39 protein-coding genes (1 of these 39 running past the window's edge) are annotated in these 57,671 nt (G+C 71.5%); 20 read left to right on the top strand and 19 right to left on the bottom strand.

Annotated features, from left to right (window positions below; all coding sequences use genetic code 11):
- The 5 genes from ACWCPF_RS35970 to ACWCPF_RS35990 form a co-directional block, all read left to right on the top strand.
- Positions 1-1,959 (top strand): thioesterase domain-containing protein (locus tag ACWCPF_RS35970; RefSeq protein WP_451049317.1); only part of this gene is annotated, 1,959 nt, incomplete at its 5' end.
- Positions 1,960-2,136: 177 nt separating this feature from the next.
- Entirely contained in the window at positions 2,137-3,252 is a 1,116-nt protein-coding gene (hppD, locus tag ACWCPF_RS35975; RefSeq protein WP_451049318.1) for a 4-hydroxyphenylpyruvate dioxygenase, read from the top strand.
- Positions 3,253-3,287: 35 nt separating this feature from the next.
- Complete coding sequence (locus ACWCPF_RS35980; protein ID WP_451049378.1) at positions 3,288-4,346, top strand: alpha-hydroxy acid oxidase; 1,059 nt, start codon at positions 3,288-3,290, stop codon at positions 4,344-4,346.
- Positions 4,347-4,528: 182 nt separating this feature from the next.
- Positions 4,529-5,830, top strand: coding sequence for a cysteate synthase (locus ACWCPF_RS35985; RefSeq protein WP_451049319.1), 1,302 nt, complete (start codon positions 4,529-4,531; stop codon positions 5,828-5,830).
- Complete coding sequence (locus ACWCPF_RS35990) at positions 5,830-6,381, top strand: cysteine dioxygenase (protein ID WP_451049320.1); 552 nt, start codon at positions 5,830-5,832, stop codon at positions 6,379-6,381. Before ACWCPF_RS35985 ends, ACWCPF_RS35990 begins: the two co-directional genes overlap by 1 nt.
- 77 nt (positions 6,382-6,458) lie before the next feature.
- Here ACWCPF_RS35990 and ACWCPF_RS35995 read toward each other — a convergent pair whose 3' ends face one another.
- From ACWCPF_RS35995 to ACWCPF_RS36015, 5 genes are all read right to left on the bottom strand, one after another.
- On the bottom strand, positions 6,459-7,106 hold the full coding sequence (locus tag ACWCPF_RS35995; RefSeq protein ID WP_451049321.1) for a histidine phosphatase family protein: 648 nt from the start codon (positions 7,104-7,106) through the stop codon (positions 6,459-6,461).
- Between the two features lie 104 nt (positions 7,107-7,210).
- Positions 7,211-8,545, bottom strand: a complete 1,335-nt coding sequence (gene dpgC, locus ACWCPF_RS36000) for a (3,5-dihydroxyphenyl)acetyl-CoA 1,2-dioxygenase DpgC (RefSeq protein ID WP_451049322.1) — start codon at positions 8,543-8,545, stop codon at positions 7,211-7,213.
- Complete coding sequence (dpgB, locus tag ACWCPF_RS36005; protein ID WP_451049323.1) at positions 8,542-9,285, bottom strand: enoyl-CoA-hydratase DpgB; 744 nt, start codon at positions 9,283-9,285, stop codon at positions 8,542-8,544. The genes dpgC and dpgB overlap by 4 nt, the downstream gene beginning before the upstream one ends.
- A gap of 11 nt (positions 9,286-9,296) precedes the next feature.
- The gene (dpgA, locus tag ACWCPF_RS36010; RefSeq protein WP_451049324.1) at positions 9,297-10,448 is read right to left on the bottom strand and encodes a 3,5-dihydroxyphenylacetyl-CoA synthase DpgA; all 1,152 of its coding nucleotides are present in this window, start codon (positions 10,446-10,448) and stop codon (positions 9,297-9,299) included.
- A gap of 82 nt (positions 10,449-10,530) precedes the next feature.
- On the bottom strand, positions 10,531-11,835 hold the full coding sequence (locus tag ACWCPF_RS36015; protein WP_451049325.1) for an aminotransferase-like domain-containing protein: 1,305 nt from the start codon (positions 11,833-11,835) through the stop codon (positions 10,531-10,533).
- A 216-nt stretch (positions 11,836-12,051) separates the two neighbouring features.
- On the opposite strand from ACWCPF_RS36015, the gene ACWCPF_RS36020 reads away from it, so the two are divergent.
- A complete protein-coding gene (locus ACWCPF_RS36020) occupies positions 12,052-12,453 on the top strand; it encodes a hypothetical protein (RefSeq protein ID WP_451049326.1) in 402 nt (133 codons plus the stop codon).
- Positions 12,454-12,499: 46 nt separating this feature from the next.
- Here the strand turns inward: ACWCPF_RS36020 and ACWCPF_RS36025 are convergent, their stop codons facing one another.
- Complete coding sequence (locus ACWCPF_RS36025; RefSeq protein WP_451049327.1) at positions 12,500-13,486, bottom strand: AraC-like ligand-binding domain-containing protein; 987 nt, start codon at positions 13,484-13,486, stop codon at positions 12,500-12,502.
- A gap of 344 nt (positions 13,487-13,830) precedes the next feature.
- Complete coding sequence (locus ACWCPF_RS36030; RefSeq protein ID WP_451049328.1) at positions 13,831-16,086, bottom strand: ATP-binding protein; 2,256 nt, start codon at positions 16,084-16,086, stop codon at positions 13,831-13,833.
- Between the two features lie 790 nt (positions 16,087-16,876).
- Between ACWCPF_RS36030 and ACWCPF_RS36035 the strand changes: the two genes are divergently transcribed.
- The 4 genes from ACWCPF_RS36035 to ACWCPF_RS36050 all read left to right on the top strand — a co-directional run bounded on the left by ACWCPF_RS36035 (position 16,877) and on the right by ACWCPF_RS36050 (position 23,814).
- The gene (locus ACWCPF_RS36035; protein WP_451049379.1) at positions 16,877-18,274 is read left to right on the top strand and encodes a hypothetical protein; all 1,398 of its coding nucleotides are present in this window, start codon (positions 16,877-16,879) and stop codon (positions 18,272-18,274) included.
- A gap of 44 nt (positions 18,275-18,318) precedes the next feature.
- Positions 18,319-19,764 carry a VWA domain-containing protein gene (locus ACWCPF_RS36040; protein WP_451049380.1) on the top strand — a complete coding sequence of 482 codons (1,446 nt, stop codon included), beginning with the start codon at positions 18,319-18,321 and terminating at the stop codon, positions 19,762-19,764.
- An 85-nt stretch (positions 19,765-19,849) separates the two neighbouring features.
- Entirely contained in the window at positions 19,850-20,974 is a 1,125-nt protein-coding gene (locus ACWCPF_RS36045; protein ID WP_451049329.1) for an ATP-binding protein, read from the top strand.
- On the top strand, positions 20,971-23,814 hold the full coding sequence (locus ACWCPF_RS36050; RefSeq protein ID WP_451049330.1) for a hypothetical protein: 2,844 nt from the start codon (positions 20,971-20,973) through the stop codon (positions 23,812-23,814). Before ACWCPF_RS36045 ends, ACWCPF_RS36050 begins: the two co-directional genes overlap by 4 nt.
- Before the next feature lie 140 nt (positions 23,815-23,954).
- Here the strand turns inward: ACWCPF_RS36050 and ACWCPF_RS36055 are convergent, their stop codons facing one another.
- The 3 genes from ACWCPF_RS36055 to ACWCPF_RS36065 all read right to left on the bottom strand — a co-directional run bounded on the left by ACWCPF_RS36055 (position 23,955) and on the right by ACWCPF_RS36065 (position 32,102).
- On the bottom strand, positions 23,955-25,532 hold the full coding sequence (locus ACWCPF_RS36055) for a hypothetical protein (RefSeq protein ID WP_451049331.1): 1,578 nt from the start codon (positions 25,530-25,532) through the stop codon (positions 23,955-23,957).
- Positions 25,533-25,615: 83 nt separating this feature from the next.
- On the bottom strand, positions 25,616-30,805 hold the full coding sequence (locus ACWCPF_RS36060; protein WP_451049332.1) for a family 43 glycosylhydrolase: 5,190 nt from the start codon (positions 30,803-30,805) through the stop codon (positions 25,616-25,618).
- 139 nt (positions 30,806-30,944) lie between these two features.
- Positions 30,945-32,102: a helix-turn-helix domain-containing protein gene (locus ACWCPF_RS36065; RefSeq protein ID WP_451049333.1), complete on the bottom strand. Its 1,158-nt coding sequence runs from the start codon at positions 32,100-32,102 to the stop codon at positions 30,945-30,947.
- Positions 32,103-32,387: 285 nt separating this feature from the next.
- On the opposite strand from ACWCPF_RS36065, the gene ACWCPF_RS36070 reads away from it, so the two are divergent.
- Complete coding sequence (locus tag ACWCPF_RS36070; RefSeq protein WP_451049334.1) at positions 32,388-34,169, top strand: FAD-binding dehydrogenase; 1,782 nt, start codon at positions 32,388-32,390, stop codon at positions 34,167-34,169.
- 141 nt (positions 34,170-34,310) lie between these two features.
- A complete protein-coding gene (locus ACWCPF_RS36075; protein WP_451049335.1) occupies positions 34,311-37,685 on the top strand; it encodes a pyruvate carboxylase in 3,375 nt (1,124 codons plus the stop codon).
- An 18-nt stretch (positions 37,686-37,703) separates the two neighbouring features.
- Here the strand turns inward: ACWCPF_RS36075 and ACWCPF_RS36080 are convergent, their stop codons facing one another.
- Positions 37,704-38,675, bottom strand: coding sequence for an STM4015 family protein (locus ACWCPF_RS36080; RefSeq protein WP_451049336.1), 972 nt, complete (start codon positions 38,673-38,675; stop codon positions 37,704-37,706).
- A 245-nt stretch (positions 38,676-38,920) separates the two neighbouring features.
- Between ACWCPF_RS36080 and ACWCPF_RS36085 the strand changes: the two genes are divergently transcribed.
- The gene (locus ACWCPF_RS36085; protein WP_451049337.1) at positions 38,921-40,075 is read left to right on the top strand and encodes a M23 family metallopeptidase; all 1,155 of its coding nucleotides are present in this window, start codon (positions 38,921-38,923) and stop codon (positions 40,073-40,075) included.
- Positions 40,076-40,106: 31 nt separating this feature from the next.
- Here the strand turns inward: ACWCPF_RS36085 and ACWCPF_RS36090 are convergent, their stop codons facing one another.
- Positions 40,107-41,033, bottom strand: coding sequence for a GNAT family N-acetyltransferase (locus ACWCPF_RS36090; protein WP_451049338.1), 927 nt, complete (start codon positions 41,031-41,033; stop codon positions 40,107-40,109).
- A 178-nt stretch (positions 41,034-41,211) separates the two neighbouring features.
- Between ACWCPF_RS36090 and ACWCPF_RS36095 the strand changes: the two genes are divergently transcribed.
- Positions 41,212-41,934 carry an FAD binding domain-containing protein gene (locus ACWCPF_RS36095; protein WP_451049339.1) on the top strand — a complete coding sequence of 241 codons (723 nt, stop codon included), beginning with the start codon at positions 41,212-41,214 and terminating at the stop codon, positions 41,932-41,934.
- 12 nt (positions 41,935-41,946) lie between these two features.
- On the opposite strand, the gene ACWCPF_RS36100 is transcribed toward ACWCPF_RS36095, so the two are convergent.
- Together ACWCPF_RS36100 and ACWCPF_RS36105 are read right to left on the bottom strand one after the other, a co-directional pair.
- Complete coding sequence (locus ACWCPF_RS36100) at positions 41,947-42,990, bottom strand: DUF6745 domain-containing protein (protein ID WP_451049381.1); 1,044 nt, start codon at positions 42,988-42,990, stop codon at positions 41,947-41,949.
- A gap of 121 nt (positions 42,991-43,111) precedes the next feature.
- Positions 43,112-43,438 carry a hypothetical protein gene (locus ACWCPF_RS36105; RefSeq protein ID WP_451049340.1) on the bottom strand — a complete coding sequence of 109 codons (327 nt, stop codon included), beginning with the start codon at positions 43,436-43,438 and terminating at the stop codon, positions 43,112-43,114.
- 173 nt (positions 43,439-43,611) lie between these two features.
- Between ACWCPF_RS36105 and ACWCPF_RS36110 the strand changes: the two genes are divergently transcribed.
- The 5 genes from ACWCPF_RS36110 to ACWCPF_RS36130 are packed head-to-tail and all read left to right on the top strand — an operon-like array spanning position 43,612 to position 48,882.
- Positions 43,612-44,568, top strand: a complete 957-nt coding sequence (locus ACWCPF_RS36110) for an STM4015 family protein (RefSeq protein WP_451049341.1) — start codon at positions 43,612-43,614, stop codon at positions 44,566-44,568.
- 11 nt (positions 44,569-44,579) lie between these two features.
- Positions 44,580-45,839: an STM4014 family protein gene (locus ACWCPF_RS36115; RefSeq protein ID WP_451049342.1), complete on the top strand. Its 1,260-nt coding sequence runs from the start codon at positions 44,580-44,582 to the stop codon at positions 45,837-45,839.
- 7 nt (positions 45,840-45,846) lie between these two features.
- Positions 45,847-46,671, top strand: a complete 825-nt coding sequence (locus ACWCPF_RS36120; protein ID WP_451049382.1) for an STM4013/SEN3800 family hydrolase — start codon at positions 45,847-45,849, stop codon at positions 46,669-46,671.
- Entirely contained in the window at positions 46,668-48,008 is a 1,341-nt protein-coding gene (locus tag ACWCPF_RS36125) for an STM4012 family radical SAM protein (protein WP_451049343.1), read from the top strand. The genes ACWCPF_RS36120 and ACWCPF_RS36125 overlap by 4 nt, the downstream gene beginning before the upstream one ends.
- Positions 48,009-48,018: 10 nt before the next feature.
- Positions 48,019-48,882, top strand: coding sequence for an STM4011 family radical SAM protein (locus ACWCPF_RS36130; RefSeq protein ID WP_451049344.1), 864 nt, complete (start codon positions 48,019-48,021; stop codon positions 48,880-48,882).
- Positions 48,883-48,938: 56 nt separating this feature from the next.
- On the opposite strand, the gene ACWCPF_RS36135 is transcribed toward ACWCPF_RS36130, so the two are convergent.
- From ACWCPF_RS36135 to ACWCPF_RS36155, 5 genes are all read right to left on the bottom strand, one after another.
- Positions 48,939-50,966: a glycoside hydrolase gene (locus ACWCPF_RS36135; protein ID WP_451049345.1), complete on the bottom strand. Its 2,028-nt coding sequence runs from the start codon at positions 50,964-50,966 to the stop codon at positions 48,939-48,941.
- 112 nt (positions 50,967-51,078) lie between these two features.
- On the bottom strand, positions 51,079-53,127 hold the full coding sequence (locus ACWCPF_RS36140) for a beta-galactosidase (RefSeq protein ID WP_451049346.1): 2,049 nt from the start codon (positions 53,125-53,127) through the stop codon (positions 51,079-51,081).
- Between the two features lie 102 nt (positions 53,128-53,229).
- Positions 53,230-54,567 carry an ABC transporter substrate-binding protein gene (locus tag ACWCPF_RS36145; protein ID WP_451049347.1) on the bottom strand — a complete coding sequence of 446 codons (1,338 nt, stop codon included), beginning with the start codon at positions 54,565-54,567 and terminating at the stop codon, positions 53,230-53,232.
- 84 nt (positions 54,568-54,651) lie between these two features.
- The gene (locus ACWCPF_RS36150) at positions 54,652-55,575 is read right to left on the bottom strand and encodes a carbohydrate ABC transporter permease (RefSeq protein ID WP_451049348.1); all 924 of its coding nucleotides are present in this window, start codon (positions 55,573-55,575) and stop codon (positions 54,652-54,654) included.
- Between the two features lie 5 nt (positions 55,576-55,580).
- Positions 55,581-56,507, bottom strand: a complete 927-nt coding sequence (locus ACWCPF_RS36155) for a carbohydrate ABC transporter permease (protein ID WP_451049349.1) — start codon at positions 56,505-56,507, stop codon at positions 55,581-55,583.
- A gap of 237 nt (positions 56,508-56,744) precedes the next feature.
- Between ACWCPF_RS36155 and ACWCPF_RS36160 the strand changes: the two genes are divergently transcribed.
- Positions 56,745-57,671 carry the 5' portion of a LacI family DNA-binding transcriptional regulator gene (locus ACWCPF_RS36160; protein WP_451049350.1) on the top strand. The gene runs 123 nt beyond the window's last position, so 927 of the gene's 1,050 nt are visible here — the first part of the coding sequence; it begins with the start codon at positions 56,745-56,747; the stop codon falls past the right edge of the window.

The following is a 57,671-nucleotide window of genomic DNA, read 5'->3' on the forward strand; positions in this document are numbered from 1 at the left end:
TGTGTGCTGGTGACGGCGCTGGACGCGCAGGAACCGGACGGTCAGGTCTCGTCCGGTCGGCGGGTGTCGTTTTTGAAGGTGACGCCGAGTCATGTGCCGGTGGTGGAGGAGGCGGGGCGTCGGTTCGTTCCGGGTGGGCGGTTGATGCTGGGCGGGGAGGAGATTCCGGGGCATGTGGTGGCGGCGTGGCGGCGGGCGCATCCGAGGGTGCCGGTGGTGGCGCACTACGGTCCGACCGAGGCGACGGTGGGCTGCACGGACTATCCGCTGCCCGACGACGAGGCGGATGTGCGGGCTCTGTTGTCGTCGGGGGCGGTGCCGATCGGCCGTCCGATGTGGAACACCCGCGTGTACGTGCTCGACGGCGGGCTGTCGCCGTCACCGGTCGGTGTCGCGGGTGAACTGTATGTGGCGGGTGCGCAGTTGGCCCGGGGGTATCTTGGCCGTGCGGGCCTGACCGCGGAGCGGTTCGTCGCAGACCCGTTCGGTTCGGAGGGCTCGCGGATGTACCGCACCGGTGACCTCGCCAAGTGGAACGCTGACGGGGTCCTGGAGTTCCTGGGCCGCGCCGACGCCCAGGTCAAGGTGCGGGGTTTCCGTATCGAGCCCGGTGAGGTCGAGGCGGTGCTGGCCGGGCATGAGGACGTGGCCCGGGCCGTGGTGATCGTGCGTGAGGACCAGCCGGGCGACAAACGCCTGGTCGCCTACATCGTTCCCACGGCGGACGCCACCCCCGATCCGGCAGTTCTGCGCGGCCACCTGGCCGGGCAACTCCCCGACTACATGATCCCCTCCGCCTTCGTCACCCTGGACGGAGACGGGGACGGGCTGCCGCTGACCCCGAACGGGAAGCTGGACCGGCGGGCCCTGCCCGCCCCGGACTTCACCCCGCACACGGCCGGCAGGGCTCCCCGCACACCTCGTGAGGAGGTCCTGTGCGGCCTGTTCGCCGAGGTCCTGGGCGTCGTCTCCGACTCCGTCTCGATCGACGACAGCTTCTTCGACCTCGGCGGCCACTCCCTCCTCGCCACACGCCTCGTCAGCCGCATCCGCTCCACGCTGGGCGTCGAGGCGAGCATCAGGGCCCTGTTCGAAGCCCCGACCGTCGCCGGACTGATCGACCGACTCAACGAGGGCGGGGTCGCGGATCCGTTCGATGCCGTCTTCCCGCTGCGCCGCCACGGCACGGACGACCCTCTCTTCTGCGTGCATCCCGCGGCGGGCCTGAGCTGGTGCTATTCGGGTCTGATCAAGGAGCTGCCGGACGAGGTGCCGATCTACGGCCTCCAGGCTCGGGGCGCGAGCGACGGGGATCTCGTGTCCACGGTGGGGGAGATGGCGGCGGAGTACGCGGCACTGATCCGGTCCGTGCAGCCGCAGGGCCCGTACCGCATCCTCGGCTGGTCCTTCGGTGGGCTGGTTGCGCACGCCGTGGCGGAAGAACTTCAGCGCCAACAGCAGGAGGTGAGCCTGCTGGCGGTGATCGACGCCTACCCGGCCTCCAATGCGCCGGAGACGGAGGAAGCAGACCGCCCGAGCCTCATCCGGGCCCTCGCCGAGGGAGCCGGCCTCAGCCTGTCCGAAGACGCTTCCGGTGATGACATCTCCGGTCTGGTCGAGGCCTATGCGGCGGATCAGATCGGTGAGGTGGCGCAGACTCTCCAGGTCGACGTGGACCGAGCCAAGGGCCTGATCGCCGTCATCGAGAACAACCGCAGGCTTGCTCGCTCCGTGTCCTTGGGACGGGTGGAGGGCGGCCTCCTCTTCTTCCGCGCGGGCATCGACAACCCCATGCCGATGTCGGGCACGGAAGCGTGGACACCCTATGTGGCAGGAGACGTGGACGAGCGCGTGATCCAGAGCGATCACGTCAGCATGATGCAGCCCGAACCACTCGGCGACATCGGTCGTGCCCTCCGGGAACGACTGCGGCTCGGGCGTCGGCCCGACAAGCCTTAGGAAGCAGGACAGGGCGGCTCAGCGAAGTGCGCCCTGTCCCACCGAACGGCCCTTACCGCCACTGCTCCGGCAACGATCGCCGGTCGGTCCCGGAGCAGGGCTGCCCCGGGGAGCTGTCTCTGCTGTCCCCGGCCTCACACGACTGCTGTCTCGTCACGCAAGAGAACTGGAGTTTCGATGACATTTTCTGCGGCCGACAAGGTCATGGACGACTTCGAGCTGGACTACGTGGAGATGTACGTCCGCGATCTGGATGCTCAGATTGCGCACTGGCGTGATCGCTACGGCTTCGTCGAGGCCGCTGTGGGCGGATCGCCGGAGCAAGGGTTTCGGGCCGCGGTGCTGAGCCAGGGCGCGATGCGGCTCGTGCTGACGGAGGCGACGGCCGAAGGGCACCCCGCGTCCGACTTTGTGCTCGCGCACGGGGAGGGCATCGCGAACATCGCCCTGCGCACCGCGGATGTGCGAACGGCCTTCGGCCAGGCGGTCGAGAACGGGGCACAGGCGCTTGCGGAGCCCGTGGAACACCCGGGAGACGACGTCGAGTTGAGTGCCACCGTCTCCGGCTTCGGTGACGTCGTACACACTCTCGTGCAGCGGCGGTCGAGCACCGGAGCCGGTCTGCCGCCCGGATTCCGTACGCTCCCGGCGGGATCGGCAACGCACAGTGACCAACGAGCTGACGACGGCCTCCGTCTCCTGGAGATCGACCACTTCGCCGTCTGCGTCAACGTGGGTGATCTGGAACCGATGGTCGAGCTGTACGAGAAGGCGTTCGGGTTCAGGGAGATCTTCGAGGAGCGGATCGTCGTCGGCTCGCAGGCCATGCTGTCCAAGGTCGTGCAGAGCCGGTCCGGTGAGGTGACGTTCACGGTCCTTCAGCCCGACCCCACGGCGGACCCCGGTCAGATAGACGAGTTCCTCAAGAACCACGTCGGATCCGGAGTTCAGCACGTCGCGTTCGCCGGGGACGACGTCGTACGGTCGGTTCGGGCGCTGTCGGCGCGAGGGGTCGAGTTCCTGACGACGCCGGCTGCCTACTACGGACTCCTGAAGCAGCGGATCTCCCTCACCAGGCACCCGCTGGAGAGCCTGCAGCAGCTGAACATCCTTGTGGACGAAGACCATGGGGGCCAGATGTTCCAGCTCTTCACGCGGTCGACGCACCCCCGGCGAACGCTGTTCTTCGAGGTGATCGAGCGGTGCGGAGCGGAGACCTTCGGTAGTTCGAACATCAAGGCCCTCTACGAGGCGGTGGAGCTGGAGCGCCTCGCGCAACAGAGTGAACTGTGAACGGTGCCGAGCGCGAGATCCTGTGCCTGGACGACATGGCGGGGGTCGCGAAGGAGCTTCTTCCCGCCGACGTATGGGACTTCGTCTCGGGCGGCAGCGGTGCGGAGGTGACGCTGTCCGCCAATCGTGCCGCGTTACGGCGGATCGGGCTGATTCCACGGGTGCTTCGGGACGTGGAGCACTGCACGGTCGAGACCACGCTGTTCGGGGAGAAGCTCGCCATGCCGGTGGCGACGGCGCCCATCGCCTATCAGAAACTCGTGCACCCGGAGGGCGAACTCGCTGCCGCGCGGGCGGCGAAGGCCGCTGGAGTGCCCTTCACCGCAGGCACGTTGAGCAGCTTCCCGATCGAAGCGATCACCGGGATCGGTGGATCCGTCTGGTTCCAGCTCTACTGGCTGCGTGATCGGCAGGCGTCGTTCGCCCTGGCCGCGAGAGCGCAGGACGCGGGATGCCGGGCGCTGATGCTCACGGTGGACGTTCCCTGGATGGGGCGCCGGCTGCGGGATGTGCGCAACCGCTTCGCCCTCCCCGCCGGTGTGGAAGCCGCCAACCTCGCCTGGGGATCGGCGTCCGAGGCGCACCGGGCTTCCGCGGTCGGGTCCGCGGTGGCGTCCCATACCCGGGCTGCCTTCGCTCCTTCGCTGTCGTGGACGGATGTGGAGCAGCTGCGGTCTCGGACCGCGCTGCCGCTGATCCTGAAGGGCGTGCTCGCCCCGGAGGACGCCAGGCGCGCGACGGACCTCGGTGTCGACGCCGTAGTGGTGTCGAACCACGGCGGGCGGCAGTTGGACGGCGCCCTGGCCAGCATCGAAGCGCTCGCGGCCGTGGTGGACGCGGTGGACGGCGGCTGCCGGGTGCTGTTCGACAGCGGTGTCCGCCACGGGACCGATGTGCTGAAGGCCCTCGCGCTGGGAGCGGACGGCGTTCTGCTCGGGCGTCCGGTGCTCTGGGGGCTCGCCGCCGCCGGGGAGCAGGGGGTGCGCCGCGTGCTGGAGCTGCTGGCGGAAGAACTCCGTGACGCCCTCGGCCTGTCGGGGTGCGCCGGCGTCGCGGCCGCACAGGAGATCCGCACGGTCTCCGGGCCCGGCTGAGCCGCCGACCAGGCACACCCGGTGGTTGCAGGACGGAACGTGTTGGGGTCGGCGCGTCGTACGGACGCGTCGGCCGGGTGTCGCCCGTGGGTCATCACGCCCGCGGCGGCGAAGGACGAAGCATCGGAACGACAACTCTCCGTATGTGAATTCGTGCGGATCCTCAAGAAGGGACCTGGAGAATGGAAGAACGGGCGACACGCCACTACACGGTGTTGTGTCCGCTCTGCGGGCACCGCAGGCCGGATGACGGTGTGACGTTGTCGTGCGAGCATGACCACGAACCCGCGCTGCTGCAGACCGAGTACGAGGCGAAGGGGTTCACGCCGTCCCCGCACACCGAGGGGCTGTTCCGTTACCGGGACTGGCTTCCGGTCGCCCGGACCTACCCCACCGCGGGACGCACGGTCGTGTTTCAGAGCGAGGAGCTCTCCGCTCGTCTCGCTCTGCCGAATCTCTGGGTCGCCTTCAACGGCTACTGGCCGGAACGAGGAGCCTTCCTCGAGACCGCGACGTTCAAGGAACTCGAAGCGTACGCCGTGCTCGGGAGACTGCCTCTCGATTCTCCGGTGCTGGTCGTGGCGTCCGCCGGAAACACGGCAGCCGCATTCGCCGTGGTCTGCTCCCGATACCGGCAGCCGTGTCTTCTCGTGGTGCCCCGGCGCGGACTGCACCGGATGAGATTCCGTACGCCGCTGGATCCGGCCGTGAAACTGGTCGTGCTCGACAACGCGGACTACTCCGATGCCATCGCCCTCGCCGACGGGGTGGCCAAACTGCCCGGCTTCCAGGCGGAGGGAGGGGTACGGAATGTCGGCCGGCGCGACGGACTGGCCACGGTCCTGTACGCGGCCGTGGAAGCGATGGGGCGGGTGCCCGACTACTACTTCCAGGCGGTGGGCAGCGGAGCCGGGGCCATCGCCGTGCACGAGGCCGCGAAGCGACTGCTGGGCACGGGCTCCTTCGGTACGACACCGCCCCGGCTCATGCTCTGCCAGAACGCGTCCTTCGCACCGCTCGCCGCATCCTGGAACACCGGGACCCGGTGCATGGCCACGGATTTCGTCGAGGACGAGCGGGCCGCGGCCGAGCAGGTGTTCGCGGACGAACTCACGAACCGGTTCCCGCCGTACTCCGTGCATTCGGGGGTCTACGACGTCCTCACCGAAAGCGGCGGCGACATGCTGACCGTCGGGAGCGAGGCGGCGGCACACGAGAGGGAGGCCTTCGGCAAGATCGAGTCCATCGACGTCGAACCCGCTGCGGCGGTCGCGCTCGCCGGACTTCGGCTCGCGGTCGCCGACGGACGCATACCGGGCGACGCGACGGTGCTGCTGAACATCACCGGCGGCGGGCGCGCCCGGCTGGCCCAGGAATGTCCGCTGTACGGCGCCGAGGTCAGCCTGGCCCTCGACCTGCGGGAACAGGGCATGGACAGCCATGTCGCACGCATCGTCGAGCTGTTCCGGAACGAGGTGCGGTGATGCCCGCGTCCGGCACGGCCAGTCGGAGAGTGGGCTCACTGGCCGGCGAGGTGAGCGGCATCCTGAAGGCTTCCCGAGACGCCGGTCGGGCTGTCACGGAGGATGCCGTCGGACAGGTCGCGCAGGCGGTGAAGCGGCATCTCGTCTTCCCCGACCTCCTCACGCCACGCGAACGCGCCGGGGATCCCGCGGGGTATCGGCAGCATTTGTTGTACGTCGATCCGCGGGGCGAGTTCTCCATCGTCTGTCTGGTGTGGTTACCGGGACAGCAGACCCCGATCCACGACCACATTTCCTGGTGTGTCACCGGAGTCTACGAAGGGCGGGAATGCGAACAGCGTTACGCGTACGCCGGTGGCGGGGATTCGACGTGGTTGGCGCTGACGACGACGTCCGTCAGCTCGGCCGGTGAGGTGGACTGGCTGCTGCCACCGGGCGACATCCACTTCGTCCGCAACCCCGGCCCCGAGACGGCGATCTCGATCCATGTCTACGGTGCCGATGTGACGCGCAATGCGGGGACCAGCATCCGGCGGGTCTATGCACAGTGAAGTCGGGTCGGTCGCCGCCGCACCTGTTGCGGCTGCCGCCCTACCCGTTGCGGCTGCCGCCGTCCCCGTCGCAGCCGTCAGCCCTCGCCGAATCCCGGTTCCTGAGCGGCTCCGGCGTTGCGCACCGACAGCCGCCACCCGGAAGGCGTCTCGCTGAGGACGTGCCAGTGGCAGTTGGACAGGCCGCCCAGCGACATCCAGTCCCGCGGATCCAGCCCGAGGAGCCGGCCGACGCATGCCCGGATGGTCCCGCCGTGGCTCGCCACGATCAGCGTCCCCCCGTCGGGGAGCTTCTCGGCATGGCGTTCCACGGAGGGCGCCGCGCGTTCCGCGACCTCGGTGTCCAGCTCGCCGCCGCCGCGCCGGACGGGCTCGCCCCGTTTCCAGGCCGCGTACTCTTCCGCGTACCGCGCCACGATCTGGTCCTGGGTGAGTCCCTGCCAGCGGCCGGTGAAAGCCTCGCGGAGGCTTTCCTCGGCGGTGACGGGCAGCCGTGTCAGGGAGGACAGCTGTTCGGCCGTTGCGGCGGCGCGCCGCAGAGAGGACGTGATGATCGCGTCCGGCGCCAGGGCGGCCAATCGCCGAGCCGCCCGCCGGGCCTCCTCGACCCCCACCGGGCTCAGTTCTATGTCAGTGGTTCCCTGGAACCGCTGCTCGCGATTCCAGCCGGTCTGACCGTGCCGCCACAGGACGATTCTGCGACTGCGAGAGCCTGCTGGACGCATGTGCGGTGGACCTCTCTTGCGGCCGGGCCCGGACGGGGGCCTGTGTCACGGAACAAACGGAACAACGGGACAACGGGGCAACGGGGCAACGGGGTCCGGGTCCGTCAGCGGGTCCCGGCCCCCCGCTCGGAGGAAGCCAGGGAGAACCGGCTGACCTTGTCGAGCACATCGGCGTCGTACATACGCAGGGCCTGTTGCAGCGCGAACTCCGCCATGTAGGCACGGAACCGGTCGAGCGGTTCCTCGGCCAGGTTGAGCATGCGGCGGTTGGCGAGCACCGCCGAGCCGCGCAGCCGTTGGGCGCTGCGTTCGACGGCGGCGTCCAGCGCGTCGGACTCGCACACTTCGTCGACGAGCAGCCGGGCGGCCGGCTCGCTCGCGTGGACGCGCCGTCCCTCCAGGATGATCTGCCGGGCCAGCCTCGGTCCGGCGAACCGGGTGAGACGGAAGTTGGCGACTCCCGGGATGATCCCCTCCTGCGCGGCGGGCAGGCTGACGTAGGCGTCCGCGGCGGCGATGACATGGTCGAAGAGGAACAGCAACTGAGCGCCGCCGCCGATCGCGAAGCCGTCCACGACCGCGACCCAGGGTTTGTCGATGGTGGCCCGGCGCCAGTCCGCGGCGTCCTGCACCAGGACCCCCCGGATCAGCTTGTGCAGGTATCCCAGCTCGCGCCGGAGCAGGAAGTCGACCAGCGAGATCTCCCCGCCGTGCAGCGACTTGAGGTTGATGCCCGCGCTGAAGACCCGTCGGCCGCGGTAGCGGGGATGCGTCATCACGCCGCCCCGAAGGAGCCCGACCTCCGTGGCCGGGTCGAGCAGGACCAGGTCGACCGCCGTCTCCATGTCGTCGACCTGCTGATCGTCCTCGGCGTTCAGCGAGTCGTTGCGGCACATGGTCAGATGGGTCACCGCGCCGACCCGCTCCAGGCGCACGGACCGCAGCTCCAGCTTGCCGCTGTCGGTGAACTCCGGGAGCAGTGACAGGGCTCGGGAGGTGGGCTGCAGCATGCTGTCGAGCAGGTGCGCGCCGGCCGACGGCGAGCGCAGCACACGGTTGAAGAAGATGCCCTGGTCGATCTCGTGGCCCTCTTTGTGCGCCTGGGGCCGGGAGCGCTCGCTCGCCAACTGCTCTGCGCCGGGTACGAGTCCGGGGAAGGCGAGGGCAGCGGTCCGGGCGAGTTCCGCAAGCCGGAGGCGGACCGTCTTGCCCTCGGTGAGTTCGTCGTAGACCGCCTCCGCGTGTGTGTCCAGGAAAGCGGCGCGCAGCGCCCGGGTGGCGTCGACCGCGGCCGCCGCCTCGGCGTGCTGCTCCGGCGAGCGCCGCGCAGGGTCGCCCAGCCGGTCCAGGAGGGCTTCGGCGCCCTGTGCGGCCCGGGCCAGCGCCGCCCGGGCCTTGGCGAGATCGGGCGACCGGACGTCATCATGGTCGACGGTCATGCGGCAGCTCCCGAGGGCGTGGTGCGCAGGGCGCGGTCACAGGCCGCCAGGTGGGCGCCGAGCGCCTCCTCGAAGCTGGTGGTGGCGGCATCGAACAGCAGCTGACGCCGGATGGCCAGCTCGCTTCCGCGTACGGATCCGGTGCGCTCGACAGCTGTGGCGAGTGCGTCCGGCAGGTCGGCGGTGAGCGTGTCGACCAGCTGCAGCGCCAGCGCCTCCTGCGCGCTGAGGGGAACGCCGAACAGGACGGCCCGGCGGACCGCGGCGGCACCGGCGTGGGACCGGGCCAACCGGTACAGCGCCATGCCCGGCCAGGTCGCCTCGTTCTCCACCGTCACCACCAGGCTCGTCGAGCCTGTCACGATGCGATAGTCGGTACTCAGCAGAGCGTCCAGGGCGAGACCGCCGCAGGGTCCCTCGGCCACCGAGATGGTCGGCACGGGCAGGCGCTCCAGCCGCCGCAGCGCGCGCTCCCACTTGCTCACCAGGGCGATCGTCAGATCCTTCGCGGGCGCTCCCTCGGGGAAGCCCGAGACGTGGACGATCAGCCGGGCCTGTGTGCCGTCCTCGACGCTGTCGCAGACGGCGTTGACCATGTCGATCGTCGAGGCGGACAGGGGCCGGCGCCCGTCGACACGGAGGGTCGGCGCTCCGGGCTCGGACTGTGCGGCGATCACGTGCGTGGCCTCCTTCACCTGCTCGTCCTCCACCTGCTCGTCCTTCACCTGTTCCTCTTTCACCTGCTCCTCTTTCACCATTGGACCAGCGCGGTTTCGATGGTCGAGCCGGGTCCCATGGTCATCAGAACGCCGTACTCGCCTGCCGTGGCGACGTCCTCCCGGAGCAGCCGCTCGTAGGAGAACAGGAAGGAACCGCTGGAAAGATTGCCGTAGTCACGCAGGACGTCGGTGGTGTGCCGTACGTCGTGCCGGGTGAGGCCCAGGTTGATCCGAACCGCGTCGATGACCTTCTTGCCTCCGGAATGGACGAGCCAGTGGCCGATGTCGGTGCGGCGCAGCCCTTCGCGGGCCAGCAACCGGTCGACGACCTGTTCCGCGTGCGCGCCCACCACATACGGGACATGCGGGTCGAGGTAGAAGCTGAACTTCCCTTGCGCGTCGTCCCAGTCGTAGCGCATCGCGTCGATCGCGTCGGTGATCAGCTGACTGGCGAATCCCAGGATCCGCGGACCGCCGGACCCTGCGGTCGGGACCGCCGCTGTGGCCGCCCCGGGTGGGCCGGCGATCAGGGCGACGGCTGCCGCGCCGTCCCCGAACAGGCTGTTGACGACGGCGGTCCGCATCGAGGAGTCGATGACATAGGCGGCGGAGCAGGCCTCCACGCACAGCATGACGGCTACCTGGCCGGGATGTGCTGTGGCCCAACTGGCCGTCGCCTGCAAGGCGTTGAGCCCGGCGTTGCAGCCCATTCCGACGACGTCGACCCGGCTCGTCTGAGGACGCAGTCCCATCGAGCGGATCAAGAGGGCGCTGAGACCGGGGGTCAGGAAGCCCGTGGTGGTGGTCACGCACAGGTAGTCGATGTCGCTGGGCTCGATCTCCGCGTCGGCCAGGCACTGCTCGACGGCGCGCGCACCCATGTCGAGGGCGAGGGTCCTGTGCTTGTCCAGCAGTTCGCCCTGCTTCTCGGGGAGGCAGGCGCCGTCCGCGTCACGCGGAGGCAGCGAGAGGAAGCGTTTCTCGATTGCGCTGTTGAGGAAGACGGACCGGACCTTGGGGTCCGTGATCCGGAATATCTCGAGCAGTTCGTGCTGCGTGTACGCCGTGTCCGTGACAGCCGTGGCGACACCTGTGATGCGCGCTGCGTTCAGTGACGCGGGACGGTGGGCCGCGGACGGCTCAAGTCCGTCGATACACGGGGGGTTCACCGTGGAGGTGGTCATCGGAAGGTCCACCCCCACATACGGGGCTTGCTGCGAATCAGGCTGCGTGCGGTGAACAAAGTACCTGCCTTCTCCTGATGGGTCACCGGGACCGGGCGGCCGTCTCCTCCCTGATGAAACGGGTCAGGCGCTTGACGCCGTCCACGATCTCGGACTGCGTCAAATAGCTGATGGACAAGCGGATCGTGCTGTCTCCGCCGCCCTGGGGATAGAAGTAGGACATGGGCGTCCAGATGACGCCGAATTCCTCCGCCGAGCGCTGCAGTGCGGAGTTGTCCGCGCGGAACGGGACGTCCACGGTGAGGAAGAAGCCCCCGGAGGGCTGGTTCCAGCGCACCCCGAGCGCCGTGCGCTCCGGTTCGGGGAAGGCCTCGGCGAGCTCGCGCAGGATGGCCTGCATGGCATCGCCGTAGTAGCGGGAGGTCTCGACGTTGAGGTCCGCGGTGCGGCCGTCGGCGGCCAACAGCATTCCGCCCACCGCGGCCTGGCCGAGCGCGGAAGTATTGACGGTCACCATGCTTTTGATTTTGGTGATCTCGTCCACCAACAGCCCGGTGTTGCCGTCCCGGTCCACCACGATCTGGTCGGCGACGGCAAAGCCGACGCGCGCGCCGGGGAACAGCGTCTTGGAGTATGAGCCGAGATGGACGACTCGGCGCTCGCGGTCGAGGGACTTCAGGGTGGGAACCTGTGGTCCCGGACTGACCATCCGGTAAGGGCTGTCCTCCAGCAGGAGGATGTCCTCGCGGGCGGCGAGTTCCAGGAGTTCGTGCCGGGCGGCCAATGACAGGGTGACACCCGACGGATTGGAGTGGTCCGGGACCACATACAGCGCGCGCGGACGTCTGCCCCGAGCCCGCTCGGCCTTGATCGCCGCCTCCACGTCCGCGCACCGCAGCCCGTCGGACCGCTCCTCGACGGCGGTGAGCTCGACGTCGAGCAGCCGGGCGGCGCCCGTGATGCCCACATAGCAGGGGCTGGCCACCAGCAGCACATCGTCGTGGTTCGCGATGAGGGCGCGCAGGGTGAGGAGCATCGCCTCCTGGCAGCCGACGGTCACCACGATGGCTTCGGGCGATACGTCGATGCCCTCGTCCTTGCGGAGCGAGTCGGCTATCAGCTCGCGGATCTGACCGCTGGTCGGGCCGTACTGGAAGATCGCGTCGCGCAGCTCACCGGGCGAGAAGCCGGTGTCGGCCAGATGGTCGAGGTAGCGGCGAATGTGCCCGAATATCTCCTGGACGTCGAAGAAGCCGTCGTACGGGCGGCCCGGTGCGAAGGAGATCGCCTCCGGATAGCGATGAGTGATCCCGTTGAGGAAGTTCATCGTGTCGAGCACCGGGTCCGAGACGCTGGTGTGGAGCTCCTCCTTCAAGAGACGGCTCACTGCCACAGGGGGTACCTCCTGCAAGGCGGCAGCCGGGCCGGCCGACCGCCCCTGAGCTCGTAGGAATGAAGATTTTCACGGAGGCTACAGCAGGGTGCGCGCCGGCACAGCAGTCTCTGATCGTCAGGCGACTCAGTGCCAACAAGAGGAGACTGCCGGGTCCACCGCCACGCCTTCGTCCTGACCGGTGCGGCCTTCCGGGCCTATGATCGGAGCATGACGAGATCCGTGACGAAGCGTGACGGCTCCAACGGCCTCGGCGGCACCTGCGGCGTCGACCGGGCCGACAATTCCTGGCGTTCGCTGTGGTCGAAGAACTCGGCGCTGTCGATCGGCTCGGTCGACTCGTTCCTCTCCATCGGCTCGGTCGGCAGCTCGCTGTCCATCGCCTCGGTCGGCAGCTTCCTGTCCGTGGGGTCCGTCGGCTCCGCCGTGTCCTTCGTCTCCGTGGGCTCCTGGCTCAGCGCGCGATCGGCGCTGTCCGCCCACTCGGTCGATTCGGTGCTGTCCTGGCGCTCCCGCGGCGGCCTGCGCGCGATCGGACCGGCGGCGGCCACCATCGCCGGGGCGGCCCTGCTCTGCGCGTGGAGCGCGAGCCGGGACCGTTCCTCGACCTGACTCGACCTGACCGCCCTGACATCGACCGGACCTCGCCGCGGCCCCCTCAGCCGGTCGGCAGCAGTCGGTGCCGGCCGTCGCGCCACTCGCGGGGGGAGAGCCCGTAGGCGGCGCGGAAGACCCGGCTGAAATGGGCCGGGTTGGCGAAGCCCCAGCGCTGCGCCACCGCCGACACCGTCGGAGCCATGGCGTCGGACCGGGCCAGCTCGCGGGCGCACCGCTCCAGCCGGCGCTGCTGGATCAGCCGGGCGACCGTGATGCCCTCGCCCTCGAACAGCCGGTGCAGATAGCGCACGGAGATGTGGTGCGCCGCCGCCACGGTCTGCGGGGAGAGATCCGGATCGCCGAGGTTGCGGTCGATGTGGTCGCGGACGCGCAGCACATGGTGGGCGCCCGGGCTGTGCTCGCGCATCGCGGCCCGGCCGCTGCGCTGGTCGACCAGCGTGGCGAAGAGGTCCACGACGCCCGTGGCCAGCCGGGCGGCCACGGCCGGGGCGCAGGGCGGGACCGACGAGGTCAGCGACGTCACGAAGTTCACCAGCAGGGCGCCGAAACCCTCCGCCGCCGTGATCGCCGTCCCGGTGACCTGCCGCAGGTCCGCGACGGGCAGGCCCACCGCCCGCCGGGGCATGTGCACGACATGGGCGGAGAAGCGCCGCGGGAAGTCCAGCGAATACGGCCGCGCGGTGTCGTAGACGACGAGGTCGTCTTCGCCGACGACGGCGCGCCGGCCGTCCTGGATCAACGTCGCCGTGCCCGACGTCTGGACGCAGACCGCGACACAGCCCCCGGCGGTGGCCGTGCTCGCGGCCGCGTCGGCGACATGGGCCTGGGTGCGGTTCAGGCGCTGGGCGTCGGCCTCGATCGTGGCGATGCGCAGATAGCCCAGTCGTTCGGTGGACACGCGGCCCTCGAACGGGCCGTCGTCCCGCGCGGTGACGGCCATCGGCACCAGCGCTCTGCCCAGTGCGTCCTGCCAGTGCGCGAGTCTCTCTCCCTCGGGAACCGAAGCAGTCGTCACCACCAGAGCCACCGGGCTCTCCTCTCCACCTGTGCGTCACCGGCGGAGAGGGATCGGACAGCGGCCCGTTCCTCCCGCCGTCACCAGCCAAGCAGTCGGCCCCCGTGGTCTCCAGGCAGGAAGCAGGCAGAAACGCGGACGGCGGCCCGACCCGGCCGTCCGCCCGGACCTGTGCGGAGCCGCCCACGGCAGTGCACGCAGGGAACAGCACGGTGCACTGCGGGACAAGACGCGGGGGAGGCCGCGGGCCCAGGATGGAGGCACGGCGAGGGGAACCTCGCCCGTCGATGGCGTGTACCCGTCACCGTCCCGCCGCCCTCCCCGTGGTGCGGCGACCCGGGGACGGGCGGGCGAATTCAGGGCGCGTCGAGACGGGCGAGGACGCTGCGTGCCTCGGCGACGCGCTGCGGGTCGGCTTCGAGACCGAGCCCGACACAGCGGGCGAAGGCCTCGCGGGCCTGCGTCGGTCGTCCGGCGGACAGCAGCGCGTTGCCCAGGTCGACGAGCTGACGGCTCTCCATCGCCTTGTTGCCGCTCTCCCGGGAGATCGCCACGGAGGTGCTCAGGGCGTCGACGGCCTCCGTCCACTGCTCCAGCAGGGCATGGCAGGCGCCGATGCCCGAGTGCAGCTGGCCCCGGGAGAAGTCGGCGATGTGGGACGGCAGCCGGTCACCGGCCCGGTCCACGAACGCCAGCGTGTCGCGGTAGGCGACGAGCGCCTTCTCGGCATCGCCGGAGTCCAGCAGCGCCATAGCATGCCCGTGCCGCGCCTGAAGGCTGCCGGGCAGGTCGTCGGCGGCCTCGAACAGCGGGGCCGCGCGGTGCATGTGATCGGCGGCCGACATGGACTCGCCGAGTCGGCGCAGCGCCCACGCGCGATAGATATGGGCCCAGGCCTGCTGCCGGGCGTCGCCGGCGCCCAGCGCGGCGGCCAGGGCCTCGGCGGAGCGGTCGAGGCTGTCGTGGGGGCGGTCCTCGCAGATCAGCACCGCCCACGCGTGGTAGTTGAGGTGCGTCGCCGCCAGCACGGGGTCGCCCAGCGCCCGCGCGCTGTCGGCGGCGGCGCCGAAGACCTCGGGCCAGTGCCCCCAGAAGATCCACTGGTCGGAGAACCAGTGCAGGGCCTCGGCCACCTCCGCCACGGTCGCGTGCTCACCGGCGGCCGCGGCGGCGCGAAGGGCGGCCAGCCAGTTGGCGCCCTCCGACTGGAGCCACTCGCGCGCCCGCTCCGCGCTGGACAGGTCGAGCGTGCCCCGCCATGTCGGCGGCGGGCTGCCGTGGTCCGGCTCGAACCAGCGGCCGGCCACGACCGTGGTCTCCAGCAGCCAGTCGTACAGCGCCGCCCGGGCCAGTTCTGCGTCCCGCGCGGACTCCTCGGCGTCGAGCCGGCTTTGGGCGTACAGCCGCAGCAGGTCGTGCAGCCGGTACCGGTCTCCGGGCGCGCCCAGCAGCCCGGTCTCGACCAGTTCCTCCAGGGTGTCCTCGGCGTCGAACAGCGGCTGACCGGTCAGCCGGGCGGCGCCGGCCGCGCCGACGTCCGGGCCCGGGACGAGGGCGAGACGCCGGAACAGCCGGGCGGCGGCGGGCGTCAGCTGCCGGTAGGACAGATCGAACGCGGCGGCCACCCGCAGATCGCCGGCGGCCAGCGCGTCCAGCCGGCGGTCCTCGACGGCGAGGCGGCCCGCGAGCCGCCGGACGGTCCAACCGGTGCGCGTGGCCAGCCAGTTGCCCGCCACCCGCAGCGCCAGCGGCAGATGACCGCAGCGCTCGGCGACATCGGCGAGGGCGGCCGGATCGGCGGCGGCGCGATCGGCTCCGACGAGCGAGGTCAGGAACTCGGCCGCCTCCGCGGGGGCCAGTTCCCCGAGCGGCAGCCGGTGCACGCTGTCCAGGCCGGTCAGCATCCGCCGGCTCGTCACCACGACCATGCCCGCGCCCGCGGCCGGCAGCAGCGGGCGCACCTGACCCTCGTCACGGGCGTTGTCCAGGACCAGCAGACAGCGCCGCTCCGCCAACAGCCGCCGGTACAGCGCCGGATGACCCGACGGCCCGGCCTGCGTCAGGTCCCGGTCGGCCACGTGCAGGGCTTTGAGCACGCTGAGCACGAGTTCGGCGGGACCGGCCGGATCGTCGTCCGTGCCGCGCAGGTCCAGGACCAACTGCCCGTCCGGGAACCGGTCGGCGAGACTGCGGGCCGCGTGCAGCGCCAGCGTCGTCTTGCCCGTGCCCGGCGGACCGCACACCGCCACCACCACCGGCTGCGCCTCCGACTCGTGCGCCGCGAGCGCCGCCAGCCGGGTCAACTCCCGCTCCCGGCCGACGAAGTCGTCCACGCCCCGCGGAAACGCCCGCACGCCCGCCGGGCTGTAGCCCCCGGTGCGCCCGGCCCGCGCCGCCGTCAGCAGCCGCTGCCGCAGCTCCTCGTCCAGGCCCAGACCGTCCGCGAGCGCGGCGACGGTCCGCCGCTGCGGAGCCGCCCGTCGTCCCCGCTCCAGATCCCCGATGCCGCGCACACTCACGCCCGACGCCTCCGCCAGACCCTCGATGGTCTGCGACGCGGACAGCCGCAACTCCCGCAGCAGCGCCCCGAACGCCGCCCGCTCCCCGCTCAACCCCGCCCCTTCACCTCGGCCTGCCCCTGCTGTCGCCGCAAGCGTGATCATCTGAATTCCAGAAGAGCCGGGGCGGGTGAATTCTAGAAGAGGCGGGGCGCGCTCGCCGATCCTGCCCGATCGTCCCTGCTCAGGCCGCGTTGTCAGTGGTCGCCGGTAAGTTCGTCAGTGTCGCGCCGATCGGTTGCGACAACCCCCCTGTGCTGCGCCGATTCGGCGTGCGCGAAGCCTTGTGCCGCAAAGGAGATGGTGCGTGTCGGACTGGGAGAAGTCGAGTACGGCCCGGGTGGTGCCGCCCGCGAGGCCGCGCAAGCTCGCCAAGGTCCCCTTCGTCGAACTGGCCGACGGACGCCTCCAGGGCGTCGTCTCCAGCGGCTCGGACATCGAGCGGGTGTACGTCTCGTCGGTCGCCGCCGGCGCCTACGCCTTCGCATGCAGCACCAACAACAACCGCCCCTGCGGCGGCGCGCGGGGCTCGTTCTGCAACCACATCCGCGCCCTGGTCACCGAGGCCGTCCTGCAGTACGGCGTCGACCGCGTCGCCCGCTATCTGCGCGTCGAGCCCGGGGGCGCGCAGCCGGACGCCGCCGCCCTCACCGCCGCGATGACCGGCACCCGGCCCTCGCCGGCGGACGGAAAGGCGGCCGCGGCGTCCGTCTTCAGCCGGTTCCTGCGCCACCTCGCCTATCTGGAACTCGCCCCGGTCACCGCCCCGCTGCCGGAGCTGCAGTGGTTCCCGCCGACCCGCGCGGCGGCCGCCACGGACCCGCCGACCGACGAGCCCGAACCGGTGGCAGCGGAGGAGACCGGCCCGCTCACCGCGCCCGTGGCCGGACTGGACGAAGCCCTGGCGGCCGTCGACGCCTTCGACCGGACCCTCGTGGACGGACTGCTGCGCCCCCGCCCCGACCGGGTGCAGGACCTCGCCGAGCTCGCCCGCGCCGTCGCAGGCACCCCGCTCGCCGCCCGGGTCGCCGAAGCGGTCGAGAAGGCCGCGGCCGGAGCCGCGAGCGAGGACCACTTCGTCGCCCTCGCCGCCGCCCGCACCGCCCTGCTCGGCGCCGCGCACGACGCACTGACGGTCGGCGCCGACGAGGTCACGGGCCGCATGCGGGAGGACCGGAAGTCGACGGCCATCGCAGCGCGGCCCGAGGCCAACCTGCCGGCGGCGGCCCGCAGTTGGCTGTCGGACCTCGCACGCACCGGCTGGCAGGGCATCGACCACGAACTGGCCGGCGGAGCCGCGCCGATCGTCTCCGCGATGCTGCCCGACCCGGCTCTGCGCCGACTGGCGACCCTGCTCGACGGATTCGCCGCCGAGCTCGCCGCCTCCTGCCCCGGCGCGGCCCTGGACCGGATCCCGGCCCGCCGCTGGGGCGACCTGTGGGCCCGCGCCCTGCTGCTGACCCGGCCCGGAGCCGCCGACGCGCCCGCCGTGACGGCCGTCACCGGCCGGCTGCTGCCGCTCGGCGTGGACCTGCACGAACACGCCACCGCCGCACAGGCCCAGGTCCACGCGGTGTTCGAACCCGCCGACGGCGGCCCACCCCGCCTGGTCCGCGCGAGCGTCTCGGCGCCGAAGCCGGACACCGTCGTCGAGGCCGGCGTCTGGCAGCTGCTGCGGCCGCAGCTGTCGCTGCTCACGGCCGTCGGCGAAGGCCGCGCGATGGACCTCGACGCGATGCCCCTCACCGACGAGGGAGATCTCCTCTGGGACGACGCCCGGGCCCGCCGGGGCGACCCCGCGGACACCCTCGCCACCGCGCGGGTCGTCCTGCCGACCGCCACCGCCCTGCCCACCGCGCCCCTGGACCGCCACCCGGCGCGCATCGCCGAGCCCGTGTTCCTGGAGGGCTACGACACGAGCCGGGACGGCGACACCCTCACCTTCACCGTCGCCGGCCGTGCCCTTCCCGTCGACACCGACCGCATCCCGACCGCGAGCCCGCTGACCCCCGAGGCCGTCGCCGCCTCCGGCGCGTGCATCGCCCTGCTCCGCTGGGACGGCGGCGGGTTCCGGCTCCAGCCGCTCGCCGTCGAGACCACCGTGCGCAGAAAGGCCGTCGCCCTCCACGCGGGCGCGTGGGCCGGCGGCACCGCCGACAAGGCCGGCGCCCGAGCGGAGAAGGCCGCGACCGACGCCGTCACCGTCCTGCGCGAACGGGCAGGGAGGCTGCTGCGGAAATGAGCGACGACATGGATGTCCTGGAAGGCATCGAAGACAGGGAAGACATGGCCGAGGCGCCCGAGGCAGTCCCCGACGACAACCGTCGGCAGGTTCTCTACTGGCGGCTGCTCGCCCGTCTCTTCGACCCCGAGGAGCAGGCCGGCCTGGAGGCCGCGAGCCTCGCCGTCGTCGAGGACATCGGCCTGCCGCCCGCACTGCTGGACCCGCAGGCCTCCGTCGACTCGATTGTGCAGCGCCACCCGGAACTGGCGGCGGAGTTCGACGGGTTGATGGTCCCCGAGACCGAGACCGAGACGGAGACGGAGACGGAGACCGAGGATGTCAAGGACGCGGCCGGCGGTGACGCCCGTGACCGTGCCGCCGAAGTCCGGCGCGCGGCCCTGGTGTCCAAGGTGCTGCTGAACGTCTTCGCCACGGGCTCCGGAGCCGTCGGCGCCGGACAGCTGTCCCGGTGGCAGAGCGACGCCGGCTGGCTGGAGCGGGCGCTCGGCTGCGCACCGGGCGAGCTGCGCGGCGGCCGGATGCCCGGCGGCGGCCCCGGCGTCAGCCCCACCGGCTCCGGAGGCGGCGGCCGGACGCCCGACCTGAGCAACCTGATCCCCGCGATCGGCCCCGAACTCGGCGCCCTCGAAGCCGACCTCGTCCGGCGCATGCACCTGCGCGAGGTGCTCGCCGACCCGCAGCTCGCCGCGCGGCTCACGCCGAGCATGTCGCTCATCGAGCAGCTGCTGCGCGACAAGAACAACCTCTCCGGCGTCGCCCTGGCGAACGCCAAGGCGCTGATCCGCCGCTTCGTCGACGAGGTCGCCGACGTGCTGCGCACCCAGGTGGAGAAGTCCTCGGTCGGCGCGATCGACCGCTCGGTCCCGCCCAAGCGCGTGTTCCGCAACCTCGACCTCGACCGCACCATCTGGAAGAACCTCACCAACTACAGCCCCGAAGAGGAACGCCTCTACGTCGACCGCCTCTACTTCCGGCACACCGCCCGCAAGACGACGCCGCAGCGGCTCATCGTCGTCGTGGACCAGTCGGGCTCGATGGTCGACTCCATGGTCAACTGCACCATCCTGGCGTCGATCTTCGCCGGCCTGCCGAAGGTGGACGTCCACCTCATCGCGTACGACACGCGGGCGCTCGATCTCACGCCGTGGGTGCACGACCCTTTCGAGAGCCTGCTGCGCACCCAGCTCGGCGGCGGCACCGACGGAACGGTCGCGATGGCCCTGGCCCAGCCGAAGGTCGCCGAGCCGCGCAACACGGTCGTGGTCTGGATCTCCGACTTCTACGAGTGGCAGAGCCAGCCCCTGTTCGACAGCATGGCCGCCCTGCACCGCTCCGGGGTCAAGTTCATCCCCGTCGGCTCGGTGACCAGCTCCGGGCGCGGCAGCGTCAACCCGTGGTTCCGGGAGCGCTTCAAGGACCAGGGCACACCGGTGATCTCCGGTCACATCCGCAAGCTCGTCCACGAACTCAAGACGTTCCTCACCTGAGCCTCGCCCTTTACGACTCGCCCCCTACGACTCGCCCCCTACGACTCGCTTCGTACGACTCGCCTCTTACGAGAAAGGCCTCTCCATGTCCGACCTGCTGCGCGCCCCCGCCGAGCTCAAGTACGCCGAGGAACTCGACTGGCTGGAGTCCGTCGACGACAGCCCCAAGCCGTTCTCCTGGCGGCTGTCCCCGAAGATGGTCCGACTGTTCATCCTGGGCTCCGAGCGCGCCGACGGCCTCGACCGCGAGATCTCCCAGAAGTGGTTCGGCGACCGCAGTTTCGTCGAGCGCTCCATCGTCACCCTCGCCTCCGACCGCGGCCTGCTGCTCATCGGCGACCCCGGCACCGGCAAGAGCTGGCTGGCCGAGCTGCTGTCGGCGGCGATCTCCCGCAACTCCACCCTGGTCGTGCAGGGCACGGCGGGCACCACCGAGGACCACATCAAGTACTCGTGGAACGTCTCGATGGTCATCGCCAAGGGCCAGTCGAGGGAGTCGATGATCCCCTCGCCGATCATGACGGCCATGGAGGCGGGATCGATCGGCCGCTTCGAGGAGCTCACCCGCTCCACCAGCGACGTCCAGGACGCGCTGATCTCGATCCTGTCCGAGAAGTACATCTCGGTACCGGAGCTGGGCAGCGACCAGGACAGCGACAACATCGTGTTCGCCAAGCCCGGCTTCTCGGTCATCGCCACCGCCAACAGCCGCGACCGGGGCGTCAACGACCTCTCCTCCGCGCTCAAGCGCCGCTTCAACTTCGTCCGCATCCCGGTGGTGACGAACAAGAAGAGCGAGGCGGAGATCGTCCGCTTCCGCACCGAGGAACTGCTGCGCCGCCACCAGATCGAGCTGGACGTCCCGCCGACCCTGCTGGACGTGCTGCTGCAGAGCTTCGCCGACCTGCGGGCCTCGTCGGCCGCCGCCGGCAGCGACGACGAGAAGCTGGAGTCCGCCCTGTCCACGGCGGAGCAGATCGGCGTCCTGGAGGACGCCATCCTGCACAGCAACTTCTTCGGCGAGCGCGCCCTCACCGCGCACGCCCTCGCCTCCTCGCTCGTCGGCTCCCTGGCCCGGCGCGAGCCCGAGGACCTCGCCATCCTCAACAAGTACCTGCACGGCGTGGTCGAACCGCGCAGCAAGGAACAAGGCGGCTCCTGGCCGGAGTTCCTCCAGGGCGGCCGCGACGCGATCGCGACCCTGTCATGAGCGGCGGCACCTTCGAGGCGCTGCGCGGCCAACTGCACGAGGCGGCCACCGCGTTCGCCGACGGACCCGGAGCCCTGGAGGGCATCCTGCGGGGCATCGTCGACGACGTGGAACGCGCGGTGCGCGAGCCCCTGGAGATCTTCCCGGTCTGCCACCACTCACCGGCCTCGGCGATCGCCATGGCCCGCCGGCTGCGCGAGAAGCAGCCGAAGGTGGTCTATCTGGAGCTGTGCGAGGACATGGCGCCGCTGCTCACAGAGCTGCGCAACTGCCGTCTCCCGGTGGCGGTCCAGGCCTTCGCGAGCGAGATCGAGGGCTTCCCCCTCGACTGGGCGCCGCTCTCCGTGGTCGCCCCGGTCACCGAGGCCTCCGCCGAGTACCAGGCCATCGCCTACGCGCTCGACACCCCGGGCGTCGAACTGGTCCTCGTCGACCGCTCCTCGGACCACGTCTTCCAGTGGGAGACCGAGCACCTCACCGAACCAGGCACGCCGGCGGACCCCGACCCCGACGCCCCCGAGACTCCGGAGCAGGCCGCCCTGCACGGCGACGCCGTCGGCGTGGAGATCGGCGACCTGCGCCCGCGCTTCGCCGAACTGGAGGAGCACCTCCTGCGCCACGGCCGGGTCCGCCACTGGTCGGAGTGGTGGCACCAGTACGTCGAACTGCCCCTCGGCGACAGCGACCACGACACCTACCGCCAGGTGATGCTGCTCATCGGCAGCCTCTTCCGGCGGCTCGCCCCCGGCGACCCGGGCAAGGCGCGGGTCGACGAGGACCGCGAGCGGTACATGTGGACGCGGATGCGCGAGCACCTCGCCGCCACCGGCGCCGACCCCGCCGACTGCCTCTACGTCTGCGGCGCCTTCCACGCGGCCAGCCGGGTCGAGGAGTTCGGCGTGCACGCCAGCGACACCTTCACCATCAGCCCGCCGAGCCCCACCAAGTGGCGGCACGGCCTGATCCCGTCCAGCCACGCGGCGATCGAGGCGCAGTTCGGCCTCGCCGCGGGCTCGGTGTCCATCGCCGCGACGGAATGGGCGAAGAACGTCAAACGCACCGGCGTCCGCCCGTTCCGCCTGGAAGGCCAGGCGGGCACGAAGAAGCCGACGACGAAGAAGAGCGCGGCGAAGAAGGCTCTGCCCGCGCCGGTCCCGGCCGCCGCCGCGCCGCCCGCCGACCGGCTCACCGGCTTCCTCCAGCGCCCGCCCGCGCTCGACCCCCTCGACGAGGCCGAACTGCTCGGCTGGTCGGTGGACATCGTGCGCGCCGCGCGCCGCAACGGCTACCTCGCGTCCACCGCCGACGCCATCGCCGTCTTCGAGACGTCGATCCTGCTGGCCGGGATGCGCGAGCGCGCCAAGCCGACGCCGTACGACTTCCAGGACGCGGCCGTCACCTGTATCGAGAAGGACGCCGTCCCGGGCCGGCGGGACGTCGGCCGGCTGGTCGAGATCATGATGGGCGGCGACCGCGTCGGCCAGGTCGGCTACGACGCGCTGCCGCCGCTGGCCCGCGACGTCCACGACCGGCTCGCCCCGCTGAACCTGAAGCTCCAGCAGCGCGGAGTACAGCGCGCCCTGCTGGACATCGCCTCGCGGCCGGAACTGGAGCCCTGCTCCGACCTGCTGTGGATGCTGCGCCGGCTGCTGCCCGAGGGCGCCGCCCGGCCCATCATGGGCGAGCGGCGGCTAGGCGAACGCCCCATCCAGGAGTCCTGGGACCTGGCCCTGGGCACCCACCAGCGCTCCCTGATCGAACTCGGCTACGAGGGCGTCAGCATCGAGCAGGTCCTCGAACAGCGGCTGCGGCGCGCCGCGTACGCCCCGCAGGCCACGGCGGCCCAGGTCCTGGAGGCCGTCGAGGACGCCATTCTGCATCTGCGCAGCCGCCGGCTGGCCGACGAGCTCGGCACCCGGGCCCTGGAAGTGCTGGCGGGCGAACGCAGCGTCGACGGCGCGCCGGAGGTGCTGCGCCGGGTGCGCCGGCTGCTGGCCTACTACCGCACCGCCGAACCGGTGCTGCCGCCCTGGATCGAGTCCTTCGTCAAGGCCGGCTACGCGCACTACTGCACCCTGCTGCCGACGGCGTTCACCGACGACGACGCCACCGTCCGCCAGGTCGCGGCCATGCTGGGCTTCCTGTTCGGCATGGAGAGCCTGGCCCTGTCCCTGGGCTGCGACCGCACGCAGCTCGAACTCGCCCTCGCCCAGTCCCATCCGACCGAGCCCTCCCGCACCGCGCTGCTGTGGGCCGCGCAGACCCACCTGGGCACGCTGTCGCGGACGGCGCTGCGGGCGCGCTGCGCCGAACTGCTCGGCAACCCGCTGGTGGTCCCCGCCTACCCCCGCTACCTCAGCGGGTTCGTGCACGCACTGGAACCGGTGCCGGGGCTGGCCGACTTCGTCGTCGAGGCCGTGTCCCACGCGTTCGCCCGGCTCCCGGACCCGGTGCTGCTGCCTTGGCTGCCGACGCTGATCACCGGCCTGCGGGCGGGCGGCAGCGAGCTGGCCCCGCTGCTGATCCGCGAGGCCGGCCGCGTCTTCCCCGCCCGGCTCGCCGAGCTGGACAGCTGGGTGCCGCCCTGGCGACTCCCGCAGGAACCGCCGCGTCTGCGCCTGGAGTCGGCGCCGGGCACCGCGGTCGGCCTCCCGCTGCTGACCGCCCACCCCGCGACCTGCGACGCGCTCGCGGACCTGCTGGGCTGCGAAGGGACCTGGGAGACCGCCGAGGCCACGCCCGCCGGAGCGGCCCTGCTCGCCCGCCACCCGGAGACCGCGACGGCGCTGGAAGCGCTGATCGGGTCGGGGGAAGTCGGTTGCGGTTCGGCAGCGCCCTGAAGGGGCGCGGGGCGCTGACATATGCGGCTCCGCCGCGATGGGGGTCCCCCCGCTCGAGCGCAGCCGAGAGCGGGGGAGCGACCGGCCACGACGGCGCCGCAGTGGAACGACGGCACAGCGCGGCACTTTCAGCGGAGCGCTTACTCGCCGTCGGCTGACCCGGTGCAGGCGCTCGCCAGAGCGCGGATCGTCGGTGCGGGCAACGCCGGGTTGGCGGCGGCGTGGTGGACCAGCTCCTCGTCGTCGAGGAGCTCCGCCAGCCGGGACTGCGGCAGGTTCGGGTGGCGTGCGAACGCCGCCCGGACGGCGGCGTCGGGGTCCCGGGTGAGCCGCGCCACGGCGGCCGGCGGGACCTCGGGGTCGCGGGCGGCCAGCGCCCGGACGGCGGGATCCTCGTCGTCGGCGTGAGCGGCCAGTCGGTCGGTGGGGAAGTCCGGGCGGGTGAGGAGGCGGTCGCGCTCGTCGCCGGTGTACTCGAGGAAGCTGCGCAGCAGCAGGGCCGGCGGGGCGTCCGGGTGGTTGAGGGCCAGCAGGACGCGCACGCCCAGGTCCTCGTCGACGGCCAGCCGGGCCACCAGGTCGGCCGGCAGGGTGTGCACCCGCGCGGCGTTGCGGCGCAGCAGCGGGTGACCGGACAGCGCGTCCCGGCGGACGGCCTCGGGGTCCGGGGGCGTCAACGGTTCGGGATGGACATGGAAGCACCCGTCCGAGGGGACCGTGTAGTCGATTCCGGCCCGCTCCTCCTCGCTCCACGCGGGGTGCACGGAGACGGCCAGCCGCACGTCCGGGTCGGGATCCGTGGCGAGGGCCCGCCGCTCGGCGAGCCCGAGGTCCGGGTGGCGCGCGACCGCCCTGCGTATGTCCGGCACGGGGTCGGCGGCGAGGGCGCCGCGCTCGGCGGGGCCGAGGTCGACGCGGCCGGCAATCCTCGTACGGACCTCCGGGTCCGGATCGGCGCTCAGGAGTCGCACCACGTCGGGCGGCAGGGTCGGGTTCCGGGCGATCAACCACCGGTCCTGCGGGCCGGCCGGCGCGGTGAGGACCCCGTCCACGACCGCCCTGCTGAGGGCCCCGTACATCAGGAGGTGGGTGCGGCCGTGACACGGATGGTCGGGCAGGGTGCTCTCGACCCACACCGGGTCCTCGCGGAGCAGATGCTGCTGGGCGCTGGACCGGACCTCGTCGTCGGGGTCCGTCAGCAGCGCGGCCTGTGTCTCGGCGGGCAGCCAGGTCCACTCCCAGCCGACGCCCCAGGCGCGGACCTTCGGATCGGGATGCGTGTGCATGGACCGGCGCAGCCCGGCCGAGATCTGCCGGTGGAAGGAACTGTCGAGGTACTCCTGCTCATAGTTGTTGATCATGTGCACGATGGCGTCGTCGGGCAGTGGCGGCCCGTCGTGGAACAGCCCGGGTCCCTGGGCGAGGTGGGCGCGGACGAACCAGTGCGGATCGTCCAGGAGCCGTGCCCGCTGGGCCGGATCGGCCTGGGGATTGCGGGCGAAGAAGCTGCGGGTGCGATGGTCGGGGTGCGCGATCACGGCGTCGACGACCGCCGGCGGCAGGATCCGGTCCCGGCACAGCACCATCCGTACGGCGAGCGGGGCCTCGGCCAGCAGGCGCAGCAGGACCTCCTGCGGGGTGGCGGGATTCAGCGCCAGCCCGGCGAGCCGCCGGGTGGGCAGATCGGCGTCCTGCCAGATGTCGTCAGGTGTCTGCACGTCTCGAACCCCCAGGGAAAACACCACGGAATGGGCCCCTGCCGTAAGACAGGGGCCCATGACCTTAGCCGTTCACCGCTGCCCTACCGGCGTCGGACTCCGACCGTGACGGTGCCGCGGACGATCGCCGTGCCGCTGTCGTGGACGACCTGGCCGCCGGACGTCTTCCAGATCTTGATGCGGAAGGTGTCCGGGCCGTCCGTCGCCGTGATCCGGAAGCTGTAGCCGCTCTTGCCGTTCACCGTGCCGGAGCCCTGGAGAACGGCCCGGGAGCCGGAGACCACGAGCCAGTCGACCTTGGCGGACCGGAACTTCAGCTGGGCAGGACGGAGGTCGAAGGCGACCGCCCCGGCCGGGGCGGAGCCCCCGGGGAGGTAGCCGACGGCGACGGAGAAGAACGCCTTGCCGACGGTTCCCGCGCCCACCGCCGGGCCGGCCGCCCGGTCGTACACGATCGCCTCGGGCAGCGTCGTGCTGTGCGCGCCGCCGTCGTCGTCGGTGACGGTGATCACCGGTTGACGGATGCCCGCCGAGGTGTAGACGTGCTCCGCACGGCAGCCGGACGCGGTGACCTTGCCGGCGGCCGGCTTGCCGCCGTCCTTCCAGTCGACCGTGCAGGTGTGGCTGTCACCGGCGCCCGGGTCGGTGAACCGGGCGGTGACGACCGCGGGACGGCCGACCGAGAGCGGGGTCGCCGGGCCGGTGGCGGAGGTGATCGAGGGCGCCGCGTTCGTCACGGTGACCACGGCCGTGTCGGTGCTGCGGCCGCCGGTCAGAGTGAGGGTGTGGGCGCCGTCGTCGGTGCAGGTGACCGTGGTCCGGGCGGCAGCGGCGTCCGCGACGGTGCACGGCGCGCCCTTCTCGGCCGTCCACTTCGCAGGGCCCGCCCCGGAGACCGTGCCGTTCAGCGTGATCGCGGAGCCCTCGACGCCCTGGGCGTCCGGACCGGCGTGGACGACGGTGACGGGGTCGATGCCGGTGAGCGTCGGCACGACCTTCTCGATCAGGCCGTCGGCGTCGAACTCCAGTTTGTCGACGGTGGTCTCGCGGTGCATGCCGTCACCGCCGGGGATGGCGAACCGGTGGTAGGCGATGTACCAGTCGTCGGTCCCCGGGACCTGGATGACCGAGTGATGGCCGGGGCCCTTGATGCCCAGCGAGAGGTCCTTCTCCAGGATCACTCCGCGCTTGGTCCACGGACCGGTCGGGGAGGACCCGGTGGCGTAGGCGACCCGGTAGTTCTCGTCCCGGGTGTCGTTCTCCGACCACATGAAGTAGTACGTGCCCTGGCGCTTCACGACGAACGTGCCCTCGTTGTAGCCGCTCGGGGTGATGTCGGTGACCTTCGAGGCGTCGAAGGAGACCATGTCGTCGTCGAGCGGGACCACATAGGCGCGGCCGTTGCCCCAGTACAGGTAGGTCCGGCCGTCGTCGTCGGTGAAGACCGCCGGGTCGATCATCTGGCCGGTGAAGTCGCCCGCCTTCAGCAGCGGCTTGCCCAGGGCGTCCGTGAAGGGGCCGGTCGGGGAGTCGGAGACCGCGACGCCGATGTTGGCGTCGGCGCAGAAGTAGAAGTAGTACTTACCGTCCTTCTCGGCCATCGTCGGCGCCCACGCCCTGCTGTCCGCCCAGCTCACGTCGGGCCCCAGGTCGAGGATGACGCCGTGGTCCGTCCAGTGCACCAGGTCCGTCGACGAGTAGGCCTTGAACTGTGTGCCGCTCCAGCCCTCGAAGCCGTCGGTCGTCGGGTACATGTAGAAGGTGTCGCCGAAGCGGACGATGTTCGGGTCGGCGTTGAGCCCAGGCAGGACCGGGCTCTTCATGACCAGCGCCGACACGGTCCAGGTGCGCTTCTTGCCGTCGGAGCCGGTCACCTCGTACGTCACCGGCTCGGTGAAGTCGTGGACGCTGCCGGAGGCGGGGCTGATGGCCGCGCCGTGGGCGAGGGCGAACTCCGGGGCCAGCGCGGTGAGATCGCTGCCTTCCTTGAGCGGCAGGGTGATCCTGCTGCCGGCGTTGTCGACGATCGCGTCGACCTTCAGCGCGGGGTGGGTGGCCCTGGCGATGCCCGCGGTGTTGCCGCTGAGCTCCATGACCTCCGCCGCCGACAGGGCGCGGCCGTAGATGCGGAAGTCGTCGACCTCGCCGCCGAAGTACGGGTCGGCCGCGTACAGGGACCTGCCGAGGTAGCCGCTGTAGTCCTTGTCCGCGTCGTACAGCTCGGACGGCTTGACGGAGGTCGTGGTGCGGGCCGCCTCGATGCCCTCGACGTAGAGGACCATCGTGCCGGTCGTGCCGTCGAGGGTCACCGTGACGTGCCGCCACTGGCCGGGCGTGAGCTGCGAGCCGGCCGTCAGCTTCGACTCCGCCGACCAACTGGCCTTCGTGATCGCCGAGTACAGGCTGGAACCGCCGTTGGAAGGCGTCGCGAACAGGTACTTGTCGCTGTCGGGGCCGAGCCCGAACAGCCACTGGAAGCTGCTGCCGCCCTTCCACTTGGCGTACGTCGACACCGTCACGCTGTCGGCGTTCTTCAGCACGCCGTTCGGGATCTTCACGTACGGCGAGTCGCTCGCGCCGGACATGCGGAACGAGCCGCCGTCCACGCCGGTGCCGAAGGCGGGCGTGCGGACGTAGGTGCCGTGGTAGCCGTGGCCGCTGGAGTCCTGGGCGATGCTGCCGGACGTTTCGTCGAAGCCGTAGTGCAGCAGCAGGTCGGCGGGGACCTCGGCGCCCTCCGTGGAGACCGTCACCTCGGCCCGCACCGGCAGCGCGGCGCCGTCCGGCAGCGCGCCGGTCACGGTGAACGTGCCGGCCTGCGCGTAGTCGGACGCCGGAACCTCGGCCCAGTCCACCGCCACCGGGCGCTCGACGCCGTCGGCGTAGGTGGCGATCACGGTCGCGGGCAGCACCGGGGCCTCGCCGATCCGGGTCTTCACCGCGATGTCCTCGACGGACTCGACGAGCTGGTCCGGCTGGTAGGCGCGCAGCAGCCGGTCGTACTCGGCCTGGGTGACCGGCAGGACGGTGCCGTGGCGGGGCCTGGCCGGCAGGTCGTAGTCGGCGACCGGGGTCCAGACGCCCGACGCGAGGTCCGTCGTCTCGAACGGGAGGTAGCCGCGACCGCCGAACTCGTCGAGGAACGCGTACCACTTCTCCTCGGTGTTGGACTTGAACACCAGCGGGCCCTCGGCCGCGCTCATCGCGCCCTTGCCGATGCCCTCGGCGACCGCGTCCCAGGACAGGTTCCGCAGCGAGTCGCTCTTCTCCTCGAAGATGAACTTGCTGTTGGGGGTGGAGGAGGAATTGTTCCGCTCGTCCTTGGAGAGGCGGTAGTACGCGCCGTCGTGCTGGATCACCGTGGAGTCGATGACCGAGTAGCCGCGGTCGACCCACACCTTCGGCTCGCTGAAGGTGTGGAAGTCACGGGTCGTGGCGTACATCATCCGGTTGTAGGTGTCGCCGGAGTGCGCCTCGTTGTCGTACAGCTTCGACGCCCAGAACACCACGTACTCGCCGAGCGTGGAGTCGTAGTACGCCTCCGGCGCCCAGGTGTTGCCGGCGCTGTCGGGGGAGACCCTCACCAGCCGCTGGTCGGTCCAGTGGACGAGGTCGGTGGACTCCCACACCATGATGGACTTGCTGCCGGTGCGCTGGGAGGCGTCCCAGTCGCCGTTGCCGTAGATCCTCAGGTCGGTGGCGATCTGGTAGAACTTGTCGCCCTCGGGGGAGCGGATGATGAACGGGTCGCGCAGGCCCTGCTCGCCGAGCGTGGAGGTCAGGACGGGCTCGCCGTCGTTCAGCTCCCGCCACTTCAGCGGGTCGTCGCCCTTGCTGAGCGCGGCGTACAGCTGCTCGCCGTTCGCCGTGCCCTCGCCGGTGAAGTAGCTGAACATATAGCCCTTGAGGGCTTCGTGCGCGGGGAGTTCGGGGACCTTCGCGGTGAACACGCGGGTCGCCTGCGCCGTGCCCTTGGCGACGGTCGCGGTCAGTTCGACCGTGGTCGCCCCGGCGCCGTGCGCCGGGCGGTGGACCACACCGTCGGCGGAGACGACGTCGGGCCGCGCGGAGGACCAGGTGACGGCCGTGCTGTAGGAACCGGTCGCCGGGAGCGCGAGGTTGCCGCGTACGTCGTCGACGTTGTGGACGATGAGCGCCTCGGCGGCCTGCGCGGCGGCGGTGGCGTCGTCGAACGCGGCGAGGACCGTGACGTCGAAGGCGCGGGTGGCGGTGACCGTGCCCTTCTTCAGGGTCGCGGTGAGCGTGGCGTGGCCGTCCGGCTCGCCGGCGGCCGGGCGGGTCACCTTGCCGGCGTCGGTCACCAGATCGGGGTCGTCGCTGGCCCAGCTGATCGTGGAGCCGCCCGCCGGGCCGGTCTTCGGCAGGGTCAGGTCGGCCGTGACGGCGCCGGTGTCGCCGAGGCTCAGCGCGGCCCTGTCGTCCTCGACGCCCTGGGTGGCCACGGGGAGGGCGAGCCGCTCGACCTCGGCGGCGTCCAGCGCACGGTCGTAGATCCGGAAGTCGCGCATGCTGCCCTTGAACAACTTGTCGCTCGTGTACACCGACCTGCCCAGGTAGTTGGCGGTCGTCGTGCCCGCGCCGATCGCGCCCGGCGTGATGGTGACGGCCGTGTTGCGGGCGACCTCCACGCCGTCCTCGTACAGCACGCCGGTGCTGCCGGTCTGGGTGTAGGTGAGGTGCTTCCACACGGAGCGGGTCAGGTTGTGGGAGTCGGCGGGCCTGGTGGTCTGCTCCGTCGACCAGTTGCCGGTGGCGATCGAGGTCCGGTAGGAGTTGCCGGTCGTGAACAGGTAGCCGTTGCCGGTGCCGCCGCTGGTGTTGCCGAAGCCGTAGAGGAAGTAGGGGGTGGTCTGGGCGGCGTCGAGCTTCACGTCCAGCGCGACGCTGATCGAACTCAGGCCCTTCAGCACGTCGTTGGGTGCCTTGACGTAGGTGTCGGAGCCGTTGAAGGCGAGACCCTGGCCGCCCGTCGACCAGTCGGCGGCGCCGTTGAGCGTGCCGTCCAGGCCGTGGCCGGAGGAGTCGGGCACCGTCGTGCCGGACGCGCCGTCGAGCTTGTACCAGAGGGCGAGGCCGTCGGTGACGTCCGCACTCGCTGCCGTGCCCCCGGCCGTGCTCCCGGCCGCGCTTTCCGTCGCCTGGACGGGAGTCGTGGCCCCGGCGAGGCCCACGAGGAGTGAAACGGCGGTCAGTGCGGCCAGTCGTCCCGCCCCGCGTCTCGCGCGGCCGCGGAGTCGTTCCCTGTGCGTCATATGAGCCTGCCGTTTCAGCCGTGTGACGTGATGTTGCGAGAGTGTCAACGGTCTGCAGGGTCACGTCAATAGATCTCGAACAATGTCCGACAGGTCGAACATCGCCGATGCGGGGCGGGTATGGGCCGAGGGGCACCGCTCAGTGGCGCGTCGATGGTCCCGGGAAGTCCAGCCATGAGGTGAGCGCCCACCACCAGTGGAGCCCGTCCATCGGGCCCAGCGCGCCGTCGGCGAGGGGCGCGGAGGTGATCTGCCGCAGTCGGCCGAGCCGGTAGCGGACGGTGTTGGGATGGGTGAACAGGGCTGCGGCCGTCTGGTCCAGGCGACGCCCGTTGTCGAGGAACGCCAGTGCGGTGAGGGCGAGTTGGCGATGGAACTCGTTCGCCGGATCGAGCTCCCCGAGCAACCGGCTGCTCAACAGCGAGCCCAGCAACGGCTGTTCGGCGAGCGCGAGCCGGGCCGCGAAGTCGGTGACGTCGTACAGGCCGCGCAGGCCCTGCTCCCGGCCGAGCTCCACCGCCCGCACGCACAGCCGGTAACGCGCGGGCAGTTCGGACAGCGCCGCGGCCGGCGCGACCACGACGAGGGCGTCCGGAGCGATCTCGTCGGCGCCGGGCGGCCGTGGACACAGCCCGGCCAGCTGTCCGTCGACCGTCCCCGTGACCACGTGCGCCGAGCGCAGCGAGCGGCGACGGGCCGGGACCGCGGCGAGACAGTGGTAGCGGCCCGTGGCGTCCGCGCGGATGCCCGCCTGCGCCAACTCCTGGGCGTGCGGGGTCACTTCGCCCAGCAGGATCCTGCGCAGCAGGCGGGTGCGCAGCGCGCCCATCGCGCGCGGGGCCTCGTGCTCGGCCGCGCGATAGCCGTGCACCACATGCCGTTCCACCGCGTTGCCGTACTCCTGCAGCCGCAGCACCACCGACAGCAGCACCCGGTCCGGCACCCCCGCGCCGCGGCAGCGGTCCACCGCGATCTCCGCCGCGCGCCCCAGCGCCGCCTGCACCCCGCGCAGCACCGAGGTCATCGCGACCCCCTGGACGGCGCGGTCGGCGCCCAGCAGCAGCGCGGCGGTGAAGTCCTGTTCCTCGACCGCGCCCGGCCGCTCCAGCGCGGTGAACCAGGGTCCGGCCGCCCGGACCATCGCCGTCACATGCGAACGGGTCGCCTCCTCGGCGAGCCGGGACAGCTCGGGGGACTGGCTGCGGGCGGCCTCGACGAGTTCGCCGCAGACCTCGGGATCGTCGGCCATGCCCCGCAGGACGGCCGCGATCTGCTCCGGGCCGTGAACGACGGTCATGGTCCCCTTCCCGCCCGGCCGCTGTCTCCGGGCCACAAGCAAACGGTGGCCGTGTTGGCCGCCGTGCACTATCGCACTGCTGTGACGACCTGATTTCCTGTGGGCTACCGACGGTAACAGTGCCTCTGTCGCAGGAACAGCCCTGCGTCACGCGCCCATGTACCGCCCAAGCCTTGGTCAAGCACCACCCAAGCATCACCCGAAGCACCACCCAAGCATCACCCAAAGCACCGCCCATGCACCGTGCAAGCACCGCCCCTTGCAACTTCCCCAGGAGGGCCGCTCATGGACATCCCCGCAGCCGCAGCCATCACCCGCCGCCGCGCCCTGACCGTGGCCGGTGGGGTCGTCGCGGGCGCGACCCTCGCGGCCCAGGCCTTCCCGGCCTACGGCGCCGCGCAGGACGCCGACGCGATCGTGGTCGGCCACGGACTCGCCGGACTCGTCGCGACCGCCGAACTCGCCGCCGCAGGCCGCAAGGTGCTGCTCCTCGACCAGGAACCCGAGGCGAGCATCGGCGGCCAGGCCTTCTGGTCCTTCGGCGGTCTCTTCTTCGTCAACTCCGACGAACAGCGGCTCATGGGCGTGAAGGACACCTACGACCTGGCCTGGCAGGACTGGCAGGGCACGGCCGGCTTCGACCGGGGCGTCGACGACCCCAAGGGCCAGGACTACTGGGCGGCCCAATGGGCCAAGTCCTACGTCGAGTTCGCGTCCGGCGAGAAGCGGTCCTGGCTGGCCGGGCTCGGCGTGCAGTGGTTCCCGATCGTCGGCTGGGCCGAGCGCGGCGGCGGCCTCGCCACCGGCCACGGCAACTCGGTGCCGCGCTTCCACGTCACCTGGGGGACCGGGCCGGCCGTGGTCGAGCCGTTCGAGAAGAAGGTGCGGGCCGCGGTCGAGGACAACAAGGTGATCTTCAAGTTCCGTCACCGCGTCGACGAGGTCGTCACCACCAACGGAGTCGTCACCGGCGTGCGCGGGGCCGTCCTGGAGCCCAGCAGCGTGGCCCGCGGCAAGCCCAGCTCCCGCACGGTCGTCGGCCAGTTCGAACTGCGCGCCCCGGTCGTCGTCGTCACCTCCGGCGGCATCGGCGCCAACCACGACCTGGTACGGCAGAACTGGCCGGCCCGGATGGGCACCGCGCCGAAGTTCATGGTCACCGGCGTCCCCGCACACGTCGACGGCCGGATGCTCGCCATCACCGAGAAGGCGGGCGGCCGCATCGTCAACTCCGACCGCATGTGGCACTACACCGAGGGCCTGCGCAACTACGACCCGATCTGGCCCGGACACGGCATCCGCATCCTGCCCGGCCCGTCCTCGATGTGGTTCGACGCCAAGGGCAAGCGGTTCGAGACCCCCGACATCCCGGGCTACGACACCCTGCACACCCTCAAGACGATCACCGACTCCGGCTACGACTACTCCTGGTTCGTCACCACCCAGAAGATCATCGCCAAGGAGTTCGCGCTCTCCGGCTCCGAACAGAACCCGGACCTCACCAACAAGAACATCTGGCAGCTGCTGTCCCGCATCTGGCAGACCCCGGAGCCGATCGAGAAGTTCAAGAACAAGGGCGCGGACTTCGTCGTCGCCACGACCCTCACCGACCTCGTCGCCGGCATGAACAAGCTCACCGGCGACAACCTGATCCAGCTCGCCGACCTCAAACGGCAGATCGAGGCCCGCGACCGCGAGATCGACAACAGCTACACCAAGGACGTCCAGGTCATGGGCATCCGCAACGCCCTGAACTACACCGGCGACTCGCTCAGCCGCACCGCGTCGATCCACCGGATCCTCGACTCCAGCGCCGGACCGCTGATCGCCGTACGCCTCAACGTCCTCACCCGCAAGACCCTCGGCGGCCTCCAGACCGACCTCTCCGGGCGGGTCCTGAACGCCGCCGGGAACCCCGTGCCCGGCCTGTACGCGGCCGGAGAGGTCGCCGGCTTCGGCGGCGGCGGAGTCCACGGCTACCGCTCCCTGGAAGGCACCTTCCTCGGCGGCTGCCTGTACTCCGGACGCCAGGCCGGACGCGCCGCCGCGGCCGCCACGGCGACCTGATCGGGCGTCGGGCGGTCGTCGAATGTAGTCGATCACGGTCCGAACGAGCGAGACATGCGGTGAGTGGCCGGACTCACATGGCCAAGCCGGTCACTCACCGCCACGATGGGTCCCGTCACCGTCAGGCTGAAGGGGTCCAGGATGTTCCGCAAGGTGCTGGTCGCCAACCGCGGCGAGATCGCGATCCGTGCATTCCGCGCCGGCTACGAGCTGGGCGCGCGCACGGTCGCCGTCTTCCCGCACGAGGACCGCAACTCGCTGCACCGGCAGAAAGCCGACGAGGCCTACGAGATCGGCGAACCCGGGCATCCCGTGCGCGCCTACCTCTCCGTGGACGAGATCGTCGGCGCCGCGCGCCGCGCGGGCGCCGACGCCGTCTACCCGGGCTACGGGTTCCTCTCCGAGAACCCCGAACTCGCGCGGGCGTGCGAAGAGGCCGGCATCACGTTCGTCGGACCCGACGCCCGCACCCTCGAACTGACCGGCAACAAGGCGAGCGCGGTGGCCGCGGCCCGCGCCGCGGGCGTGCCCGTGCTCGGCTCCTCCGCCCCCTCCAACGACGTCGACGAACTCGTCCGGGCCGCCGAGGAGATCGGCTTCCCCGTGTTCGTGAAGGCGGTCGCCGGCGGCGGCGGGCGCGGCATGCGCCGCGTCGAGGACCCGGCCGTCCTGCGCGAGTCCATCGAGGCCGCCTCCCGCGAGGCCGCCTCCGCCTTCGGCGACCCCACCGTCTTCCTGGAGAAGGCCGTCGTCGACCCCCGCCACATCGAGGTGCAGATCCTCGCCGACGGCGAGGGCAACGTCATCCACCTCTTCGAACGGGACTGCTCGGTCCAGCGCCGGCACCAGAAGGTCATCGAGCTGGCCCCCGCGCCCAACCTCGACCCCGAACTGCGGAGCCGGATCTGCGCCGACGCCGTCCGCTTCGCCCGCGAGATCGGCTACCGCAACGCCGGCACCGTCGAGTTCCTCCTCGACCCCGCCGGCCACCACGTCTTCATCGAGATGAACCCGCGCATCCAGGTCGAGCACACGGTGACCGAGGAGGTCACCGACGTCGACCTGGTCCAGGCCCAGCTGCGCATCGCCGCCGGCGAGACCCTCGCCGACCTCGGCCTCTCACAGGAGACCGTGAAGCTGCACGGCGCGGCCCTGCAGTGCCGGATCACCACCGAGGACCCCGCCAACGGCTTCCGCCCGGACACCGGCCGCATCAGCGCCTACCGCTCGCCCGGCGGCTCCGGCATCCGCCTCGACGGCGGCACCACCCACGCCGGTACCGAGATCAGCGCGCACTTCGACTCCATGCTGGTCAAGCTGACCTGCCGGGGCCGCGACTTCCCGACCGCGATCGGCCGCGCCCGGCGCGCCGTGGCCGAGTTCCGCATCCGCGGCGTGGCCACCAACATCCCGTTCCTCCAGGCCGTCCTGGACGACGCCGACTTCCAGGCCGGCCGCGTCACCACGTCGTTCATCGAACAGCGGCCGCAGCTGCTCACCGCCCGCACCTCCGCCGACCGCGGCACCAAGCTGCTGACCTACCTCGCCGACGTCACCGTCAACAAGCCGCACGGCGAGCGGCCCGTGCTGATCGACCCGACCGCCAAGCTGCCGGCGCTGCCCGCCGGCGAGCCGCCCGCCGGCTCCCGCCAGCGCCTGGTCCACCTAGGCCCCGAGGGCTTCGCCCGCTGGCTGCGCGAGTCGCCGACCATCGGCGTCACCGACACCACCTTCCGCGACGCCCACCAGTCCCTGCTCGCCACCCGGGTCCGCACCAAGGACCTGCTGGCCTCCGCCCCGCTGGTCGCCCGGACCCTGCCGGGCCTGCTCTCCCTGGAGTGCTGGGGCGGCGCCACCTACGACGTCGCCCTGCGCTTCCTCGCCGAAGACCCGTGGGAACGCCTCGCCGCCCTGCGCGAGGCCGTGCCCAACATCTGCCTCCAGATGCTGCTGCGCGGCCGCAACACCGTCGGGTACACCCCCTACCCGACCGAGGTCACCGACGCCTTCGTGCAGGAGGCCGCCGCCACCGGCATCGACGTCTTCCGCATCTTCGACGCGCTCAACGACGTCGGCCAGATGCGGCCCGCCATCGACGCCGTCCGCGAGACCGGGACGGCCGTCGCCGAGGTCGCCCTCTGCTACACCTCCGACCTGTCCGACCCGAACGAGCGCCTCTACACCCTCGACTACTACCTGCGGCTGGCCGAGCAGATCGTCGAGGCGGGCGCCCACGTCCTGGCCGTCAAGGACATGGCCGGCCTGCTGCGCGCCCCGGCCGCCGCCAAGCTCGTCTCCGCGCTGCGCCGCGAGTTCGAGCTGCCCGTGCACCTGCACACCCATGACACCGCGGGCGGCCAGCTCGCCACCTACCTGGCCGCGATCCAGGCCGGTGCGGACGCCGTCGACGGCGCCGTGGCCTCCATGGCCGGGACCACCTCGCAGCCCTCCCTGTCGGCGATCGTCGCCGCGACCGACCACTCCGAGCGGCCCACCGGGCTCGACCTCCAGGCCGTCGGGGACCTGGAGCCCTACTGGGAGGGCGTCCGCAAGATCTACGCCCCCTTCGAGGCGGGCCTCGCCTCCCCGACCGGGCGCGTCTACCACCACGAGATCCCCGGCGGACAGCTCTCCAACCTGCGCACCCAGGCCGTCGCGCTCGGCCTCGGCGACCGCTTCGAGGACATCGAGGCGATGTACGCCGCCGCCGACCGCATCCTCGGCCACCTCGTCAAGGTCACCCCCTCGTCCAAGGTGGTCGGCGACCTCGCCCTGCACCTGGTCGGCGCCGGCGTCTCCCCGCAGGACTTCGAGGCGACCCCCGACCGCTACGACATCCCCGACTCCGTCATCGGCTTCCTGCGCGGCGAGCTCGGCACCCCGCCCGGCGGCTGGCCCGAGCCGTTCCGCAGCAAGGCGCTGCAGGGCCGCGCCGAGGCCAAGCCCGTGCAGGAACTCACCACCGAGGACCGCGAGGGCCTGGAGAAGAGCCGCCGCAGCACCCTCAACCGGCTGCTCTTCCCCGGCCCGACGCGTGACTTCGAGACCCACCGCCAGGCCTTCGGCGACACCAGCGTCCTCGACAGCAAGGACTTCTTCTACGGCCTGCGCCCGGGCAAGGAGTACGCCGTCGACCTCGACCCGGGCGTGCGGCTGCTGATCGAGCTCCAGGCCGTCGGCGAGGCCGACGAACGCGGCATGCGCACCGTCATGTCGTCCCTGAACGGCCAACTGCGGCCCATCCAGGTCCGCGACCAGGCGGCGGCCTCCGACGTCCCCGTGACCGAGAAGGCCGACCGGAGCAACCCCGGGCATGTCGCCGCGCCCTTCGCGGGCGTCGTCACCCTGGCGGTCGCCGAGGGCGACACGGTGGAGGCCGGCGCGACGGTCGCCACCATCGAGGCGATGAAGATGGAGGCCACGATCACCGCCCCGAACGCCGGAACGGTGTCGCGGCTGGCCATCAACCGGATCCAGCAGGTGGAGGGCGGCGACCTGCTCGTCGTCGTGGGGTGAGACCGCGGTCGCCGGCGGTCACTCGCCGGCGACCACGTACCGCGTGCCGTCCTCCTCCGGACGCTCCTGCTCGGAGAGGTCGACCCGCACCCCGTGGGGCTCCAGGGCCTGCCGCACCCGCTCCATCATGGCGTCCGACAGATAGTGGTGCGTCAGGTCCAACTCCTCGAGGTGGAGCAGGGGCTGACCGCTCAGGAGGGCCTCGGCGCCGGCGTCGCCGAGCGTCCCGCGGCCCAGGTGCAGCGCCGTGAGCCGGGCGACGACCGGCGCCGAGGCCACGGCGGCGGCTATCTCGTCCTGGATGTCGGCGTTCTGCAGGCCCAGCCGGCGCAGCGCGGGGAACCGGGAGCCGTCCAGGATCGGCGCGAGGTCGGCGACGGTCGTGGAGCGGCCGTACCACTCCTCTCCCAGCCAGATGTCCAGGTGCTCCAGCGCGGGCAGCTCGGAGGCGGCGAGCCCGTGCACCACATGGGCGGGCAGCCCGCCGTTCTCGAAGCGCAGGATGCGCAGGCCGTCATGGCGCAGGGGCTTGAACTCGAGCCCCGTGCCGCCGCCGAAGCCGTTGCCCGAACCGCGCACGCCGAGTTCCTCCAGCTTCGGGAACGGGGCGAGGAACTGGCTGACGTCGTCCTGGACGATCCAGGAGAGCTCGGACTCCTCGAATTCGAGATCGGCGAGGTACAGCGCCCGAAGACCGGTGAGCCGGTCCGCCGCCGCGGCGAGCCGCTCGGCGGCCTCGCGCGGGTCGGCGGCGTCGTTCTCGGTGCCGTAGGCCCCTGCCCCGAGGACCAGGGCCCGTACGCCCGCCGGGTCCACGGTCTTCAGGAACCGGTCCCAGCACTCGGCGTAGTCGTCCTCGTCCCCGACCCCCTCGTGCCAGGAGATCTTCCAGGCGACGGAGTCCGCCGCCGGCAGGTCCGGGGCGTGGCCGGGCAGCGGGAAGTCGTGGACCGGCAGACCGTGCAGTTCCGATATGTGACTCAGGGTCAAGGCAGGAGCCTTCCGTGCGGTGCGGCGGCCGGCGACGACTGATCCGGCCCGTGCGCCGCCTGTTCTATCAAGCCCCTCCGACAGCCCAGGGCCCCTGACGGACGGCCGGCGGTCAGGTCTGCCCCTGCGGACAGCGGGTCTGCCCCCGCGTCCGGTGACGTGCGCCGGGCGGCGGACTAACGTCCGGCCGTGAACAACAGCACTTTCCCGGACCGGCTCGTGACGGACCGTCCGGAGTTCTCCGCGTGAGCGACGAACATGCCGTCGAGACCCGCACGGCCACCGACGAACCGGCGACTCCGCCCCCGCCGCCCCCGCCGTCTCCCCGGCCTTCCGCCCCGCCCCCGCGTCGACGCGGACCCGGCGCCTTCACCCTGATGGTGCTGCCGGGCCTGCTGACGCTGTCGGTGGTGGCCGGATTCCTCGCCCTCACCGGCGGCCTGCCCACGGACTGGGTGCAGGACGAAGGCCCGCAGCAGTCCGCCGCGAACGGCGTAGACAAGGCGTACGGGCCCTGGCTGCGCAAGGCGGCCGAGGCCTGCACGGTCGTCACCCCGTCCCTCCTCGCCGCCCAGATCGACCAGCTCTCCGGCTGGGACAACGGCTCCGCCACCACCACGGCCACCGCCGCCGCCACTGCCTCCCGGCAGCAGGGCATCGCCGCCTATACGGACGCCGAATGGCGGACCTGGGGCAAGGACGACGACGGCAACGGCAGCTCCTCGCCGCTCGATCAGGCCGACGCGATCATGGCGCTGGGCCGGCAGGACTGCTCCCTCGCCGAGAAGATCACCGACCTCAGGACCGACGGGACCGTCTCCGGCGAACTCGTGGATCTGACCCTCGCCGCCTACGCGGTCGGCACGGACGCGGTCGCCGGGGCAGGGAAGGTGCCCGCCGAGGCACAGACCTACCTCGCCGAGGTCAAGGCCCTGTTCGCACGGTACGAGGAGTTCGACCGGGACGACTCCGCCGGCGACGCGCCCGCGAACGCGATCCTGGCCGCGCCCGTCACCGCCCTCACCATCACCTCCCCGTTCGGTTCCCGCCAGCACCCCCTCACCGGCGTGACCAAGCTCCACACCGGCGTGGACTTCGGCGCTCCCCAGGGCGCCCAGGTCTCGTCGGCGCGCGAGGGCACGGTCGTCTTCGCGGCCATGACCAGGGCGTACGGCAACCGCATCGTCGTCGACCACGGCGCGATCGACGGCAAGCCGCTGCAGACGACGTACAGCCATCTGTCCGCCATCGAGGTCGCCGTCGGACAGCGGGTGCAGACCGGCGCCCCGATCGGCCGGGTCGGCTCCACCGGCCTGTCCACCGGCCCGCACCTCCACTTCGAGGTGGTCTACGACGGCTACTACGCCGACCCGCAGCCCTGGCTGGCCTCGAACGGCTGAGCGCGGCGGCCGGACAGACCCGGGGGGTGGTTCAGCGCAGGACCGCCTCCCAGGTGTCCACGGCGAAGTGGACGGTCATCCCGTTGCGTGCGTACAGCCGCGGAGCACCGGTGGTGTTGGCGGTGTCCACGCCCAACCCCACCGTGTCCCGGCCCCGGGCGGCGAACGCGGCGAAGGCGTGCCCCAGCAGGAGCCCGGCCAGCCCGCGGCCGCGGGCTCCTGGCACGACGCCGATGTTGCGGATCCACCCCATGGCCTCCCGGTCGTCGCGGGCCAGCAGGAACCCCGCGTCCCCGAGGTCGTCCGTGGCGACGATCCACACCAGCGACCAGTCCAGCCCCTCGGCGTCGATGTCGCCCAGCCACTGCCGGTACGCGCGGGGCTGGAAGTCGTAGTGCTCCGCGAAAGTGGCCTGGTGGAGCTCGTGGACGCGGACCCGGTCCGCCTCGGTGGCGCAGGGCCGCAGCCGCACCCCCGCGGGCGGCTGCGGGGCGCGGTCGGTCGCCGCGTCCACGGTACGGCGCAGCACATGATGGCGGCGGACCGCGGACCAGCCGCGCTCGCGCAGCAGCGCGGTGTCCAGCGTCGGCCGCACGTTCAGATGCAGATGCACCACCGCGCGCCCGGCGCCGTTCTCCCGTGCCTTGCCCAGCGCCCTGGCCTCCATCGCCTCCAGGACGAGCTTCCCGGCCTCCTGGTGAGCGGGCAGCACATAGTGGTCGACGTCGATCCGCTCGCCCGCCGACTCGTCCCACAGCAGCCCGTAGACCACCAGCCGGTCCCCGTCGAAGGCGAGCCACGAGTCCTGCGCGAGATCGGTGTCCGCGCGCTTCAGATCCGCCTCGACCACGTGCAGATCCGTCTCGGGACGGCCGATCTCCAGCACGTCGATCTCGTTGAGCAGGTCGGTGACGGCGGGCGCGTCGGAGAGCGCGGCGGGACGCAAGAGGTAGGACATGGTGCCCAGGGTCCGGGCGGACGGGACCGGCCGCAACGCAATTCGACGTTGCGAGAGATGCAGCCATGAGCCCTGTATGCGCCCCCGCACGCCTGGGCAGAATCCATTCTGCCAATGATCATGCGGGTGAGTGACAGGCTCCTCCCCACGAACTACCCGGGAAGGCAGGTTGGTTGTCGTGCAGTTGCGTCTTCCCTCCTCCATAGCCGAAGCACAGCGGTGTCTGGCCGAGGGAGCGGTACCGATAGGCGGCGCCACGCTGGTATGGGCCGGCTGGCAGCGGGACGGCTTCCCCGAGCAGGCCGTCTCCCTGCGCGACCTGCCGGAAGCGGGCGTGGTCGGCCCCGAGGAACTCGGGGGCGCCGTGCTGCTGCACCGCGTCGATACGACCGTGCCCGAGGTGCTGCACCGGGCGGCCTCCGGCGTGGGCACGGGCGCGGTGCGCCGGGCGGCCACGGTCGGCGGCAACATCGTCGGCAGCACCCTGCGCTGCATGCTCCCGGCGGCCCTCGTCCTCGACGCCCGGGCGACCGTACTGGACCCCGACGGCGTCTACGACACCGACCTGAGCGAGCTGTTGGCGAAGCGCCATGTGCTGCTCGCTCTGCGCTGGCGTACGCCCCTGGCCAGCGGCTACCGCAAGGTGGAGGGCGAGGCGGGCGGCCCGCCGCCCCTGGTCGTCGCCGCCGCGGTGCACGCCGAGGGCGACGGCCCCGGCACGGTCAGGGTGGCCGTACGCGACGGGTACGAGGTGACCAGCGAGAGCGTGCCCTACGACAGCGATGCCGAGCAGGTGCTCGACGAGCTGGCCGGCACCGACCTGGACGGCCTGCGGCCCGCCGACTGGGCGGCGGTCACCGAGCAGGTCGAGGACGTGCTGGCCCGCGCCGCCCAGGCCTGAGAGCCGCCCGTCTCACGTCTCCCGCACGGGCGCGTACACGTCGGGGTCGAGTCCGAACGTCCAGGCGACGCCCTCTCTCGCCGTCCGGGTCGCCGGCGGTACCCGCAGCCAGTACGTGCGACGGGTCCCGTCCGGCTCCGGCGTGGAGTTGAGGACCTCCACCATGACGACGGGCTCGTCGTCCGCAAGGTCGATCCGCCACAGCGTGCCCGACTCGTCGCGGTGGACGTGACGCGCGCCGGAGTCCGCCAGATAGCGGTCGTAGCCGTAGTACTCCAGCATGACCCGGCGTAGTTCGGCGTTCTCCTCGGACCGGATCCGGTCCGGGACGAGCGTCGGCAACTCGGCGAGGAAGTCGGCCGGCACCGGCATCCCGCGCCAGGCGTACAGGGCGAAACCGTCGGGGTAGGCCAGCGCCGGGCCGTCTCCGTGGTCCAGCCGGCCCGCCTCGTCGCGGTGCAGGGCGACGGGCCGTTCGCACACCACCGCCACGCGGGCGAACGGCCACCACCAGCCGGCGTTGCGGCTGACCGCGGCCAGCCCTTCGAGCGGGCCGCGGTCGGTCGGGAACGCGGCGAGCCACGGCGCGTCGTGCTGGCCGAGCACGGCGTCCAGCAGGATCAGCCGGACCTGCGTGGCCTCCTTCCCGGTGTCCGCGCCGACCAGCTCCTCCAGCACCCCGGCCCGGATCCGGTCGACGAGCGCCTGTGTGGACTCCCACAGGCCGCCGCCCGTGGCAGCCCAGTGCGCGGCCCAGCCCGCCGGGCCCAACTCCGTGTGCAGCCGCTGCCGTTCACGGGCCCAGGGAACGCTGCGCACGGCCTCCCGCACACTCGCGCCCTTGTCCGCCAGGTCCCGGACCAGCGTGACGGCCTCGCGCGGCGAACCGGCCCACACCACCAGCTCCGGCTCGGCGAGGCCGGCCTGCCGGTAGGCCCGGCGCACGCCCTCCTCGGCGGCCGCGCGGTCGGCGGGCCCGGTCGCCGCGGCACAGGCCCGCCAGTCGCGCACATCGTCGGAGGAGGTGCCCGCCACCACTGCCACCGCTGCCTCCATCGCCACCGCTGCCTCCTCTGCCACCGTCGCTTCCACTGCTGCCGCTGCCTCCAGTGCCTGCGCTGCCTGCACGGCCTCAGGAATCTCCGTGGTCGTCATCCGTCCGTCCCCCACCCGCTGTTCAGTCCGCCACGATCCGCACGGATCCGGGCACGTACTCCCGCTGCCGGATCACCCGGAACCACCCCTTCGGCAATGCGATCGCCGCATGCTCCTCATGGACCACCCGGCCGCCCTGCGGCAGATGCAGCAGCAGCGGACCGAACGGCCCGGGCTCGCGCACCAGATCACCCGGGCCCACCACCGCGTGGGCGTGTCCCGTCACCTCGCCCAGGGCCAGCACGAGCCGGCCCCGCGCATCCCGCCGCTCCCGCGGCGCGACCGCCACCTGCGGCGGCACCGCCTCCTCGGCGACGGGCACGATCAACACGTCTCCCTGCCGGTACATGGCACTCCCCTCCCGCCGGGTGCACAGCGCACCGGCCTCAGAACCACGACCGTACGGGCCGCCACTGACAACGCCCCCGAACCCGAGGCCCCGCCGAGGGGCGTTGTCAGTGCCTGTTGGTAGAACTGCGAACACATCACGACCGCACGCCTTTTCCTCCCAGGAGCAGCCCCATGACCATCGGTGACCACCTCGACGCGCTGTACGGGCTGCCCGCGTACACGTTCCCCGGCATCAAGCACCAGCCGCGCCCCGTCGAACCGGACGCCGTCGCCTGGCGCATCTCCGGCGCGGCCTACGACGCCGAGGAGAAGTGGACGGACGTGTTCGCCCGCTTCTGCGCCGCCGTCGACACCACCCGGGTGAAAGCCCTGATCGTCGGGGCCTGGGAGGACGCCTACGAGGAGGACCCCTCCGAGATCATCGAGGCGCTGACGGCGGCCCGGGACCGCCTCCCCGCCCTGCGGGCCCTGTTCCTCGGGGACATGGTCGGGGAGGAGTGCGAGATCTCCTGGATCAACCAGACCGACGTCACCCCCCTCCTGGCCGCGTTCCCCGCGCTGGAGGAGTTCGGCGTGCGCGGCGGGACCGGGCTCGGTCTCACCGCGCTGAGCCACGGCGCGCTGCGCAGCCTCGTGGTGGAGACGGGCGGGCTGCCCGCGGAGGTGGTGCGCGGAGTCGGCGGCAGCGACCTGCCCGCCCTGGTCCGCCTCGACCTGTGGCTGGGCACCCCTCAGTACGGCGGCGACAGCGAGCCGGCCGACCTGGAGCCGATCCTGTCCGGCGCCCGGCTGCCGAGCCTGCGTCACCTGGCCCTGCGCAACAGCGAAATGCAGGACGCGGTGGCCGCCGCGGTCGCCGCCGCCCCCGTCGTGGCCCGGCTGGAGACGCTGGACCTCTCCATGGGCGTCCTGACCGACGAGGGCGCGGCGGCCCTGCTCGGCGGCCAGCCGCTCAGCCACCTCGCGAAGCTCGACCTGCACCACCACTACCTGAGCGAACCGCTCATGCAGCGGATCCGGCAGACCCTGGAGCCGGCCGGCGTCGAAGTGGACCTCGACCGCGGCGACGCCGAAGAGGACGCGGAAGACGACGGCACGGTCTGGCGCTACGTGGCCGTGGGGGAGTGAGCAGCACACCCATGGGCACTGTGTCGCCGCCGGTGAATGCGCCGGGGCCCCGGTTCGCGGTCGTAGGCAACCCCGAGAACCGTCGGGTCGCCCTGTTCGAGGACGCGGTGCGCGCGGCCGGTCTGCCCGCCCCGCGGGTCGTCGCCTGGACGGACGTACTGCGCGCGGGCGGAGCCGAGTTCGCCGCCGACGACATCGTCCGGATCGACTCGCCCGGCGAGAACACCGAAGTCGACCGGCTGCTGCGCGGCGCCCAGGACCCCACCCTGGTCGCGGGCTCGGCCCGCTGGTACGCCCGCTTCACCGCCGCGGTGCGCACGCTGCGCGGCGGCGTCCGCCTCGACGACCCCGACGAACTCGCCGTGCTGTTCGACAAACGGCTCTGCCACGGCGTCCTCGACGCCGCGGGCGTCCCGGTCCCGGCCTCACCCACCTCGGGTCCCACGGCCACGCCGGTGCGCGGCTGGGACGACGTACGGGCGGCGATGCGCGAGCACCGGATGCCCCGGCTGTTCGTGAAGCCTCCGCACGGGTCGTCGGCGTCGGGCGTCCTGGCCGTCGAGTCGGGCGGCGGCGGCCGCGTCAGAGCCACCACCTCCGTGGAACTCGCCGCCGACGGCCGCCTCTACAACTCCCTCAAGGTCCGCCGCTATGAGCGCGAGGCCGACATCGCCGCGATCGTCGACGCGCTCGCCCCGGACGGACTGCACCTCGAACGCTGGCTGCCGAAGGCCTCCCAGGAGGGCCGGGCCGCCGATCTGCGGGTCGTCGTCGTGGCCGGCCGGGCCACCCATGCGGTCGTCCGCACCAGCCGCTCACCCATGACCAACCTCCACCTCGGCGGCCGTCGGGGCGATCTCGACGAGGTCCGGCGGTCCTTCGAGGCGGCCGGCGCGCGCTGGGCCGACGTGCTCGGCGTGTGCGAGCGGGCCGCCGCCTGTTTCCCGCGCACCCTGTGCGTCGGCGTCGACCTGCTGCCGGCCGTCGGCTGGCGCGGCGCCGCGATCGGCGAGGTCAACGCCTTCGGCGACCTGCTGCCCCGGCTCACCGGGCTGCCCGGCAGTGGCGCGGAGGGCCTCGACACGTACGCCGCCCAGGTGGCCGCCGTCCTACGCGACTCCGCCCGGCACGAAAGCCGGCCCAGAACAGGAACACCCCTTGTCGCAACACCCCTTGCCGGAACACCCCTTGCTCGAACAGCCCACGCCGGAACAGCCCACGCCGGAACAGCCCACGCCGGGACAACCCACGCCGGGACAACCCATGCCTGAGCCGGACATGAACGAGGTGGTGGGCAGCCACGACCTGCTCCTCGTCACCCTCGACACGCTCCGGTACGACGTCGCCGTCGAGCTGGCGGCGGCCGGCCGCATCCCGAACCTGGCCCGTCACCTCCCCGGCGGCCGCTGGGAGGAGCGGCACGCCCCGGGCAGCTTCACCTACGCCTCGCACCAGGCGATCTTCGCCGGTTTCCTGCCGACCCCGGCCGCCCCCGGACCGCACCCCCGGCTGTTCGCGGCGAGCTTCGCGGGCAGCGAGACGACCGCCGGGGGAACGTACGTCTACGACACCCCCGACCTCGTCTCCGGCCTGGCCGCGGACGGCTACCACACCGTCTGCATCGGAGGCGTGGGCTTCTTCAACCGGCAGGGCCCGCTGGGGTCGGTGCTGCCCGGCCTGTTCCACGAGTCCCACTGGACACCGGAGTTCGGCGTCACCTCACCCGCCTCCTTCGAGAACCAGGTCGCCCAAGCCGAACAGGTCGTCGCTCAACTCCCCGCAGAACAAAGGCTGTTTCTCTTCGTCAACGTCTCCGCGCTGCACCAGCCGAACTGGTTCCATCTGCCCGGCGCGACCCGCGAGGCCGGAGACACCCGCGCCACCCACGCCGCCGCCCTGGAGTACGTGGACCGGCACATCGGGCGGCTCTTCGCCGCCGCGAGCAGCAGACGCCGCTGCTTCGCGATCGTCTGCTCCGACCACGGCACCGCCTACGGCGACGACGGCTACACCGGCCACCGCCTCGGCCACGCGTCCGTGTGGACCGTGCCGTACGCCCACTTCTTCCTCGACCCCGCCGACCCCGCCGAGGCCGCCGTATGACCACCGCCCAACTCACCAGCCCCTACCAGCACTACGTCTACGCCTACCCGCACAAGACGGCGTACCGCGCACTCGAGGAGCGGCCCCTGCTGCGGGACCTGTGGGCGGCCGAGCCCAAGGACGCGCTCTCCCTCTACCTGCACATACCGTTCTGCGAGGTCCGCTGCGGCTTCTGCAACCTCTTCACCCGCATCAGCGCCCCCGACGGCCTGACCGGCGCCTACCTCGACGCCCTGGAACGCCAGGCCACCGCCGTACGCGCGGCGCTGGGCGACGCCGGCGACGTCCGGTTCGCCACGGCGGCCTTCGGCGGCGGCACCCCCACCTTCCTCACCGCCGGCGAGCTGGAGCGCCTGTGCGACATCGCCGAGCACCGCATGGGCGCCGACCTGCGCGCGGTCCCCCTGTCCGTCGAGGCCTCGCCCGCCACGGCCACCGCCGACCGCCTCGCCGTACTGGCCGACCGGGGCGCCACCCGACTGAGCCTGGGCGTGCAGAGCTTCGTCGACTCCGAGGCCCGCGCCGCCGTCCGCCCGCAGCGCCGCGCCGAGGTCGAAGCGGCCCTCACCCGTATCCGCGACGCCGGCATCCCGGTCCTCAACATCGACCTCATCTACGGCATCGACGGCCAGACCGAGCACACCTGGCTCCACTCCCTCGACGCGGCCCTCGCCTGGCGCCCCGAGGAGCTCTACCTCTACCCCCTCTACGTCCGCCCCCTCACCGGCCTGGACAGACGGCGGACCGGCCCCGACCCGGACTGGGACGAACAGCGGCTGCGCCTCTACCGCGCGGGCCGCGACCACCTCCTCGGCCACGGCTACACCCAGCAGTCCATGCGCATGTTCCGCCGCACGGACGCCCCGCCGCAGGGCGCCGACGACTACGCCTGCCAGACCGACGGCATGATCGGCCTCGGCTGCGGCGCCCGCTCCTACACGGCCGGCCTGCACTATTCCTTCGACTACGCCGTCGACATGCACCAGATCCGGGGCATCATCGACGACTACGTCTCCACCGCCGCCGCCGACTTCGCCCATGCGCACGTCGGCTATGCCATGGACGCCCACGAGGCCCGCCGACGGCACCTCCTGCAGTCGCTGCTCCAGGCCGAGGGCCTGCGCCTCGACGACTACCGTGCCCGCTTCGCCGGCCGCGCGCCCGCCGACGACTTCGGCCCCGAACTCGAACGCATCGCCGACCGCGGCTGGCTGACCGACGCCGACCCGACGACCCTGCGGCTCACCCCCGAGGGCCTCGCCCACTCCGACGCCATCGGCCCCGAGCTGTTCTCCGCGGCCGTCCGCAGCGCCATGGCCGCCTACGAGCGGAAGTGAGCCGGCCGTCATGGACCTGACCCTCCTCTACCGCGGCCCCCTCGCCTCCTGCGACTACGACTGCCCCTACTGCCCGTTCGCCAAGCGACGCGACTCCACCGCCCAACTGCGCGCCGACCGCGCCGCCCTGGAGCGCTTCGCGCACTGGGCCGCCGACCGCACCGACGACCGGCTCTCCCTCCTCTTCACCCCCTGGGGCGAGGGCCTGGTCCGCTCCTGGTACCGGCGCACCCTCGCCGAGCTCTCCCACCTCCCGCACATCCGCCGGGTCGCGATCCAGACCAACCTGAGCTGCCGCACCGACTGGCTGGCCGAGGCCGACCCCGACACGCTCGCCCTGTGGTGCACCTACCACCCGGGCCAGACGCCCTACGACCGCTTCCTCGCCAAATGCCGTGACCTGACGGACCGGGGCATCCGCTTCAGCGTCGGGATCGTCGGCCTCGCCGAGCACCTCGAAGCGGCCCGCCGGCTGCGCGCCGACCTGCCCGCGCACGTCTATCTGTGGATCAACGCCGCCGAAGGGCACACCTACACCGACGCGGAGGCCGACCTCTGGACCGCCCTCGACCCGCTCTTCCCGTACAGCCGTCGTCCGCACCCCAGCGCCGGACTGCCCTGCCGCACCGGCGAGTCCGTGATCTCCGTCGACGGCGAGGGGACCGTCCGCCGCTGTCACTTCGTCCGCGCCGAGCTGGGCAACCTCTACGACGGCTCCTACCTTGCGGCCCTGCGCCCCCGCCCCTGCCCGCTCGCCGTCTGCGACTGCCACATCGGCTATGTCCACCTGGAGACGCTGCCGCTGTACGACGTCTTCGCGGGCGGGGTCCTGGAACGGATCCCGGGCCCCGCACAGCTGCCGGCCGGACGCTGACGCGAAGGGCCCGCCGCGCGAGGGATCGCACGGCGGGCCACTGTGGCGTCAGGGGGTCACGGAGTCACGTCCGTGACCCTCCACCGCTGGTTGGAACCGGAGTTGGCCTGCCAGGTCGTGACGGCGGCGCCCTCGTTGGTGGCCTGGCCGCCGACCTCCAGGAGGCGTCCCGTGGCCCAGTTGACCAGGGTCCACGTGCCGTCACCGGTGGTCGACATGACCCACTCGGTGGCCGGGTCGCGCTCGCCCGTGTCGGGCTCCACCACGGGGACGTTGTTGCGGACGGCCAGTCGCTTGCCCTCGGCCGGGTTGGCGAACACATACCGCTGGCGGGCGCCCTTGTCGCCGTGCCGGGCGTCCAGCTGCCACTGCTGCGCGACCGTGCCGTTGGCCGACCCGATCACCAGGTTCGTCCCGCCCGCCGAGACGGTGACCGCCTTGCCGCTCTGCACACCGGTCAGCGTGTACGAGTGGCCCTTGGTGAACAGTCCGGCGTTCTTCGCGACGCCCGAGACGCCCTTGATCGCGAAGGAGGTCACGGACTGGGCCGGGACGGTGTAGGTCGCTCTGCCGTCGACGACCTTGACCGGGGCCTGCTGCTGGAGCTTGCCGTCGGCGCTGGTCACGGTCGGCGTGACGGTCGCGTTGCCCTTGATGTTCCGGAACTTCGACAGATCGAGGGTGACCGTGCGGGCCGCGGTGGTGCTGTTGACGTGGACGAGCGAGGCGCCCTTGCCGTCCTTCGTCACGGCGGCGGCGCTGGAGGTGTCGTCCACCTTGATCAGCTTGTCGCCGGGCTTGATGAAGTGCGTGAAGTTGCGGGCCGTGTCGAACTTGGTGTTCGTGTAGATCGGGCAGGACGCCAGCGTGTCCGTCGACTTGCAGCCGAACGACAGCTGGATGGAGCCCCAGTTGCCGCCCTTGGCGGACTCGCCGCCCGGCTTCATGTTGTCGTAGTCCTCGACCGGCTGCCAGAACACCCAGGCGCTGGGCTCCAGTTCGCGCAGATCGTTGACGATCTGCTGGGCGAGCCCGAGGCCCGGGCGCATGTCCGTGAAGCTCTGCCCGTCGCCCCAGTCGCCCTCGACCTCGCTCATCCACAGCGGCTTGTCGGCGGCCTTGGCGAGGTCGCGTGCCGTGGTGCGCTGCCCGGTGCCGTAGGTGTGGACGTTCAGCTGGTCGACGAGGTCCTTGGACTCCTGCGAGTACGAGTTCCAGTTGTTCGCGAAGATCGACGGGTTGGTCTCGTCCATCGCCGATATCTCGGCCTTGACCTTGGCCTTCTTCAGCGCGGGCGCCAGTGCGGCGAGCACCTTCTGCTGGAGCGCGGGCCCGATGTGGGCGCCCTCCTGCCGGCCGCCGACGGGCTGCCCGTTCGCGTCGAGCCGAGTGCTCCAGTAGCCGGTGTTGGGCTCGTTGAACGGGTCGACGGTGTCGACCTCGATGCCCTCGGACTTCTCCAGCCGCTTCGTCGCACCCGCCACATAGGCGGCGAAGTCGTCGACCGAGTCGGCCTTCAGCTGGTCGGTGTTGGCGTTGAAGCCGCCGGACACGTACCCGCTCTCCGTCATGAACCACGGCGGGGAGTTGCTGAACGTCTCCCAGTGGGTGATGTCCTTCTTGATGCGGTCCACCCACCACCGCTGGGTGGCGTCGGCGTCCTTGTTCCAGTCCGCCGGGTCGTCCGCGCTCCACCAGTCGGTGTCCTCGCGGGTGGTGCCCGCGGGCGCCTTCCACCAGCCCTCGACCGCGCCGCCGGCCCGCAGGTAGTCCGTCACGTCCGGCGCGTTGCCGCCGCCGATGTTGTACCGGGCGATGTTCAGCGCGAGACCGTCGTCGCCGAACAGCAGCTTCGCGAGCTTCTCGCGGATCGCCGGCGGGTAGTCGCCGGTGGCGTTGGCGAACCAGACCAGGCTGGTGCCCCAGCCCTCGAACTTCTCCTGCTGGTACGACGGGTCCGGCGTCACGGTGACGGCGGCCTCGGCGTGCGCCTGCACGGGGACGGCGAGCAGGGCGGCCCCGGTGGCCAGTGCGGTGAGTGCGGCGGCCCCGAGGGTCCGTCTGTTGCGGGTACGGCGTGCCATCTGTGCTCCCAACTGCGATGCGGTCGCTGCGGTGGGCCCCTCCTGCCGGGCGGGCAGGAGGGGATGGCCCTCGGCACGGGTGCGTGCCGCGCCGAGGAGTCGTGAGGGGACTTCAGCCGCCGGGCTGCCGCACCACGGCGACTTCCCGCGGCCCGAGGACGAGGACGCCGTCCACGGGTTCGGCGCCGATCAGCGCCGCTCCGTCCAGACCCGGGAGCCGCACGGTGTCGTCGGTCCGGTTGACCAGGAACAGGAACCGTTCCCCGGCGCCGCGCCGGACGGTCAGCTCGACCGACCCCCGTGCCTGCGCCGGGAGTTCGCTGTGCACGCCGGCCGGCTCCAGCAGCCGCGGCAGCAGCGAGCGCAGCCCGTCGACGCCGAGCCGGGTGGAGACGTACGAGGCCGAGCCGGCGCCGGTCGGGCGGCGGGTCACGGCGGGCCGTCCGGCGTGGTCCCCGGTGCGGTAGTGCGCCAGGACCTCGGTGTCGTCGTCGGTGACGGTGATCCGGTCCGTCCACAGGCTGCCCGTGCCGGAGTCGTCCAGCTCCACGCTCTGCCCGGCGAGCAGCGGGCCGAACTCCTCGATGCGGATGCCGAGCAGCTCGCGCAGGGCGCCCGGGTAGCCGCCGAGCCAGACGTGGTCGTTCTCGTCCACGATCCCGGAGAAGTACGTGGTGATCAGGTGGCCGCCCTGCTCGGCGTAGCGCGTGAGCTCCTTCGCCAGCTCGGCGGGGACGACGTGCAGCACGGGCGCGATCAGCACCTGGTGGCGGGAGAGCTCGGCGCGGGTGGTGACGAGGTCGGCGCGCACGCCGAGGGCGAGCAGCGCTGAGTACCAGTCGAGCGCCTCCTGCCGGTAGTCCAGCAGCGAGGTGGGGTGGGAGTCCTGCTCGCTGGCCCACCACGACTCCCAGTCGTAGAGGATGCCGACGGCCGCCGACTCCCGCTCCGAACCCGCCACCGGGGCCAGGGCCTTGAGCTTGGCGCCGAGGTCGGCCACCGCGCGGAACAGGTCGCTGTCCTCGCCGGCGTGCGGGACCATCGCCGAGTGGTACTTCTCGGCGCCGGCCGCCGACTGCCGCCACTGGAAGTAGCACACCGCGTCCGCGCCGTGCGCCACGTGCAGCAGCGCGTCCCGGGCCAGGTCGCCGGGCCGCTTGGCGACGTTGACGGGCTGCCAGTTGACGGCGCTGGTGGAGTGCTCCATCAGGAACCAGGGCCGCCCGGCGGCGATGCCGCTGGTCAGGTTGGCGGAGAACGACAGCTCGTCGCGGTCCTGCGGGCCGGGGTGGACGTAGTGGTCGTTGGAGACGAAGTCGATCTCGCTCGCCCAGTCCGGGTAGTTCATGCCCTTGGTGTTGCCCATCACCATGAAGTTGGTGGTGACCGGCACGCCGGGCGTGATCTCCTTCAGGATCTCCCGCTCGGCGACGAGGTGGTCCTTCAGCGCGTCCGACGAGAACCGCTTGAAGTCCAGCTGCTGGGTCGGGTTGGGGTGCGAGGCGGCCAGCCGCGGCGGCAGGATCTGCTCCCAGTCGCTGTAGCGCTGCGACCAGAACGCCGTGCCCCAGGCGTGGTTGAGCGCGTCGAGCGTGCCGTAGCGGGCGCGCAGCCACAGGCGGAAGGCGCGGGCCGCGTCGTCGGAGTAGTCGTAGACGTTGTGGCAGCCCAGCTCGTTGGAGACATGCCAGGCGACCAGGGCCGGGTGGTCCTTGTAGCGGTCCGCGATCTCTCGGACCAGGCGCAGGGCGTGCTCGCGGAAGACGGGCGAGGTGGGCCGCCAGTGCTGGCGCGCGCCCGGCCACAGCGTCTCGCCGTTCGCCGTCACCGGCAGGATCTCCGGATGGGCCGTGGTCAGCCACGGCGGCGGGGAGGCGGTGGCGGTGGCCAGGTCGACGCCGATCCCGCCGGCGTGCAGCAGGTCCATGACCTCGTCGAGCCAGCCGAAGTCCCAGGTGTCCGGGCCCGGCTGGATCCGGGCCCAGGAGAAGATCCCCACGGAGACGACGGTGACGCCGGCCTCCTGCATCAGCCGGACGTCCTCCTCCCACACGTCCCGGGGCCACTGCTCGGGGTTGTAGTCGGCGCCGTAGGCCAGACGCGGCGCGGCGGGGTCACCGTCCGCCCCGCGCAGCATGCGGGACTGGAGGGTGGAGATCATGGCGGTCCTTCCGAAGGTGGTGCACGGGGGCGGCGCGGCCAAGGTGCCGCGCCGCCCGGCGCTTACTGCTTCTGTACTGCTACTTCTGTCCCTGCTGTCCTGCTACTTCTCGATGGTGAAGCCCTGCTCCTCGCCGTACTTGACCGAGGCGTCCTGCCAGGTCTTCAGAGCGTCGGCCAGCTTGGTGCCGGAGACGTAGGCCTTGCCGACCGTGTCGTTGAAGATCGAGTTGGCGTACGGCTGGAACGGGAGGTACGACCAGTCGCTCGCCACGTTGGCCGCGGACTCGGCGAAGATCTTGTTCGCTTCCTGACCGTCGAAGTAGTCGAACTTCTTGCTCTGGAACGCGGGGGAATCCAGCTCCGCCTTGGTGGCGGGGAAGGCGCCCTCGCCGACGCGGGTGGCGACGCCGTCACCGGCGTTGGCGTACTCGGTGAAGGCGTAGGCGAGTTCCTTGTTCTTGGCCAGCGCCGGGACGGCCAGCGAGCTGCCGCCGTTCTCCGCGCTCGCCTTGTCGCCCGCGGTCCAGGCCGGCATCGCCGCCGCGCGCCACTGGCCCTTGGCGTTCGGGACGCCGGTGACGAAGTTGGCGGGCATCCAGGCGCCGGTGGCCAGGGTGGCGATGGAGCCGTCGCCCAGACCCTTGTACCAGTCGTCGGTCCAGCCGGTGACCGGGGCGAGCAGCTTCTCGTCGATCAGCGTCTGCCAGACCGTCTCGAACTTTTTGGCGCCGGCGTCGTCGAAGTTGATGGCGACCTTGGTGCCGTCGACCTTGTAGGGGCGCGAACCGGCCTGCCACAGCAGGGAGGTGGTGAAGCCCGCGTCACCGGTGTCGTTGGCGATGTAGGCCTTGGGGTCGGCCTTGTGGAGCTTGCGGGCCGCGTCCAGGTACTCGTCCCAGGTGGTCGGGACGGCGATCTTGTGCTTGTCGAAGACCGTCTTGTTGTAGAACAGCGCCATCGGGCCCGAGTCCATCGGCAGGCCGTAGACCTTGTCGCCGTCGCTGACCGCGTTCCACGGGCCGGGCGTGTACTTCGAGGCGAGCTTGTCGGCGCCGTAGGGGGCCAGGTCGGTCAGGCCCTTGGTCAGGGAGTACTGGCCGAGCGCGAAGTACTCGACCTGGGCGACGTCCGGGACGCCCTTGCCGGCCGAGATCGCGTTGGACAGCGCGGTGTAGTGCTTGTCGCCGGAGCGCTCGCCGACCAGGTTGACCTTGACCTTCGGGTACTTCTTCTGGAAGTCGGCGGCCACGGTCTTCAGGGTGGGCTCCCAGGCCCAGACCGTGATGTCGCCGCCCTTGTCCAGGGCGGCCTGGATGTCGCCGGCGGAGACGGCCTTCGTGTCGGAGTCGTCGTCCGAGCCGCCGCAGGCGGTGGCGCCCAGGGCAAGGGTGGAGACGAGGGCGATGCCGCGCAGGATGCGGCTCGTTGTTCTGCGCATGGGGCTGCTTCCACTTCTTCGTGGGCGGGACAGGTTGGGGTGGTGCTGGTGTTGCTCACATGTGGGGCTGGGGAGCGCGGCCCGTCACTCCTTGACACTTCCGGCGGCGAGGCCGGACTGCCAGTACTTCTGGAGGAACAGGAAGGCGGCGATCAGGGGAAGGATCGTGAGCAGGGATCCCGTGATCACGAGGTTGAAGATCACGTCGCCGCCGATGGTCTGGGCCTGGGAGCTCCAGGCCCCCAGACCCAGCGTCAGCGGGTACCAGTCGGGGTCCTTCAGCATGATCAGCGGGAGGAAGTAGTTGTTCCAGGTGGCGACCGTGGTGAACAGCAGCACGGTCACGATCCCGGGGGCCAGCAGCGGCAGCACGACCCGGAAGAAGATCCGCGCCTCGCCCGCCCCGTCCATCCGGGCCGCCTCCAGCAGCTCGGTCGGGATCGCCTCCGCGGCGAACACCCACATCAGATAGAGGCCGAACGGCGACACCAGCGAGGGGATGATCACTGCCCAGGGGGTGTCGGTGAGTCCCATCTTGCTGAACATCAGGAACGTCGGCACCGCCAGCGCCGTGGCCGGCACGGCCACCGCGCCGATCACCACGGCGAAGATCGCGCGCTTGCCGGGGAACTGGAACTTCGCCAGCGCGTACCCGCCCAGCACGGCCAGCAGCGTCGCGCCGCCCGCGCCGAGCACCACGTACAGCAGGGTGTTCAGCAGCCAGCGGCCGAAGATGCCGTCGTGGTAGGTGAAGGTGTCCCGGATGTTGTCCCACAGGGCGAAGTCGTCGGCGAACCACAGGCCGTTGGAGTCGGCCAGGCCCGCCTGGGTCTTCGTGGCGTTGATGACCAGCCAGATCAGCGGGACCACGGTGTAGAGGACCATCAGGGCCATCAGCCCCGTCAGCAGCACATTGCGCTTCGGCTTGCCGGGGTTGTGCGCCTTACGGGGGGTCCGCAGCTTGGGGGCGGTGTTCTTCGCGGGGGAGGAGGTGACAGAGGTGCTCATCGGGGTCACGCTCCCTTGCGCATGCCGCGCAGCTGGACGACGTAGGCGACGATCATCGTGATGACGCCCATGATGATGGCCACCGTCGCGGAGTAGTTGTGCTGCTGGCCGTTGAAGGACAGCGAGTACGTGTAGAAGTTCGGCGTGTAGTCCGTGGTGATGGCGTTCGGCGCCAGTGGACGCAGGATGCTCGGCTCGTTGAAGAGCTGGAAGCTGCCGATGATCGAGAAGATCGTCGCGATGACGATCGCGCCCCGGATCGCGGGCAGTTTGATCGAGCTGATGATCCGCCACTGACCGGCGCCGTCGATCTCCGCCGCCTCGTACAGCGAGGTCGGGATGACCCGCAGCGCCGAGTAGAAGATCAGCATGTTGTACCCGACGAACTCCCAGGTCACGATGTTGCCGATGGAGGCGAGGATCCAGCCGGGGGAGAACAGGTCGGGCAGGGTGACACCGAATGCGGAGTTGATGTCGCCCACCAGGCCGTACTTGGTGCCGTACATGAAGCCCCACATCAGGGTGGCGACCACGGCGGGCACGGCGTACGGCAGGAAGATCGTGATCCGGAAGAAGCTCTTGCCGTAGAGCCGGCCGCTGTCCAGCGCCAGCGCCACCAGCAGGGCGATGCCCAGCATGATCGGCACCTGGATCACCAGGAAGAGCGCCACCCGGCCGACGGCCGCCCAGAACGCGTCGTCCTGGAAGGCCCGTGTGTAGTTGTCCAGGCCGACGAACTGATTGCCGCCGATCAACTGGTCCCGGAACAGGCTCAGGTAGATCGAGTACGCGATCGGAGCCAGGAACACCAGGGCGAACACGGCCACGAAGGGGCCGATGAAGCCCCACCCCGTCCAGGATCGGCGGTCCCGTTTCGCCGGCGGGGGTGCCGGCCGCGGCTCGGCGGCCGCCGGCGGTTGCAGCGTCGTCATGTCGTTCCTCGCTCGTCCAGTCCTGGAACCGGTAGGTGTTGCACGGAGAATTCCGGAAGCCCCACCGGCACCATGATGTTTACGTAAACATCAGCCACGCAAGAGGCTCGATGAACTGTTATGTTTACGTAAACATCTGATGGCGGCATGTCTACACTGCCCCGATAACGATGGTCAAGGGCATCTGAAGAGTCCATGACACCCGAGCCGACAGAGAGGTGGGCCCACCGAGTGGACATGGCTGAAAGAACACCGGCGAGGGCGTCGGGACGCCATCGGGCCACGGCCTCCATGGCGGACGTCGCACGGCTTGCCGGGGTGTCCTCGCAGACCGTCTCCCGCGTCTCCAACGGTTACGCGGGGGTGAACGAGGAGACCCGGCGGCAGGTGCTCGAGGCCATGAAGGAACTCGGCTACCGGCCCAACAGCGCCGCCCGCGCCCTCAAGCGCGGGGAGTTCCGCACCATCGGCGTGATCACCTTCACGCTGTCCACCACCGGCAACGTACGCACCCTGGAGGCCATCGCCACCTCGGCGGCCGCCGAAGGGTACGCGGTGACGCTGCTCCCGGTGGCCGTCCCCACCACCGACGAGGTGCGCGGCGCGTTCTCCCGGCTGGAGGAACTCGCCGTCGACGCGGTCATCGTCATCATGGAGGTGCATCTGCTGGACGCGGCGACCGTCAAACTCCCGCCGCACGTCCAGGTGGTGGTGGTCGACTCCGACGCCGGCGACCACTACACCGTCGTCGACACCGACCAGGCCGGCGGCACCCGCACCGCCGTCCAGCATCTTCTCGACCTCGGCCACGAGGCCGTCTGGCACCTGGGCGGCCCCGCGGACTCGTTCGCCGCACAGCGCCGCGCGGACGCCTGGCGTGCCGCCCTCGCCGAGGCGGGCCGCACCCCGCCGCCGCTCGTCCGGGGCGACTGGTCGGCGGAGTCCGGCTACCGGGCGGGCCTCGAACTCGCGGCCCGCCAGGAGTGCACGGCGATCTTCGCGGCCAACGACCAGATGGCCCTGGGCTTGCTGCGCGCCCTGCACGAACGGGGCCGCCGGGTGCCGGAGGACGTCAGCGTCATCGGCTTCGACGACATCCCCGAGGCGGGTTCCTTCCTGCCCCCGCTCACCACCCTGCACCAGGACTTCGCCGAGGTCGGCCGC

Source organism: Streptomyces sp. NPDC001858, assembly GCF_053594615.1.

Bases quoted from the DNA above. Each gene is read 5' to 3' on its own strand.
- ACWCPF_RS36100 (WP_451049381.1), bottom strand. From the start codon at position 42,990: ATGGAGGCAGCGGTGGCAGTGGTGGCGGGCACCTCCTCCGACGATGTG.
- ACWCPF_RS35995 (WP_451049321.1), bottom strand. From the start codon at position 7,106: ATGCGTCCAGCAGGCTCTCGCAGTCGCAGAATCGTCCTGTGGCGGCAC.
- ACWCPF_RS36155 (WP_451049349.1), bottom strand. From the start codon at position 56,507: ATGACGACGCTGCAACCGCCGGCGGCCGCCGAGCCGCGGCCGGCACCC.
- ACWCPF_RS36020 (WP_451049326.1), top strand. From the start codon at position 12,052: ATGACGAGATCCGTGACGAAGCGTGACGGCTCCAACGGCCTCGGCGGC.
- ACWCPF_RS36060 (WP_451049332.1), bottom strand. From the start codon at position 30,805: ATGACGCACAGGGAACGACTCCGCGGCCGCGCGAGACGCGGGGCGGGA.
- ACWCPF_RS36150 (WP_451049348.1), bottom strand. From the start codon at position 55,575: ATGAGCACCTCTGTCACCTCCTCCCCCGCGAAGAACACCGCCCCCAAG.
- ACWCPF_RS36145 (WP_451049347.1), bottom strand. From the start codon at position 54,567: ATGCGCAGAACAACGAGCCGCATCCTGCGCGGCATCGCCCTCGTCTCC.
- ACWCPF_RS36070 (WP_451049334.1), top strand. From the start codon at position 32,388: ATGGACATCCCCGCAGCCGCAGCCATCACCCGCCGCCGCGCCCTGACC.
- ACWCPF_RS36090 (WP_451049338.1), bottom strand. From the start codon at position 41,033: ATGTCCTACCTCTTGCGTCCCGCCGCGCTCTCCGACGCGCCCGCCGTC.
- ACWCPF_RS36065 (WP_451049333.1), bottom strand. From the start codon at position 32,102: ATGACCGTCGTTCACGGCCCGGAGCAGATCGCGGCCGTCCTGCGGGGC.
- ACWCPF_RS36115 (WP_451049342.1), top strand. From the start codon at position 44,580: ATGGGCACTGTGTCGCCGCCGGTGAATGCGCCGGGGCCCCGGTTCGCG.
- ACWCPF_RS36050 (WP_451049330.1), top strand. From the start codon at position 20,971: ATGAGCGGCGGCACCTTCGAGGCGCTGCGCGGCCAACTGCACGAGGCG.
- ACWCPF_RS36045 (WP_451049329.1), top strand. From the start codon at position 19,850: ATGTCCGACCTGCTGCGCGCCCCCGCCGAGCTCAAGTACGCCGAGGAA.
- ACWCPF_RS35985 (WP_451049319.1), top strand. From the start codon at position 4,529: ATGGAAGAACGGGCGACACGCCACTACACGGTGTTGTGTCCGCTCTGC.
- ACWCPF_RS36140 (WP_451049346.1), bottom strand. From the start codon at position 53,127: ATGATCTCCACCCTCCAGTCCCGCATGCTGCGCGGGGCGGACGGTGAC.
- ACWCPF_RS36120 (WP_451049382.1), top strand. From the start codon at position 45,847: ATGAACGAGGTGGTGGGCAGCCACGACCTGCTCCTCGTCACCCTCGAC.
- ACWCPF_RS36125 (WP_451049343.1), top strand. From the start codon at position 46,668: ATGACCACCGCCCAACTCACCAGCCCCTACCAGCACTACGTCTACGCC.
- hppD (WP_451049318.1), top strand. From the start codon at position 2,137: ATGACATTTTCTGCGGCCGACAAGGTCATGGACGACTTCGAGCTGGAC.
- ACWCPF_RS35990 (WP_451049320.1), top strand. From the start codon at position 5,830: ATGCCCGCGTCCGGCACGGCCAGTCGGAGAGTGGGCTCACTGGCCGGC.
- ACWCPF_RS36105 (WP_451049340.1), bottom strand. From the start codon at position 43,438: ATGTACCGGCAGGGAGACGTGTTGATCGTGCCCGTCGCCGAGGAGGCG.
- ACWCPF_RS36110 (WP_451049341.1), top strand. From the start codon at position 43,612: ATGACCATCGGTGACCACCTCGACGCGCTGTACGGGCTGCCCGCGTAC.
- dpgC (WP_451049322.1), bottom strand. From the start codon at position 8,545: ATGACCGTCGACCATGATGACGTCCGGTCGCCCGATCTCGCCAAGGCC.
- ACWCPF_RS36075 (WP_451049335.1), top strand. From the start codon at position 34,311: ATGTTCCGCAAGGTGCTGGTCGCCAACCGCGGCGAGATCGCGATCCGT.
- ACWCPF_RS36130 (WP_451049344.1), top strand. From the start codon at position 48,019: ATGGACCTGACCCTCCTCTACCGCGGCCCCCTCGCCTCCTGCGACTAC.
- ACWCPF_RS35980 (WP_451049378.1), top strand. From the start codon at position 3,288: ATGGCGGGGGTCGCGAAGGAGCTTCTTCCCGCCGACGTATGGGACTTC.
- ACWCPF_RS36135 (WP_451049345.1), bottom strand. From the start codon at position 50,966: ATGGCACGCCGTACCCGCAACAGACGGACCCTCGGGGCCGCCGCACTC.
- ACWCPF_RS36040 (WP_451049380.1), top strand. From the start codon at position 18,319: ATGGCCGAGGCGCCCGAGGCAGTCCCCGACGACAACCGTCGGCAGGTT.
- dpgA (WP_451049324.1), bottom strand. From the start codon at position 10,448: ATGACCACCTCCACGGTGAACCCCCCGTGTATCGACGGACTTGAGCCG.